46 protein-coding genes, 2 pseudogenes and 1 riboswitch (1 of these 49 running past the window's edge) are annotated in these 57671 nt (G+C 41.3%); of the genes and pseudogenes, 32 read left to right on the top strand and 16 right to left on the bottom strand.

Features of this window, described 5'->3' with window-relative positions:
• Positions 1-313: the 3' portion of a nitrate reductase cytochrome c-type subunit gene (locus JCM15074_RS14105; RefSeq protein ID WP_025821780.1), read on the top strand. The gene continues 119 nt to the left of window position 1, outside the view; only the last 313 of its 432 coding nucleotides appear in the window; its start codon lies beyond the left edge, outside the window; the stop codon is at positions 311-313.
• Between the two features lie 172 nt (positions 314-485).
• Entirely contained in the window at positions 486-749 is a 264-nt protein-coding gene (locus tag JCM15074_RS14100) for a DUF5062 family protein (RefSeq protein WP_025821779.1), read from the top strand.
• Positions 750-939: 190 nt separating this feature from the next.
• Here JCM15074_RS14100 and JCM15074_RS24380 read toward each other — a convergent pair whose 3' ends face one another.
• The gene (locus JCM15074_RS24380) at positions 940-1083 is read right to left on the bottom strand and encodes a hypothetical protein (RefSeq protein WP_159105298.1); all 144 of its coding nucleotides are present in this window, start codon (positions 1081-1083) and stop codon (positions 940-942) included.
• 96 nt (positions 1084-1179) lie between these two features.
• On the opposite strand from JCM15074_RS24380, the gene JCM15074_RS14090 reads away from it, so the two are divergent.
• A complete protein-coding gene (locus JCM15074_RS14090) occupies positions 1180-2058 on the top strand; it encodes a LysR family transcriptional regulator (RefSeq protein ID WP_025821778.1) in 879 nt (292 codons plus the stop codon).
• A 224-nt stretch (positions 2059-2282) separates the two neighbouring features.
• Positions 2283-2912, top strand: a complete 630-nt coding sequence (locus JCM15074_RS14085) for a tetratricopeptide repeat protein (protein ID WP_025821777.1) — start codon at positions 2283-2285, stop codon at positions 2910-2912.
• A 129-nt stretch (positions 2913-3041) separates the two neighbouring features.
• On the opposite strand, the gene fusA is transcribed toward JCM15074_RS14085, so the two are convergent.
• Together fusA and JCM15074_RS14075 are read right to left on the bottom strand one after the other, a co-directional pair.
• Positions 3042-5132 carry an elongation factor G gene (gene fusA, locus JCM15074_RS14080; protein ID WP_025821776.1) on the bottom strand — a complete coding sequence of 697 codons (2091 nt, stop codon included), beginning with the start codon at positions 5130-5132 and terminating at the stop codon, positions 3042-3044.
• 340 nt (positions 5133-5472) lie between these two features.
• The gene (locus JCM15074_RS14075) at positions 5473-10026 is read right to left on the bottom strand and encodes an ATP-binding protein (RefSeq protein ID WP_025821775.1); all 4554 of its coding nucleotides are present in this window, start codon (positions 10024-10026) and stop codon (positions 5473-5475) included.
• A 123-nt stretch (positions 10027-10149) separates the two neighbouring features.
• Between JCM15074_RS14075 and JCM15074_RS14070 the strand changes: the two genes are divergently transcribed.
• The 8 genes from JCM15074_RS14070 (at position 10150) to JCM15074_RS14040 (ending at position 17445) form a co-directional block, all read left to right on the top strand.
• Complete coding sequence (locus JCM15074_RS14070) at positions 10150-11061, top strand: LysR family transcriptional regulator (RefSeq protein ID WP_025821774.1); 912 nt, start codon at positions 10150-10152, stop codon at positions 11059-11061.
• Between the two features lie 98 nt (positions 11062-11159).
• Positions 11160-11591, top strand: coding sequence for a PA0049 family protein (locus JCM15074_RS24970; RefSeq protein ID WP_051536908.1), 432 nt, complete (start codon positions 11160-11162; stop codon positions 11589-11591).
• Positions 11588-12325: a PA0049 C-terminal domain-containing protein gene (locus tag JCM15074_RS23715; protein ID WP_051536907.1), complete on the top strand. Its 738-nt coding sequence runs from the start codon at positions 11588-11590 to the stop codon at positions 12323-12325. The genes JCM15074_RS24970 and JCM15074_RS23715 overlap by 4 nt, the downstream gene beginning before the upstream one ends.
• Positions 12326-12347: 22 nt before the next feature.
• On the top strand, positions 12348-12854 hold the full coding sequence (locus JCM15074_RS14060; protein ID WP_234400239.1) for a SprT family zinc-dependent metalloprotease: 507 nt from the start codon (positions 12348-12350) through the stop codon (positions 12852-12854).
• 814 nt (positions 12855-13668) lie between these two features.
• The gene (locus JCM15074_RS14055; protein ID WP_051536909.1) at positions 13669-14397 is read left to right on the top strand and encodes an endonuclease; all 729 of its coding nucleotides are present in this window, start codon (positions 13669-13671) and stop codon (positions 14395-14397) included.
• A gap of 10 nt (positions 14398-14407) precedes the next feature.
• Positions 14408-15139, top strand: a complete 732-nt coding sequence (gene rsmE, locus JCM15074_RS14050; RefSeq protein WP_025821771.1) for a 16S rRNA (uracil(1498)-N(3))-methyltransferase — start codon at positions 14408-14410, stop codon at positions 15137-15139.
• Positions 15140-15166: 27 nt separating this feature from the next.
• On the top strand, positions 15167-16111 hold the full coding sequence (gene gshB, locus JCM15074_RS14045; protein ID WP_025821770.1) for a glutathione synthase: 945 nt from the start codon (positions 15167-15169) through the stop codon (positions 16109-16111).
• Positions 16112-16137: 26 nt separating this feature from the next.
• Positions 16138-17445, top strand: coding sequence for an alkaline phosphatase (locus JCM15074_RS14040; RefSeq protein ID WP_025821769.1), 1308 nt, complete (start codon positions 16138-16140; stop codon positions 17443-17445).
• Between the two features lies 1 nt (position 17446).
• Here the strand turns inward: JCM15074_RS14040 and JCM15074_RS14035 are convergent, their stop codons facing one another.
• From JCM15074_RS14035 to JCM15074_RS14025, 3 genes are read right to left on the bottom strand one after another with little or no spacing between them, the layout of a single operon-like run.
• Positions 17447-19930 (bottom strand): putative bifunctional diguanylate cyclase/phosphodiesterase, encoded by a 2484-nt coding sequence (locus tag JCM15074_RS14035; protein ID WP_025821768.1) that lies wholly within the window; start codon positions 19928-19930, stop codon positions 17447-17449.
• A gap of 4 nt (positions 19931-19934) precedes the next feature.
• Positions 19935-21092 carry a TonB-dependent receptor gene (locus JCM15074_RS14030; protein ID WP_025821767.1) on the bottom strand — a complete coding sequence of 386 codons (1158 nt, stop codon included), beginning with the start codon at positions 21090-21092 and terminating at the stop codon, positions 19935-19937.
• Positions 21082-21495 carry a hypothetical protein gene (locus tag JCM15074_RS14025; protein WP_025821766.1) on the bottom strand — a complete coding sequence of 138 codons (414 nt, stop codon included), beginning with the start codon at positions 21493-21495 and terminating at the stop codon, positions 21082-21084. Before JCM15074_RS14025 ends, JCM15074_RS14030 begins: the two co-directional genes overlap by 11 nt.
• A 248-nt stretch (positions 21496-21743) precedes the next feature.
• On the opposite strand from JCM15074_RS14025, the gene JCM15074_RS14020 reads away from it, so the two are divergent.
• From JCM15074_RS14020 to JCM15074_RS14000, 5 genes are all read left to right on the top strand, one after another.
• A complete protein-coding gene (locus tag JCM15074_RS14020) occupies positions 21744-22763 on the top strand; it encodes a class I SAM-dependent methyltransferase (RefSeq protein WP_025821765.1) in 1020 nt (339 codons plus the stop codon).
• 3 nt (positions 22764-22766) lie between these two features.
• Positions 22767-23864 carry a site-2 protease family protein gene (locus tag JCM15074_RS14015; RefSeq protein WP_025821764.1) on the top strand — a complete coding sequence of 366 codons (1098 nt, stop codon included), beginning with the start codon at positions 22767-22769 and terminating at the stop codon, positions 23862-23864.
• A gap of 264 nt (positions 23865-24128) precedes the next feature.
• Positions 24129-24758 (top strand): 2OG-Fe(II) oxygenase, encoded by a 630-nt coding sequence (locus JCM15074_RS14010; RefSeq protein WP_025821763.1) that lies wholly within the window; start codon positions 24129-24131, stop codon positions 24756-24758.
• 548 nt (positions 24759-25306) lie between these two features.
• Positions 25307-26611 carry an aromatic amino acid transport family protein gene (locus JCM15074_RS14005; RefSeq protein WP_025821762.1) on the top strand — a complete coding sequence of 435 codons (1305 nt, stop codon included), beginning with the start codon at positions 25307-25309 and terminating at the stop codon, positions 26609-26611.
• Between the two features lie 142 nt (positions 26612-26753).
• Entirely contained in the window at positions 26754-27368 is a 615-nt protein-coding gene (locus JCM15074_RS14000; protein WP_025821761.1) for a DUF2799 domain-containing protein, read from the top strand.
• Positions 27369-27435: 67 nt separating this feature from the next.
• Here JCM15074_RS14000 and JCM15074_RS13995 read toward each other — a convergent pair whose 3' ends face one another.
• The 3 genes from JCM15074_RS13995 to JCM15074_RS13985 form a co-directional block, all read right to left on the bottom strand.
• Positions 27436-30237 carry a M16 family metallopeptidase gene (locus JCM15074_RS13995; RefSeq protein WP_051536905.1) on the bottom strand — a complete coding sequence of 934 codons (2802 nt, stop codon included), beginning with the start codon at positions 30235-30237 and terminating at the stop codon, positions 27436-27438.
• A complete protein-coding gene (locus JCM15074_RS13990) occupies positions 30237-31922 on the bottom strand; it encodes an ABC transporter ATP-binding protein/permease (RefSeq protein WP_025821759.1) in 1686 nt (561 codons plus the stop codon). The genes JCM15074_RS13995 and JCM15074_RS13990 overlap by 1 nt, the downstream gene beginning before the upstream one ends.
• Before the next feature lie 99 nt (positions 31923-32021).
• Complete coding sequence (locus tag JCM15074_RS13985) at positions 32022-34397, bottom strand: TonB-dependent receptor plug domain-containing protein (protein WP_084267020.1); 2376 nt, start codon at positions 34395-34397, stop codon at positions 32022-32024.
• Positions 34398-34849: 452 nt separating this feature from the next.
• Between JCM15074_RS13985 and JCM15074_RS23710 the strand changes: the two genes are divergently transcribed.
• The 6 genes from JCM15074_RS23710 to JCM15074_RS13955 are packed head-to-tail and all read left to right on the top strand — an operon-like array spanning position 34850 to position 39574.
• Positions 34850-35608, top strand: coding sequence for a DUF3450 domain-containing protein (locus tag JCM15074_RS23710; protein WP_025821757.1), 759 nt, complete (start codon positions 34850-34852; stop codon positions 35606-35608).
• The gene (locus tag JCM15074_RS13975; protein ID WP_025821756.1) at positions 35608-36879 is read left to right on the top strand and encodes a MotA/TolQ/ExbB proton channel family protein; all 1272 of its coding nucleotides are present in this window, start codon (positions 35608-35610) and stop codon (positions 36877-36879) included. Before JCM15074_RS23710 ends, JCM15074_RS13975 begins: the two co-directional genes overlap by 1 nt.
• Before the next feature lies 1 nt (position 36880).
• Positions 36881-37390 (top strand): MotA/TolQ/ExbB proton channel family protein, encoded by a 510-nt coding sequence (locus tag JCM15074_RS13970; RefSeq protein ID WP_025821755.1) that lies wholly within the window; start codon positions 36881-36883, stop codon positions 37388-37390.
• Positions 37380-37787 carry an ExbD/TolR family protein gene (locus JCM15074_RS13965; protein WP_025821754.1) on the top strand — a complete coding sequence of 136 codons (408 nt, stop codon included), beginning with the start codon at positions 37380-37382 and terminating at the stop codon, positions 37785-37787. Before JCM15074_RS13970 ends, JCM15074_RS13965 begins: the two co-directional genes overlap by 11 nt.
• Entirely contained in the window at positions 37756-38415 is a 660-nt protein-coding gene (locus JCM15074_RS24965; protein WP_025821753.1) for an energy transducer TonB, read from the top strand. The genes JCM15074_RS13965 and JCM15074_RS24965 overlap by 32 nt, the downstream gene beginning before the upstream one ends.
• Positions 38399-39574, top strand: coding sequence for a tetratricopeptide repeat protein (locus JCM15074_RS13955; protein ID WP_025821752.1), 1176 nt, complete (start codon positions 38399-38401; stop codon positions 39572-39574). Before JCM15074_RS24965 ends, JCM15074_RS13955 begins: the two co-directional genes overlap by 17 nt.
• A 43-nt stretch (positions 39575-39617) precedes the next feature.
• On the opposite strand, the gene JCM15074_RS13950 is transcribed toward JCM15074_RS13955, so the two are convergent.
• Entirely contained in the window at positions 39618-40538 is a 921-nt protein-coding gene (locus JCM15074_RS13950; protein ID WP_025821751.1) for a VirK/YbjX family protein, read from the bottom strand.
• A gap of 160 nt (positions 40539-40698) precedes the next feature.
• Positions 40699-41142, bottom strand: a complete 444-nt coding sequence (locus tag JCM15074_RS13945; protein WP_234400238.1) for an Sbal_3080 family lipoprotein — start codon at positions 41140-41142, stop codon at positions 40699-40701.
• Positions 41143-41672: 530 nt separating this feature from the next.
• On the opposite strand from JCM15074_RS13945, the gene alsS reads away from it, so the two are divergent.
• The 5 genes and pseudogenes from alsS to JCM15074_RS13915 all read left to right on the top strand — a co-directional run bounded on the left by alsS (position 41673) and on the right by JCM15074_RS13915 (position 48534).
• Positions 41673-43337, top strand: coding sequence for an acetolactate synthase AlsS (alsS, locus tag JCM15074_RS13940; RefSeq protein WP_025821749.1), 1665 nt, complete (start codon positions 41673-41675; stop codon positions 43335-43337).
• 11 nt (positions 43338-43348) lie between these two features.
• Positions 43349-44055 (top strand): annotated as a pseudogene (gene budA / locus JCM15074_RS24610) (acetolactate decarboxylase).
• Between the two features lie 193 nt (positions 44056-44248).
• Positions 44249-45952 (top strand): zinc ribbon domain-containing protein, encoded by a 1704-nt coding sequence (locus JCM15074_RS13930; protein ID WP_025821748.1) that lies wholly within the window; start codon positions 44249-44251, stop codon positions 45950-45952.
• A gap of 213 nt (positions 45953-46165) precedes the next feature.
• Entirely contained in the window at positions 46166-47839 is a 1674-nt protein-coding gene (locus tag JCM15074_RS13920; protein WP_025821747.1) for a zinc ribbon domain-containing protein, read from the top strand.
• 215 nt (positions 47840-48054) lie between these two features.
• On the top strand, positions 48055-48534 hold the full coding sequence (locus JCM15074_RS13915; RefSeq protein WP_025821746.1) for a YbhB/YbcL family Raf kinase inhibitor-like protein: 480 nt from the start codon (positions 48055-48057) through the stop codon (positions 48532-48534).
• An 81-nt stretch (positions 48535-48615) separates the two neighbouring features.
• On the opposite strand, the gene JCM15074_RS13910 is transcribed toward JCM15074_RS13915, so the two are convergent.
• Entirely contained in the window at positions 48616-49281 is a 666-nt protein-coding gene (locus tag JCM15074_RS13910) for a YoaK family protein (protein WP_025821745.1), read from the bottom strand.
• A gap of 409 nt (positions 49282-49690) precedes the next feature.
• Here JCM15074_RS13910 and katG point away from each other — a divergent pair, with 409 nt between their 5' ends.
• A complete protein-coding gene (gene katG / locus JCM15074_RS13905; protein WP_025821744.1) occupies positions 49691-51847 on the top strand; it encodes a catalase/peroxidase HPI in 2157 nt (718 codons plus the stop codon).
• Positions 51848-51907: 60 nt separating this feature from the next.
• Here the strand turns inward: katG and JCM15074_RS22255 are convergent.
• Both JCM15074_RS22255 and JCM15074_RS22250 read right to left on the bottom strand, forming a co-directional pair.
• Positions 51908-52174 (bottom strand): annotated as a pseudogene (locus tag JCM15074_RS22255) (cupin domain-containing protein); the annotation flags it as partial.
• 218 nt (positions 52175-52392) lie between these two features.
• Complete coding sequence (locus tag JCM15074_RS22250) at positions 52393-52647, bottom strand: cupin domain-containing protein (RefSeq protein ID WP_373278910.1); 255 nt, start codon at positions 52645-52647, stop codon at positions 52393-52395.
• A gap of 261 nt (positions 52648-52908) precedes the next feature.
• Positions 52909-53081, top strand: a riboswitch (Lysine riboswitch).
• An 85-nt stretch (positions 53082-53166) separates the two neighbouring features.
• Between JCM15074_RS22250 and JCM15074_RS13895 the strand changes: the two genes are divergently transcribed.
• Both JCM15074_RS13895 and JCM15074_RS13890 read left to right on the top strand, forming a co-directional pair.
• Positions 53167-54750 (top strand): Na+/H+ antiporter NhaC family protein, encoded by a 1584-nt coding sequence (locus JCM15074_RS13895; RefSeq protein ID WP_025821743.1) that lies wholly within the window; start codon positions 53167-53169, stop codon positions 54748-54750.
• A 223-nt stretch (positions 54751-54973) separates the two neighbouring features.
• The gene (locus JCM15074_RS13890; RefSeq protein ID WP_025821742.1) at positions 54974-55729 is read left to right on the top strand and encodes an NYN domain-containing protein; all 756 of its coding nucleotides are present in this window, start codon (positions 54974-54976) and stop codon (positions 55727-55729) included.
• Positions 55730-55780: 51 nt separating this feature from the next.
• On the opposite strand, the gene JCM15074_RS23700 is transcribed toward JCM15074_RS13890, so the two are convergent.
• Positions 55781-56476, bottom strand: coding sequence for a prepilin-type N-terminal cleavage/methylation domain-containing protein (locus tag JCM15074_RS23700; protein ID WP_025821741.1), 696 nt, complete (start codon positions 56474-56476; stop codon positions 55781-55783).
• Between the two features lie 324 nt (positions 56477-56800).
• Between JCM15074_RS23700 and JCM15074_RS24370 the strand changes: the two genes are divergently transcribed.
• Positions 56801-56947 (top strand): hypothetical protein, encoded by a 147-nt coding sequence (locus JCM15074_RS24370; protein ID WP_159105294.1) that lies wholly within the window; start codon positions 56801-56803, stop codon positions 56945-56947.
• 54 nt (positions 56948-57001) lie between these two features.
• Here JCM15074_RS24370 and JCM15074_RS24365 read toward each other — a convergent pair.
• The coding region (locus JCM15074_RS24365) for a hypothetical protein (RefSeq protein ID WP_199899815.1) at positions 57002-57671 on the bottom strand (670 nt) is incomplete at its 5' end.

The raw sequence follows: 57671 nt of genomic DNA, 5'->3' as shown, positions 1-57671 counted from the left end.
TACTGAAACGGCGCCAGCCCCAGAAATGGCCTCATATCCAAAGCGTGGTGACAGTATTGCGCGCACATTTGCCGAGCAACCACCGTTAATTCCGCATAAAGCAGACTACGCTATTAATTTAAAAACTAATCGCTGCCTGACTTGCCATGCGCCAACAAAAGCGAAACGCATGAAAGCGACCAGTATTCCTACGTCGCATTTAGGTGATTTAAAGGGCGATATTAATGGCAAATACTACTCATGTACTCAATGTCATACACCGCAAGCAAGTAACACTCAAGCACATGTAGGCAACCTGACCGACAAAGAATAAATCTAATTATTTTGTCGTATTTGAGCTAACTAGTACTTAACTAGTTAGCTCAATGTGTTATGTTTAATACAACGATTAGTCGTAGTTTCAACGTCAATACCTGTTCCATCTACAACTGAATTAGTCATTGTTATTTAGGCTAATTCTCAGCATTGTTATAAGGATAGTGTCGATGAAAAAAATTAAACATGAAGCACAGTTATTCAAACTAGCACTAGAGATTGGCGAAGGATATGCCATGAAACGAGGTTATAAAACCTTTCCGCAGGGATTATCCAATCGCGATAAAATCGAATGTATTTACCGCCTCTTAATCAACGATAAACTGATCACACCGCTACCAGAAGATAAAGAAGATGGCCCCAATATGAAGCACAGACTGATTATTTGGATTACCCGTCAATTACCTGAAAATCACGAATTGCTACAAGACTAACCCGCCACTAATTTCACGTTGGAGCTGAATATTTTCGGCTTCAACACGTCACTTTCTCGCCGTAAATTTCAAGCAAAAAAAAACCTAAACCGGGGAGGCTCAGGGCATAATAGAGGCAAAAAATTCCTCAATCCAATTACTCGCAATGTCTTTCAGTTCTAATAAAATCAAAACCAAAAGGTATTAGCCGTTACGCTAACTTGGTATCCTCAGATACAGATTCGGGGATAGCACTCAGCTGAGGCTCAGCTGCTTGAGGTTCCTCTGTTTCTTGACTAGAGGCAGCAGCTGTTTGCCATAGACATCCAACCCATAGACCTTGACTAGCATTCATCAGAAAAATCTCTTCACTAATTCGATGCAGCTACTATAAATATGCTACAGTTATTAGTAAAATGAATTAATCAAATATAGTCTATTCCATTTTAGAATGAATATTCCCATCAGAACATTACAGTGCTTTCTTACCCTAATTGAAGTAGGAAATTTCACTCGCGCGGCAGAACGCATGTATTTAACCCAACCGACGCTCACTAAAATGATCCAACGGTTAGAGGAAAATCTTGAACAACAGCTGCTGATCCGTAACAACCAAAAGGTTGAACTGACCCAAGCGGGTATCGTGTTCAAACATAGAGCGCAACAAATTGTAGGTCAATGGCATCGACTGCAAGAGGACATGAGCAATCTTAATGGCCTTAAAACAGGCACGTTAAGATTGGGGGTATGCCCAATGATGAGCAGTTTGATTATCGATCTGTTAACTGAGTTTATCCGTACCTATCCGGGTATTGAACTGCAAATGCATGAATATGGTGGCTTTGGTTGTGAGCAGGCACTGCTTAACGACACCCTAGATATCGCCTTTACAGCACTACCACTCACTCACTCAGATCAATTAGCCGCACTACCATTATTGCGTTACCCGCTCATGGTTTGTTTACCTAACGATCATCCACTCAGTAGCCAACATAGCTTGCATTGGACAGATTTAGCGCCCTACCCTTATATCAACTACAACGAAGACTTCTCGCTAGCGAAGCTTATTCGTAATGTCAGCACCAAATCAGGGGTATCACTCAATATTGCGTTTCGTAGTGGCCAATGGGATTTTCTTGCTGCCATGGTTGAGGCACATATGGGCATTGCTATTTTGCCAGAGCCCATCTGTAATAAGATTGGCTCCAATAAATTAGTCTATATTCCAATGACACCTGAAATCACTTGGGACTTAGCGATGATTTGGCGTAAGAACTTACCGCTCACCCCCGCGGCTCAGGCATTACTGTCATTAGCAAAAGTGAAGTAGTCGAGTCAAAATTGACGTAAGAGCAAGCTCGCATATTTGAACAAAAGTTAGCAAAAAATGCGAGCTGCTTCCCAGTTACACCACATGGTGTCCCCCCATTTAGCCAAATTATTTGTATGCTTGCGACACTTCGCAGTAACCGTTTTTACTGCATTTAGCCAAGCTGCTGATAAATCACTTTTCAAGCATCTTGGATGCCCTACAACTTAATTTGGTAGATCATAATGTTAAAAAAATTTGCGCCACTGATGCTGTTGCCGCTACTGAGTTTTGGTTTACACGCTATGGAAGCGAAACCAACAACAAATGCCACCCTTAACGTTGACGAAGCACAACTAAAAGAGATCCGTATCCAAAGCCAGTTAGGGATCCCGGGCGCGCAATTTGACCTGGCAAACTATTATGAGCTACAAGGCTCTGACAACGATTTAAAGCAAGCAATTGAGCTTTATGAACTGGCAGCTAACCAAGGCTTAAAAGAAGCCCAAAATGCGATTGGTTTGATGTACGACGAAGGCAAAGGCGTTACTGAAGATGATGCTAAAGCCATTGAGTGGTATCAAAAGTCTGCCGACCAAGGTCATGCTGAAGCACAATTTAACCTCGCAAATATGTATGCAGCGGGTACAGGTGTTGAACAGGACTTTAAAAAGGCATTAAGTCTATTTGAACAATCTGCAGCAACTAATACACAAGCTTACTATGTTGTCGGCGTATTCTACTTCAATGGTTATGGTGTCGATGTCAATAAAGAAACGGCTCGCACATGGTTCCAAAAAGCAGCTGACAACGGTGATAAGCAAGGTATGAAGGCGTTACGTACGCACTATTTTAAGCAAATGAAAATGCACTAATAACATCTTGCATTCACTGCATATAAAAAGCGGCTTAGGCCGCTTTTTTGTTGTCAATTATTTGCTCAATATCAAATAACAAAAAACCCGCCAATTAGCGGGTTTTTTTAGTAACAAGTTACTTAACTATTACTTCTTAGAAGCAGCTTCACGAGCTTTAACGTCAGCAATAACAGTTTCAGCAACGCTGTTAGGACATGGGTTGTAGTGTGAGAACTCCATAGAGAACTGACCACGACCAGATGTCATAGTACGTAAGTGACCGATGTAACCGAACATTTCTGATAACGGTACGTCTGCCTTAATACGAACACCAGTAACACCAGCGTTTTGATCTTTGATCATACCGCGACGACGGTTAAGGTCACCAATTACGTCACCAACGTTGTCATCTGGGCTGAATACGTCAACATTCATGATAGGCTCAAGAAGTTGTGCACCGGCTTTAGGCATAGATTGACGGAAAGCGCCTTTAGCAGCGATTTCGAACGCGATAGCTGATGAGTCAACTGCGTGGAAGCCACCGTCAGTTAGCTCTAGCTCAACGTCTAACACAGGGAAACCAGCAACGGTACCAGTGTTCATCATTGATGCGAAGCCTTTCTCAACTGCTGGCCAGAATTCCTTAGGAACGTTACCACCAACAACTGAAGACTTGAATGTGAAGCCAGAGTTTTGCTCGCCTGGACGGATCACATAATCGATCTTACCGTACTGACCAGAACCACCAGACTGCTTCTTATGAGTGTAGCTATCTTCGATTTCACGAGTGATAGTTTCACGGTATGCAACTTGAGGCTCACCAACAACTAGGTCAACGCCGTAAGTACGCTTAAGAATGTCTACCTTAATGTCTAGGTGTAATTCACCCATACCTTTAAGAATAGTTTCGCCTGAATCGATGTCAGTCTCAACGCGGAATGATGGATCTTCTGCAACCATCTTACCAATTGCGATACCCATCTTCTCGCTACCGCCCTTATCTTTAGGCGTAACAGAGATAGAGATAACTGGCTCAGGGAATACCATCGCTTCTAGTGTACAAGGGTGCTTAGGATCACATAGAGTGTGACCAGTTTGCACGTTCTTCATACCTACGATAGCGATAATGTCACCAGCTTGTGCTGATTCAAGTTCGTTACGTTCGTCAGCTTGCATCTCAACCATACGGCCAACACGCTCAGTCTTACCAGTGAACGAGTTAAGAATGGTATCACCCTTCTTAATACGGCCAGAGTAGATACGTACGAATGTTAATGCACCGAAACGGTCATCCATGATCTTGAATGCTAATGCTTTTAGTGGAGCATCAGGATCAACGATTGCGAATTCACCGTTTTCGTTACCTTCTTCGTCAGTTAACGGCTGTGGGTCAACTTCAGTAGGAGATGGTAAGTAATCAACAACAGCATCTAATAGTAACTGCATACCTTTGTTCTTGAATGCAGAACCACAGTATGTAGGGAAGAATTCCATTGTACGAGTACCAGCACGGATACAACGCTTGATGTCTTCCATAGCTGGCTCTTCACCACCTAAGTATGCTTCCATTAGATCGTCGTCTTGCTCAACAGCAGACTCGATTAGCATTTCACGGTATTCTTCAACTAAGTCAACCATGTCAGCTGGAACATCTTCAATAACGAAGTTTTCTGGAATACCAGAATCATCCCAAATGTGAGCTTTACGAGTTAGTAGATCTACAACACCGCAGAACTCATCTTCGATACCGATAGGTAGAACCATAACTAGTGGATTAGCAGCTAGAACGTCTTTAGTTTGCTTAACAACACGTAAGAAGTCAGCACCCATACGGTCTAACTTGTTTACGAAGATGATACGTGAAACTTCAGATTCGTTAGCATAACGCCAGTTAGTTTCTGATTGAGGCTCAACACCACCAGAACCACAGAATACACCGATACCGCCATCAAGCACTTTAAGAGAACGATATACTTCAACTGTGAAGTCAACGTGGCCCGGTGTGTCGATAACGTTAAAGCGGTAACCTTTCCAGAAACAGCTTACTGCTGCAGACTGAATAGTAATACCACGCTCAGCTTCCTGTTCCATGAAGTCAGTAGTAGATTCACCATCATGTACTTCACCGATCTTATGGATTTTACCGGTGAGCTTAAGGATACGCTCTGTGGTCGTGGTTTTACCCGCGTCAACGTGAGCGAAGATACCAATGTTTCTGTATTTGGATAATTCGGTCATGATTCAACTTTTTTGATTAGTTAAGAAAGTAGACGGAGTATGCCATAAAATTTGGCAGACCACACATCAGATTTAGGCGCATATTGTAATGGGGAACCTGCTCCGCTGCAAACAACCTGTGCAACTTTTCACAATAAGAATGCAGAACAATCGATAATTTAATGAAAGTGTGAGGTTTTTGTCAGTTTTGCTGTGCATTTTTTATACTCAAAAAGTTTTTGCTATCACTTTTTGGGCTAAAAAAGGTATTTTTTATCAGCAATAGCCGCTAACAAATTGTTAAAAACAAAATACCCGTCACAGAGGACGGGTATTTATCAATGCACTTTATGACTAATTTTTATGCTTCAACAGGTGAAACCACAAACATTAAATCACCTTGAGATATTTGCTGACCATTACCATTTAGAATTCGTTCAATACGATACTTCTGATTGGTTGGATATAATTCAGCACCTTGACGGTTAAAGCTTGATAATGAAATCTGAGAGAACATCTTCATCGCTTCAGTTAATGCAAGCGTTTGTTCAACATCAACAATATCACCTTCTTTAACGAAGTCAGCTTCACCTGGTGCTGGTGAGGTATAGAAAATACCAGCACCTTGTGCCAACACTTTAAGTTCGTTACTTTCGCCAACACGTAGCGACTCAGTATCAACCTTAACAGTATCAGCAGCGGCTTCCATCTCAGCAATAAGCTCAGGAATATCCAATTCAGCCATTAAACGTGGTAGATAGTTAGTATCGTACACACCTTCATTAAAGGTACCATCTTTTAAGATACGCTTTAATAACGGGATATTAGTTGCGATACCACGAATAACTACAGTGTTTAAGTACTCAAGTAACTTAGCAACCACATCTTCACGGCTTTCACCGCGACAAATAATTTGCGCGATTAAACTGTCATAATAAGGTGATACTTCTTTACCTTCTGCCGCAATTGAGATGATTTCAATATCATCACGCTCTGGCATTACACATTCAGTAATCATGCCCGGATTAGGTAGTAGCTGTAATACGCCATGGCTATCTAATGCCGCTTTTTCAGCTGTCACACGCACTTCAATTGCATAGCCAGTGTCTTGCGGCTCTAGATCTTCAATTGAACGACCAGCAGCAATATCATACTGAGCAGAAACAATATCAATACCAGAAGTCGCTTCAGTTACAGGGTGCTCAACTTGAAGACGTGTATTCATCTCCATAAAGTACACTTCATTCGCATCTAGGTTATAGATGAACTCAACTGTACCCGCGCCCATATAATCGGTGGCATGACCTAAAGCGCGAGTGTATTCGAACACTTTTTGCTTCAATTCATCAGACAGCATGGTTGAACCAGACTCTTCAACCACTTTCTGGTTATTACGTTGTACTGAACAGTCACGCATACCCAATACTTTAGCATTACCAAATTGGTCGCGTAGTAACTGTACTTCGATATGACGCAATGAAGTCACATACTTTTCAAGGTATAAGTCACCGTTACCAAATGCAGCAGCGGCTTCAGTAGAGGTTCTTTGGAAATGACCAATCATATCCTGTGGACGTTCTACAACTTGAATACCTTTACCACCACCACCTTGTACTGCTTTAAGCAATACTGGGTAACCAATTTCATTGGCTACGTTTACCGCTTGTTCAGCATTAGTCAAAATACCATGTGAACCCGGAACTACAGGGACATTTTGCGCTTGCGATGTTTTAATCGCATTCGACTTATTACCCATAGTAGTCATGCTGTTCACGCTTGGACCAACAAAGTTAACGCCATTATTTACACATAATGCCGCAAACTGTGGGCTTTCAGATAAGAAACCAATACCTGGGTGCAGCGCATCAACATTCTCATACTCAGCCACTTTCAATACTGAATAAGCATTTAGATAACTTTCATCTGAGGTGTTACCCCCTAAACAAACCAGTTTATCTTTGCCTTTTAGCATATCTGCAGGCACTGAAGTCATATCAGGATCTGATGCCACTAACACAACATTAATGTCGTTATCATGCGCTTTACGGATCAATTTAACCGCAGTACAACCACGAGCATGAATTAACACTTTATCAATTGGCTTCATCAATGCACGCGGATCATTTTGCACAATCTCATCATCAGCAACTTCAGCTTCAATCACTAATGACGATACGGCATTAGCAATCACATGCTCAATATCTTGATGTGGCATAGGCATTAATGGATCGATACCCGCTAATTGATCATCAAGTGTTTCGCTGAATGGATTACGCACTAACGCGTTCATCGCACCCGGTACTTTTGATAAGTAGTTAGACAGCGTCGCAGTTGATGGCAAGTACGCAGGTACCACCATTTGGCCTGCAAACGGCATATTAGTACCCGATAGGTAATAAGTTTGCACTAATGGGTGAGTCACAAAACTTGCCTGTGCGCCACCAGTACAGTCACCATAACCGAACATCAATACAGGCAGTTCGTTATCACGCACAAAACGAGTGATACGGTCGTTAACGACAGCCATAGAAAATAGCGCAGCTGCACCTTCTTTAGTCTGCATACCACCAGAACTAATAAAACAGATAACAGGTAAACGACGCTTAGCACATTCAATTAATAGCGCAGATAACTTTTCAGCACTGGCCATATCAAATGCACCTGCTTGGAATGCCGTATTTGATACTGCCACACCAACACGCATCTGTTTGCCATCATGATCAAAGTCAGCAAGGCCGGTAATCAAACCACAAGGGCGAATACCTTTATCAAGCGCATCTTCAATTGATAAGCGGAAACCAGGGAAATTAAGTGAGTTAGCAGACATCTTATCCGCATTTAACTCATCAAACTGGGTGAAGTACTCAGCAATCACATTCTGCCAAGTCATCTTGCCAGTCGCTTTTTCGTCACGCAGTACTTTTTGAATCAATAAATCTTGATAACCCATGGTCAAGCGATTCCAGAAGTCTTTACGACGACCGATACGCACAGGGTTAATCGCACCAGTATACTTAGCAGTATCTTGCTCACTGTCAAAATACTCAGGTAATAGGCGCTCAAAGAAGTAAGTTAAGATCACAAATAAACTGTCGTTTAATTGTGGGAAACCAACACTCTTCCACTGCTCAGTACGAGTCAGTAGTTCAGCGCGGTTTGATTGATCCATAAAGTATTTTAGCCACTTATAGAACTTGCTCTTATCGTTAGCCACATCTTGAGTTGATAGTGCACGGTCAATTGAATTGTGCAGCATATTATCAACAGAGTGACGCGATAGGCTCTTAGAAAGCATCGCTTCCTTAGCAATAGACGCTAAGTTACCCACTACGCCATCATACAATGAATCAAAAATTAAAATGTTGTAGCATTGCCAAATAAAGTCTTCACGTAATTCATCATGAACAATCACATCAAGTACTGTTAATTGGTTTAGCTCAGGCCAATCCACTTGAGTCACTTCTGATGGAAGGCTCTCAAGATAGTGAATTAACGCTTTAAAGTTGTTAGCCGCATTGCTCTTCCAGCGATGATACAAAGACCAACCAATGTTGAACATTAACGCCTTGCGCGCTTTTTTATAGTTCTCTTTTGGCTCACCTAAAATCAAACGAGTTAGCATGTTACGTTCAGTCGAGATGTCATCACGCTTTGAGGTAAAGTTACCCCATAGCTTATTTAACTCTTCGTCATAAACTAGTTTGTCAGGGTTAGATAACCATGACTGGAATACTTTCTGCTGCTCTTTCGCAATACGCGCTTTTAAGTCACCTTCAGGCACGCTCACCTTAGACAAACGACCATACTGCTCTTGGCTGATTGAATGAATACGGCTACGTAGCGTTAAGTAACGTAAATAACGGTAGCTTGAACCAAATAGGTTAAGGTGCATGGTTGGGTTGTCAGCAACCGCAAGCTCACCATTTAACTCTAACTGCTCAATGCTTTTAGATGGGTTAAGGAAACGATCTAAACTGCGGTCATAGTGTTGACGCAAGTCATCTGATTCACGCACAAAATTAACTGCAGCGCGTTCAACCGCTTCAATACTGCTAATAATCGCACGACGTAAATTATGCTGACGCTCATCACGATCTGATGGTGAAAAATCGATAATACCGTCAATACAGCCTGTGTGATATAGCTCTTCTGGCGCCACACCCACACTCTTCGCACATTCTTGCCAAGACAAGTTGTACTTACGCGCAATGCTTTGCAAACCCTGTGGCTGAATGGTATTGAAGATACCGTCACGGAGTGAAAGCAAAATGTTTGCCGCAGCTAATGGAATTGCACCACCTGAATAACCTGCGCCAATAACGATACCGACAGTCGGTACGTCAACGTTAGCACTTTCAGCAATCGCTTTAGAGATTGAGTGTGCTTGGTTATGGCTGTTAGCTAATTCACCCGCATCTGCGCCCGGTGTGTCAATAAGATACACAATTGGCATCGACATCTGCGCAAACTTACGAATCGCATTACAACATGCAATGTGATGTTCTGGCATCCATGCGCCATTCGCGGTAGAACGTTCTTGAGCAATAAAGCCAATACGACGTACGCCAGTGTCGAAATGTAATTCAACTTCGGCACTATAAAATGACCCTGTATGGGTTTCGCAAATAATCTTGCCTTTTAAATCGGCAATAATGCGTTTTGCACCCGGGCGATTCTTATCTAATGTCGGCTGGATCACCTTGGCAACATAACCATCCACGTCCAACTCAGATAAGGCTTTTAAATTCGCCTGAATTGCATCATCATCTAACAGACCATTAATTTCATCTGATAGGCTCTGTTTACTATGCTTTGGAAACAGAGAAAAATCCTTTGCCAAATGTTCCGCTTTTAAGAATAGCGGGTCTGGACTTAAAACTTGAGTCATTGATTCGGGCTGTTTGGTGCTGGTCATCTAAAATTCCCTCTGCTTAAGCCTCTGTAAATTTTTAGCCAATAAATATAACTTTGTTATCCGATCAAATACCATTAAACTGCCATAGACGCTTTGTTCCATATTTGAGACAGTGGGAAATAAATGCCCGATTTAAACGGTATGATACTGTTCGCCGCAGTAGTTAACGCTAAAGGATTTTCAAATGCTGCCAGAGAAACTGGTTTGCCGAAATCAACCATTAGTCGGAAAGTTGCTCAATTAGAAGAACAACTTGGCGTCAGGCTACTGCACCGCGACACAAGGAATCTGAGTCTAACCCAGATTGGCGCATTATTCTATCAACATTGTTGTGCAATAAAAGACGAAGTTGAAGCGGCTAAGGCAACAATTGAAAGCACCCATAGTGATGTTTCAGGTACACTTCGAGTGGCTATACCAGTTTCCTTTAATCAGGAATTAATCGCCAATTTGTGCAGTGGTTTTTTACGCCTCTATCCTAATATTGAACTCGATGTGCAGTTTACGGATAACGATGTTGGCCTAGTTGGTGAAGGATATGACATCGCAATTAAGTATGGTCCACTGCAATCATCTGAATTAGTTGCGCGTTTATTATTCGAAAGACAGCCTATATTAGTCGCCAGTCCCAACTATTTAAAGAATAATGGTACACCTGCGACCCCGCAAGAATTAGCGACACATAAAGGTATTTTACTGGGAACTTCTCGTTCAGCGCCTATTTGGCCCGTTGGTCGTGGTAGTAACAAAACCATGGTCAGTTTTAAGCGAAAAGTCCGAGTCAATAGTGCCGTTATGGTGAAGCAACTTGCCGTTGATGATTACGGCATTGCCATGTTATCTCATTCTGTCTGTAAAGCTGAACTGGCCGATGGCCGTTTAGTGCCGTTGTTACCGGAATGGCCAATGGAAGCCTTTAAAGTTTACGGCGTCTATTCAAGCAGGCGTCAACTTGCAACCAATATTAGTGTCTTTTTAGATTACTTTACGAAACGTTTTAGCACCCAAGAATCACTGCAATCGCTGATGATGTAAGATGACTCATTCACACTAATACCAAAACGGTAATCTATTGCTGCTGTCTAAAAAATCCCCCATACTGAGTCCTATATCGATTTTCAGGGAGAGAAAGCGTGTCTATTTACCGCAACCTAATTGTAGCAGGTGCCTTATTACCTTTAATGAGCGCCGCTTCATCGCTTGATATAGAAGAAAGACGAGTGGCTAAAGCGACTCAAAAGCTACCTGATATCAGTCAACGCTACCAACCCATTGTGACTGACTTTATCAAGCATACCCCAAGTTATGACAGCATTAGTGATCGGCAAGCTATCGCCACGGGTAATCAACTATGGCAACGTGCTATCAATGATGTGCAGCAACAACAATTAGATGACCGCCCACTATATTGGTCTCGCTTACAATTACGCGCCTATTTAAAAGAGTTAGATATCGTCAATCATCCTGAACATAACAAGGGCCCTCGTGCGATTGATATTCTTGAAAATACAGCCGCGGCTTTGGTGATATTAACTATCAAGCAGACAATTACAATGTACTGGTGACTGGATTTGATCCGTTCTTTTTAGACCGCAACATCGGCCAAAGTAATCCCTCAGGCGTGGTGGCGTTAGCGCTTGATAACCTTGAGTTTGAACAAGGTAATATCAATGTTCATATTGAAACGGTCCTAATCCCGGTGCGTTTCAGTGATTTTGACCAAGGGTTAATTGAAAAGATTGTCGATGCCTACGTGGCAACAGATAAAATCGATATGTTAATCACGGTCAGTATGGGCAGAGAACAATTTGATTTAGAACGCTTCCCCGCGCTTAATCGCAGTGCAAAAGCACCTGATAATCAAAATTTCTATACTGGTGCCAGCAAGCAAAATCCACAGCCCCCAAAACTCAATGGCAAACCGCTAGAAGGGGCTCAATTTGTTGAATTTAGCTTACCCGCAAAGGCAATGATGCAAGTTAAGGGTCCTTGGCAGATTAATGATAATCATCAAGTTGCCACCGTATCAGATACAGATATTAGCCCTACGACATTAAGTGAGCTTGATGGTAAAGTTTCGGTTGCAGGCTCAGGTGGTGGTTATTTATCTAACGAAATATCTTACCGTAGTATTCGTGCCATGCAGCTAGCTAATAAGTCGATTCCTATCGGCCATATACATACGCCTAAAATAAACGAGTATAATGCTGAGCAAATGGCACAATTAGTCGAGCAAACTAAGCAGATGATCTTAGCCGCTATTCGCGCTGATAATCAGCATGCCAGCAATCCACAATAAAGAGTTCAATAATAAGAGTTTCATGTCACCAGTTAATCACCAGCAAGAGACCGCTGTGCAACAATTTATGCAGCGGTTAGAGCAGCTCTATCAACATGCAGAAAAGCAGCTTAAACGTTCATTCCCTCGGCCAGAAGTGAATTTCAAATTACGCGGTAGGAGTGCGGGAACCGCGCATTTACAAACCAACAAACTTAGATTTAATGCGGTGCTCTTTAGTGAAAACAAGCAAGCATTTATTGATGAAGTACTGCCACATGAGATTTGTCATCTACTTTGCTATCAGCTTTATGGTCGAGTCAGACCTCATGGTAAAGAGTGGCAACAGTTAATGCTTAAGCTATTTAATGTTGTGCCTAAAACAACCCATAATTTTGATGTGGTCTCAGTCCAAGCACAAAGCTTTAACTACCAATGCCATTGTGGCATCGTGCCATTATCAATTCGGCGTCATAATAAAATTGTACGCGGACAAACCCAATATCGTTGTCGCCGCTGTGGTGAGAGATTAATGGCAACCACTAGTTAATTAAGCGACTTCAAGCGGGGTATGAAATTGAAGTCGTACTTATTTATACCAATGGTTGCCAATTAAATTTTATATTCCAACAATGAAATGATTGTTATTGAGTGGCCATTCATTCTGAATACACCATTATTACCATACCTAACAATTCTGCCAGTACCCATTGGTATGATTATCCACCAACAATGAATAATAGATGTAATTTACAACTAATACAAAAATAAGTAAGAGAAACTTATTACTATCATCCGTAACAATAATAAGTTTCCAATAAAACAACTTCGCCTATGACCAATATAAGGCGGTATTGCAGATTATATTATTTATTAAAGTGGCAAAAATATGGTCAGATCATTAATAATCGAATCCATAATATGACTCACTTAGTAAACAACAAAAAAAGGCCGTTACATTATTTTCTGCACACTTTGCTATATCTACTCTGGGATAACCGCAACTTTATCTTTGAAAGAAACCAGCGCTTACTATGAATTATTAATTATTAGTGTAAGCATACAGCGAGCAGACGGCTCTTATTATAACCAAACTACCTAAAGCACCAGTTTGAGGGAGCTGAGACGCATTCAAGTAGCTTGGGTATATGCTGGATATAATACTAAGATTTAGCCTGCAAAATACCGTAATGATGCCAGCAATTATCGAAATTCTGCCGTTTGACCTCATCAATGCCTCTCTTGCACTGATTTACTTTCATTAAACCCTTTTATACCATGAGCACCATAACTGACAGACCTCAGGTCTGCATTGAACAACTTTAGGGATTGCTTTGAAAAAATTACTACTGCCTGTGGCTGCGATGCTATTCGGGTCTTTTTTGATGCCTCAATATAGTGTGGCGAAAGATACTACACCTGCTCACCCCACCAGCTTTAGCCAAGCTAAACGCATTGCAAGTAAGCTTTATACTGAACATGACTTACCCGCAGTGACCTTCTATTGTGGTTGTGATATCGATATTAGTCACAAGAAATGGAAACCAGAATTAAGCAGTTGTGGCTATCAAGTTAGAAAGCAACAAAAACGAGCCAATCGCATTGAGTGGGAACATATTGTGCCAGCTTGGGCCTTTGGTCATCAGCTACAATGTTGGCAAGAAGGCGGCCGTAAAAACTGTAAACGTAACAGTGCCCCTTTTAAAAAGATGGAATCCGATCTACACAACCTAGTACCATCCATTGGAGAAGTAAACGGCGATAGAAATAACTTCCGTTTTAGCCAATGGAATGCCACGCCAACGCAATACGGTCAATGCACTATGGTGATCGACTTTAAAGACAAAAAAGCACAGCCACCCATTAATGCGCGCGGCCAAATCGCACGTACTTACCTTTATATGCACCAACAATATAAGTTGCGCATGTCGAGTCAACAGCAAAAATTGATGCAAGCATGGGATAAAACCTACCCTGTCAGCGCAATTGAGTGTAAACGTGACCAGTTAATTGCTAATATTCAGGGTAATCACAATCCGTTTGTACAAAGTCAATGTATCAAACGCAACCACAACTCAAGCTCTGCAAATTAAGGTCACATAGATGAGTGTTTCAAGAATTTACCAAAATGCGCCACTCGCGGTTGGCCAAAGTTACAACTTAGATGAAGATGGCGCAGCCCATATTGGTCGAGTATTGCGCATGCAAGCAGGCGAGCAAATTGGACTATTTAATGGTGATGGTCATGATTACCTTGCTGAAATCACACAAAGCAGCAAGAAAAATGTCACCGTCAGCATCTTATCAAGTACCGAAAATAACTCAGAATCACCATTAGATATCCACTTAGGTCAGGTTATCTCCCGTGGCGATCGAATGGACTTCACCATTCAAAAATCAGTTGAGTTAGGTGTGACCACTATTACACCACTATTTTCAGAACGCTGCGGCGTTAAATTAAGTGGCGAGCGCTTAGACAAAAAAATCCAACAATGGCAAAAAATCGTCGTCAGTGCTTGCGAACAATCAGGCCGAAGTTTTGTACCACAAATACGCCCCGCAATGGACTTACAAGCTTGGTGTAGCGAACAAACTAGCGCAACAAAACTGAATCTGCACCCACGTGCTAAATTTGGTATTAACGGCCTATCACTGACGAATAATAAAGTGCGTTTACTTATTGGCCCAGAAGGCGGATTATCAAGCCAAGAGATCGATATGACACAGGATTTTGATTTTACTGAAATTCTGCTTGGCCCTCGAGTACTAAGAACTGAAACCGCTGCGTTAACGACCATTAGTGCTTTGCAACTAAAATTTGGCGATATTGGCTAATAACGGATTAACTGAAAGGAAAACAATATGATTAAACTTGGCATCGTGATGGATCCCATCAGTGGTATCAATATTAAAAAAGATTCAAGCTTTGCAATGTTATTAGCCGCGCAAGCGCGAGGCTATGAACTGTATTACATGGAGATGCAAGATTTAGCCATGTTAGACGGCGTTGCAATGGGCAAAATGGCTAAGTTAACCGTAAAAGATGATCCGCAAGACTACTATCAGCTAGAAGCTGCTGTTGATACGCCATTATCTGAACTTAACGTCATTTTAATGCGTAAAGATCCGCCATTTGATACCGAATACATTTATGCGACCTATATGCTTGAGCGTGCTGAAGAATTAGGAACCTTAATTGTCAATAAACCACAAAGTTTGCGTGATGCTAACGAAAAGCTATTTACGGCTTGGTTTAGTGAGTTTACCCCAACCACATTGGTGAGTCGTGATGCAGCACGTATCCGTGACTTTTATGCCAAGCACCAAGACATCATTGTCAAACCACTTGATGGTATGGGCGGCAGTTCAATTTTCCGTATCAAACCCAATGACGCCAACCTTGGGGTGATTATTGAAACCTTGACTAATCATGGCCAACAGTACGCAATGGCGCAAACCTTTATCCCTGAAATCACTCAAGGCGATAAGCGTATTTTAGTGGTTGATGGCGAACCCGTACCTTATGCATTGGCTCGTATTCCAATGAAAGGCGAAACTCGCGGTAATTTAGCCGCAGGTGGCACTGGCGTTGCGCAACCATTATCTGAATCAGATTTTGCCATTGCACGTGCGATTGGCCCAGAGCTGAAAAAACGTGGTTTGATCTTTGTAGGCCTTGATGTAATTGGTGATAAGCTCACTGAAATTAACGTCACTAGCCCAACGTGTATTAAAGAGATTGAAGCCAGTTTTGATGTTGATATTACGGGCATGCTAATGGATGCCATTGAAGCTCGCCTGCAATAATAGAACACATTATAAGGATATAGATTATGCGGTTTGTATATGCTCTACCGGTAGGTTTATCACTGTTATTAGTGGCTCAAGCTCAAGCAGCAACAGGCTTAATACCTGCCCCTACAGTGCCTAAAAATATCATTATTATGGTGGGTGATGGCATGGGACCCAGCTTTACCAGTGCCTATCGCTACTATAAAGATGATCCTGCTACCGAAGAGGTAGAACAAACCGTATTTGACCGTTTATTAGTGGGCATGGCATCAACCTACCCTCACAAACAAAGTGGCTATATCACTGACTCAGCGGCAGCCGCGACGGCATTAGCCACAGGGGTTAAGACCTATAATGGTGCGGTCTCGGTTGATATTAATCAGCAGCCACTGAGCACCATTATGCAGCAAGCGAAAGCGCGTAATATGGCCACAGCCATTGTGGTCAGTGCGCCAGTGACTCATGCGACTCCCGCCGCTTTTTTAGCGCACCATAAAGATAGAAAGCAAGCCAAAGAGATTGCTAAGCAATATCTCAATAGCGATGTTGATCTGATGCTTGGCGGTGGTAGAGCTAACTTTAGTCAGTCATTATTGGAACAATTTAAGGCCAAAGGCTACCAGTTGGTTGAAAGCCAAGCTCAGCTTGAAGGCGTTAATACGGGTAAGGTTATTGGTCTATTTGCCGAACAACAACTGCCATGGCGCATTGATCAGCCACAAGCCATCAATATTAATCAACTCACCGATAAAGCGCTGCAACTCCTTAGCCAACAAAATCCACACGGGTTTGTGTTATTGGTTGAAGGGAGCTTGATTGATTGGGCTGGACACAGCAATGATATTGCCACGGCAATGCATGAAATGGATGAATTTGCCAATAGTATTGAAACCGTTGAGCAATTTAGTCGCCAGCACCCAGATACCTTAATGGTCGTAACAGCGGATCATAATACTGGTGGATTATCGATTGGAGCCAACAGTAAATACCAGTGGGATAGTGCCTTAGTTAAAGGAATTAACGCCTCACCCAATGCGATTGCTACTCAGATAATCGACCAACAAGATTGGCAGCCAATAGCAACAAATTTGTTAGGCTTTGAATTAACGGCAGCAGAGCTAGAGCAGCTCAAACAGGCGCGTATGCAAGGCCAAAAACTGCTCACCAATAAGCTTAAAGATATTATTAACCTACGCAGCTATACGGGCTGGACAACCCATGGTCATACAGGGGTTGATGTGCAAGTGTTTGCCACAGGTCCAGGCGCGCAACTGTTTAATGGTCATCAAGATAATACTGACATTGCCGACAAGCTGATGTCGCTATTGCCCGCTAAGACTCTGAAATAAGCTAACTGCCGACCTTCTGCATTGTGTGTGGTTCTGGTTCAGCCACTGGCCACACACAATCTGTATCCATTTTCGCCAGCGTTTCAAAGATAACTTTTTCATGCTGAGGCTTGGAGTAAAGATAACCTTGCGCTAATTCACATTCCACCTTCGATAAGAAGTCCACTTGCTCATAGGTTTCGACCCCTTCTGCCACCACTATTCTGTTTAGGTTGTGGGCTAAATCAATCACAGTTGAAATAATATGTGAATCAACACTATTGGTTAAAATCCCTGAGGTAAAGCAGCGATCAATTTTAAGCACATCAAACGGTAACTGTTTTAGGTAACTTAATGATGAGTAACCCGTACCAAAGTCATCAATTGCAATCCGTACCCCGAGCGCTTTAAGCTCTTGCATTACACGGCGGGCTTCGTCTAACTGTTCAATCACACTCTCTTCCGTCACTTCCAATAATAATGATTGGTGTGGAATATTGTGCTTATCTAACTCACGTTGAATATACTCGATTAACCCCGGACTCAAATAGTGCTTGGATGACAAGTTAATCGCCATATAGAGATCTGACCAACCTTGAGCAAACAACTTTGCCAATAACGCAATACCTTCCACAATCACATAATTACCGACATCGATAATGGCATCACTGGTCTCAATATCTGGAATAAAATCATTCGGCATAATCAAGCCACGGCTAGGATGATTCCAGCGAATCAATGCTTCAAAACCTTTTACCTTACCCGTACTAATTTCAATGATTGGCTGTAAGAACAAATCGAGCTCTTTATCAGCCATAGCTCGACCAATATCTTGTTCGATCATCATCCGATTATTGGCCTGCATCAGCATATCATCGGTAAAAACTCTAAAGTTACTGCGGCCAGCAGCCTTAGCTTTATACATTGCCAGCTCAGCTTTTTGAATAAGCTGCTCAGCTTCCATTTGCGGATACTTACAGTAAGCAACGCCAACACTTGTCGTGGTAATAATTTTATGATTGCCGAGAATAACAGGCTCTTGCAGTGACTCAAAAATCTTGTGGATCACGCGGCGTACATCTTGGTCATTACGCAAGCCTCGTAACAAAATTAAGAACTCATCGCCACCTTGCCGAAACACTGTGTCCATCGCCCGTACGCTGCTTTCAAAGCGCTTGGACAAGATAATCAGTAATTCATCACCTTCACTATGGCCTAAGGTATCGTTAATGCGCTTAAAATCATCTAAATCAAGGAACAGCAGAGCAATTTCATTATGAGTTCGCCCCACACAGGCAATCGCTTTATTCAGCTCATGTAATAACATTGATTTGTTAGGCAAGCCGGTCAGGCTATCCATCATTGCTTGGCGTCTTAGCTCAGCAGTATAGCCTTCAACTTCTTCCTCTAAATCTTGTAATTTATCGGTCAGTGACAAGGTAGCATCGTTAATCAGATCTATCTCATCAACCACCATATTATCTTGCTTAGGAAAAGCATCACGTAGCTCATCGAATCGGTGTTCAGCTAATAAAGGCAGTAATTTAGCGTGTTGCCCCAAACGATTAACCGGTAACCAAGCAAACACTAATACCAAACCGGAGGCGAGTACCAAGGCAAATAACAAGGTGCCAATTAAGTTAACCTGAAAACGATTAATAATAGATTGCCACTCAGTCACATCAGAAAACACCAATAACATCGGCGAACTGATCGCCTTCTCATCTAACTTAAACGACCACAGAGTTAACGTTTTGCCATCCAACTCATAAGTCCGGTTAGATTTAATTATTTGCTGCCAATCCCACTTCTGTTCAGCATGATCTAGCAGTGATATGCCCACCTCACGATTAGATAAACTGTATAAATCATGTCCCCAAAAACCCTGTTTACCATTAGTGAATTCTGGCCCTAATACGGCGAGTTCATACTCACCATTCATCCGAAAACGAGTCAACATTTCAGTTAAGTCAGAGCCCATTAATAACAAGTGCATTTTGCCTCTAAACAAGGTCGGCACTAGTACTTGCAAATTACATTGCACCTCACAGACAAAACGCCACTGCGGCCGATCGATATATTTAAGGCCATTAATCCAATTAAAGGTATTTTCATCAGCGTCTTTACCCACCGCGGCTAAGGTATGGTAATCGGTATTAAATAACGTCAGCGACGTTAAGCCCCAGAATAGGCGCATGTCAGACCAATATTGCGCAAAAGATTGCTGAAATTCTTGCTCAGTTTGCTCTGCAGGGATTTGATTCAATAACAGGGTAAATTGCTGCGCCGAAGTGGTTGACTGATCAACCACTTGGGTCACGGTAGTATGCAAGTTTTGCTCAAACTTGTTTTTTTGATTCTGTAAAATAAAGTGCTGCTGTGTCAGCAGCTGTTTATAAGCAAATAGCCCAAGCATTATGCCAACTAACATCAGCATAAATAACACACTCAATAACAGTTTCCATTTTAAGCTAACAAACCATAAGCGAGACTTGCTTGGACTCATTCAATCACCATTGAAAACGATAAGAGAGCTGCATTAAAAAGATTGACCAATCTTTAGCTTGTGTCATCGGATTAGGTGCGGCAACAGGTGCAACCCAAGACGCTCCTTCTATTTGATGATATTCAGCTGCTAGCATCCAATCATCGGCAAAAGTCCAGCGACTTCCAAAAGTCCAATCATGAGTGTAACCATAATAGGGACCCCAAGGTTTATTTCCCCCATCAGGATAATCTTTGTTTGCTATATGATCATCATAACGGATAAACAGCTCGACATTTTCTGGTAGATAAAAACGCAAATCGATGTAATAACCTTGCGAGTCATACTGAGATGTATCAGTTGCAGAGGCCAGCTCGATACCTTTAAAGCCATTATCAACAAAACTATATTCTGCCGTAATTTCGAACCAGTTATAACGATATTGAATCGAGCCTACAACACTCTCTACACTGATTTTACCATCTCGATATGTGTTGTTATTAGCGGTATGAAAACCAATAGCCGCTTTATAATAGGTCAAACCTAAATGTAGATAATCGCCTTGATAATCTAAATCGACAGCGTAATACTCTTCAGAATCAAATTTACCCAGTTCACTGCTACCTAATACATTTTCGGTAAATTGATCGGTTACACCTAATTGACCAATGGTGGCATGCCATTCAAACACACCATCAAATAAAATATGCTTACCAAATAAGTCTCCACCGTCTACATGCAGCTGTGAATCCCTAAAGTAATCAGAGTAAATAGATTGTGGTAGCATAATGCTTGGACGACCAAAAGGAACATCACGAGTACTAGAATAAAAGCCTAACTCGTTTTTAGTACGCCCTAAACGCAAGCCTAAAGTACTATTCTCAAACACAGGATAACTGTACTCAGCAAATAGGTAATCAAACTCAACATCATCATCGGCAAGGTTACCAAACTGACGATAATTAACCGCACCAGCAAAGCGAAAATGTTCCCATGGACTCCAAGAACCAGCAAGCCCTAACTCTGATGCTTTGAATGTGTCACCTTTATCGCCCACAATAAATTGACTGTCCTCAACATTGACATAGCCTTGACTGGCATAACCATTTAATTGCCATGTTTTTGCGGCCACTGGTGTGCTTGCCAATAGCAAGGTACAGAGCAAAATCGATTTATTCTTCAAATTGAAATTCTCCCTGTGGGAATGAGGCATGGCTAGAAATATAACCAATAGCACCAGGGGTATTGCGTACTTTACCCATCATTTGCTGCTCTGTTTTGACAATTTCAGGACGGTCCCCCGTACCTGAATAAACAGAGCGATCCCAACGCCGTTGTAGCATAAATGGCAACATATCGAGTTCTTCAATACAGAACTCACGATGTAAATCAGAATCAGGAGCAAGCACAAAGACTTTGATGGCTTGGCCATCAGGCCAATACAGTTTTTGACGGGAAAAAATCAAACGAAGTTCTTCAGCAGATATGGCTGAATTATCGACTGACTCATTTAGTATCACCTGCGCAGCAGATGTTTGCGGACAAAATAGAAATAGAATTAACGTCCATGTAACCACCAGGCGCATCCCAAGTCTCCCTACTTGTTTAACACATCAACAGACCCTAGTTTGATATGACAACAATGGTCTAATGATAAAAAATAGTCAATATAATACGCAACAAAGGTTAACAAATAGTACAAAAGACTAGTGCTTCAATCCCATATTTTAGCCAATATCTTCACCCTCCTAGAGGGCGCATAATCCAGTGATGCCTTAAGGATCATAATGCGTATATAATATGGCTCATTATTTATTGTTATGAGCATCTTTCTGTGCTGTCTAATCCGTCACAAACACTATTACGTAATGCCCACCTTGTTAAAGGTCAAAACGTATTAATGCTTAATATTGAATCTGATCATGCAGCGCAAGCATTGCTTGAACATGCCAATGCAGTAACGGCACTGGCATTAGATTTCAATCACTATCAAACAGTTTATCGGTCAAAAGTTGCTAATCTTGATGTTTTTTTTGGTCATCAACTGCCGCACCAACAAAAGTTTGATAGTGTTGTTATTTACTATCCAAAAGCCAAACCCCTACTCGCCTATTTACTGCAACTTGCAGCCCATCACTTAAATCATGATGGTCAGCTGTTAGTCGTAGGTGAAAATAAAGGGGGCATTAAGTCATTTGCTAAACAGCAAAGTTGTTATTTTGATCAAGCTTTTAAGCTGGATAATGCACGCCACTGCTTACTTTACAGTGCCAATCAAATTGCCGATGCAAAAGCGATTGATCTTGCTGACTGGAATAAACCTTATACCCTTTCCACACCACAGGGCGAAATTACCATTTGTAACCTTGTGGGCGTCTTTAGTGAAAAGAAATTAGATGCTGGCACCGAGTTATTGTTGGAGAACTTACCAACACTACAAGGTCGCGTACTTGATTTTGGCTGTGGCGCAGGAGTCATTGCAGCATCACTACTTAAAGCACAAGCAGATTTACAAATAGAATGCGTTGATATTAATGCAATGGCACTAGCGTCATGCGAGCTAACGTTAGCGGCTAATAATATGCAAGGTAAAGTCTATGCATCTGATGGCTTAAATCAAACCCAAGGTCAATTTGATGCCATTATTTCTAATCCACCTTTTCATGATGGTTTAGCCAGCACCACAGATATTGCCCATCGTTTTGTCGCTGACAGTGCCAAAGCGCTGACACCTAGCGGCCAATGGCAAATCGTTGCCAACCGTCATTTACCTTACAGTGATGTGATTAGCCAATACTTTGGCCAAGTTAATGTCATCGCCGAAAATAATAAATATAAAGTCTACGTGAGATAATAATTGGAACTACTTAATACACAATGCTTAGGCAAATCGCTGCGTTTAGAAGCTTCGTTAGCGGGTTGGCAGCAACTTTTTTGGGATAATACGCCAGTATCAGTAATCCAAGCATCAGCTGACAATCAAGGTGTTAAAACCCATGAGTTTGAACTGACTAGCCACAATGAACAAGGTGAGACTGAAACCATCCACATCAAGTTTGAATCAAATGTGCAATGGCAACCTTTTGCATTTAGTTATCACATTTGGGTCAATGGACAGCCACTCAGTCAAGGCCAGCGTGATATCAAAGATATTGAGCAACAAACCCCGGTCACGCCGCCATCAGTACCGACAAAATTTAGTTTAGTTGGGTTAATGTCACTGGGCTTTAAGCTATTAAAAAGCGCCAAAGTCATCAAAGTGGTATTGGCCGGTGCCAGTGTTGCAGCTTATTCATGGTTATTCTCATTTCAATTTGCACTGGCATTAATTGCTTGCTTAGTTTTTCATGAGTATGGTCATATCCGTGCGATGAAACATTTTGGTATGAAAACCAAAGGGATCTATTTAATCCCATTTATGGGCGGTTTGGCCTTAAGTGATGAGAAAATTAATACCCGCTGGCAAGATGTGGTCATCTCCATTATGGGGCCGACTTTTGGCTTATTGATGTCAGTAATATCACTGATTGCTTATGAGTTAACGGATAATCCATTTTTTGCAGGTTTAGCTGCATTTAATGCATTACTGAACCTGTTTAACTTACTGCCAATCTTACCCTTAGATGGTGGCCATATTTTAAAAAGCATTAGCTTTTCAATGAACACCACAATGGGCCTTATTGCCTGTATTGTAGGAGCATTGTTTGGGGTCTATATCAGTTACACCCTCGGCTTAGCGTTATTAGGATTTTTGCTGTTAATTGGTAGTATCGAAATTGGTGTCGAATGGCGTAGTCGTCATCAATCACACCTCATTCCATTAGATCGATATGGCCAGATTTTCTCAACCATATGGTACCTATTAACTGTTGGGGCATTGGTTGCCATTATTTGGTATTTTGCTAGCAGTGGTGATGAACTACTGGGACTACCACTTAAAATCCTACAAAGTTAATCACAATCACTTTAAATTGCAGGTTTTACTCAGCCGAGTCAAAACCTGCAATTGTCATAATAAATGCTCAATATTCGATCACAAAACCCGCCTTGCAATCATGATTAATCAATAAGTAAAACCTAATAAAAACAGGTGCATCAGCATGTATCAACATAAGCGAAATTTAATCGATTAACGCATTGTATTCGCTAAACCCGCCCCATAGAATCCGCCCAATTTTGACTAAGCCAATCGGCTTTTTGCTATTTTTGGGGTGCAACAATGACATTTCAATTAACAGAAACAATATTAGATACCATTGCTGATAGCTTGGTCGAAAATGGCTATATCGTATTATCAGATCAAATCCCAGCCGAAGTTTGCCAAGCACTACTTGGTAAAGTTCAGCAAAGTGAATGGGATGACTATAAAGATGCTGCCATTGGTCGTGGCCGCGATCAACAAACTAACCAGCAAATACGTAGTGACCAAATCAGTTGGCTCAGTCCAACCGATACTATCGATAATCAATATCTATCATTAATGGAACAGCTCAAAGAGGGCATCAACCGTCGTCTTTATATGGGACTATTTGATTTTGAAAGCCATTATGCGATTTATCAACCTGGGGCATTTTATCAAAAGCATATCGATGCGCTGCCAGGTACTCGTAATCGCATTCTCACCTCAGTGCTATTTCTTAACCCTGACTGGCAAGAGCAGCATGAAGGTAAATTAGTGATCTTTGATGATAAGGATCATGAGCTCGAAGTTAGGCAAGTTGCCCCTAAATTTGGTAAATGGGTGGTATTTCTCAGCGAACGCTTCCCCCATGAAGTGTTGCCAACGACAGTTAACCGCTATTCAATTGCGGGCTGGTTCCGAGTTAGTAGCAGTCAACACGGTTTTTAACACAGAAAATAAACGTTATTTATGCAATTTAGGTGCGTCTCAAGGCGTACCTAAAGCCCCTCTCTTTCGCTATATCTTATAAGTATTTTGAATATGTAACCTATTAACTATAAGGTAGAGTATTACACCCTTTATATTCTGAATAATCAAAGTGTTAACATTAAACTCAAATCTCACTTTCATCGCAACAAAAGCCCATTACCTCACCCTTTATCGATGTTGTAGCAACTAACAATTTAGCAAATATTTTTTGCATAAATTTAGCTTAATCGTCATAGGTTACTTATTTAGTATTACATAAATTCAAATAAATTATTTTGCAAGTAAATTTGCACGTTTGTGTGGTTGATTTTGCAAAACTAACCAAAAACTAAAAAAATAAACCTATTTTTAATGGGTTGAGACTTAGATCTCGATATTTGTATCTATTTATTGAGTATTATCTCACCGCCAATTATTCAAATATATTTGCAAAAATCACAAGCGACTTGAAAATATAGCCAAGCGACTGACTGAGATGCAAAGTAAAAAACACTAAAGGTTAAAATATGAAAGCAGAAAATACCGCTGCAACCTGGACTGATGTAGATCGCTCCAATAGTACTGCCTGGAAAGAAGCAACTCGTTTTGACAGCACCGATTGGGGCTGGATTATCATGAGTATTGGTATGGCCATTGGTGCAGGTATCGTGTTTTTACCTGTACAGGTAGGTCTAATGGGTTTATGGGTATTCTTACTGTCAGCAGTCATTGGTTACCCAGCCATGTACATGTTCCAACGTTTATTTATTAACACTTTAGCTGCATCAAAAGAGTGTCAGGATTACCCAAGCGTTATTTCAGGTTATCTAGGTAAAAACTGGGGTATTTTCCTAGGTGCCCTTTACTTCGTTATGTTGGTTATCTGGGTATTCGTATACTCAACAGCAATTACTAACGACAGTGCATCATTCCTACAAAGCTTTGGTGTTACTAAAGAGTTGCTATCTCATAATCCATTCTATGGTCTAGCATTAATTTGTTTATTAGTGGCATTAGCTTCTCGTGGCGAGAATCTGCTATTCAAAATCTCATCATTTATGGTGCTAACCAAGCTTGGTGTAGTTGCACTACTAGGTATCATGATGATTAGCAAGTGGGATACCGCTAACATCATGGCAGCACCAGCTGCAGGTGATATGGTAAAAGACGCCATTGTAATGCTTCCTTTTACTTTAACTTCAATCCTATTCATTCAAAGCTTAAGCCCAATGGTTATCTCTTACCGTTCAAGAGAAAAATCAATTGAAGTTGCTCGCTTTAAAGCAATGCGTGCAATGAACATTGCCTTTGGTATCCTGTTTGTAGTGGTATTCTTCTACGCAGTTTCATTTACGCTAGCAATGGGTCATGACCAAGCTGTTAAAGCTTCTGAAGAAAATATCTCTGCACTAGCAATGGTAGCGCAGGGTGTTCCAGGTAATACACTTAAGCTATTAACCTTAACCCTTAACATCTTTGCTGTAATGACTGCTTACTTTGGTGTGTATTTAGGCTTCCGTGAAGCGTGCCAAGGTCTAGCAATTAACGTATTAAGCCGCTTCGTTGCTGAAGATAAGATCAATAAGCAGCATGTGGGTTACGGCATCATGATCTTTACTATCTTATTATCTTGGGGCGCTATCGTACTTAACGCACCAGTATTGAGCTTCACATCAATTTGTAGCCCAATCTTTGGTTTGGTAGGCTGTTTAATCCCTGCATACTTAGTATATAAAGTACCTATGCTACACAAATTTAAAGGTGCATCGTTATACATCATTATCGCAACGGGTTTACTACTATGCGTATCGCCGTTCCTCGCATTTAGTTAGGTCATCGATAGCGATTAGCTAACCACTAATCACCCAACTTATAACGCTCCTTCGGGAGCGTTTTTTTTATGTCCATGCATAAGTTGTAACAGCAGCTTGATACAATTTATAATGGCGGCTTTGCCACCTCGCTTGGATTGTTATGACTGCAACACTCGCCCGAATATTGTTAATCACCTCTTTAATGGCAGCGCTAAACGGCTGCGCAGTTATGAATGAAGGAGAGTGTAAAAATGCTAATTGGTATGCAATCGGCTTTCAAGATGGCAGTCAAGGTGCTTCCGCCAATGCGGCTGGTAGCCGTAGTTCTGCCTGTGCTGAATACAATGTCAGACTTAACTTTAATGAATATCAGCAAGGCTATAACCAAGGGATTAAACAATTTTGTAATGCCAGCAGTGGCTTTTATGCCGGCAGCAATGGCTATCAATATCAAGGCGTATGCCCAAGCCAACTCGCGCCTGATTTCCTCACAGGTTATCGCCAAGGTCAGCAGCTTTATCGAGCGAAACAACACCTCAGCCAAGCAAAACAAAAACTTGAAGATGCTCAGTTTGAAATAGACAGTCAGCAACAGCAGTTACAAAACCTCAAACAAAAGCTGATTTATGGTGACTTAACGCCAGCGCAAAGACAGCGAATCCTTAATCAAATAGAACAGCTTAATGACAATAAACACGATTTAACTCAGCTACAACGTCAAGTGGATCGTGCTCAATATAAACTGCAAGATCTCAAGCGTCGCTTACATTATTAGCAATAGAATAAAAAATGCCGCTAATTTATAGCGGCATGTTAATAAAGATTAAGCTAATTTAAGCGCACTATTTTTGCGGTAAAAGCAGCGTTTCAAAAGTTAATGCTGACTGGATAAATTCATTATAAGTTTGATTAACTCGCTGCTGATTAACGCTATTGTTGGCTTCAGTCGCTAATGACAATTGTGATAAATCACCATCACGCATATACCAAGTCGTCATCTGCTCTAACCACCCCAAATTGCCGCGACTATAACGCATCAATTCATCTTTCATTTGCTGTTGTTTATTAGCCACACTGGTTTGTGGGAAACCTTGTGATTCAAGCGTTAGCATCACTTGTCTCGTCAGCGCTATTAGCGATTCAGCTCTTGCTGGGTCACAGGCAAATCGAACTAAACCATTAGCAATCGCTTCATCGTGACGTTGCCATAACCAGCTCGTGACACCATATACCCCACTGGCCTCTTCCCGTAATGCCAAACGCAGTTGCTCCTGCAACGCGGCGCTCACAATCTCCAAGTCAAACTCAGCATACTTACCTGTTAATTTAGGTGCAGTATAGTAGATCTCAACTTCCGCTCTTGGCTCACGCGAAATTGACATGGTTAACCGCTCTGATGGCGTATGTGGGTATAAACGCCAAGACGTTGATGCACGATGTTTAACGGGGGTTGATGCTAAATATTGATCCATCAGACGCAGCAGTTGCGGCTCTGGCAAATCCCCCACAATAAAGTAAGTAAAGTCAGTTTTAGCCAAAATGTATTGCTTATAAAGTGCTGCCAACTGACTGGCCGATAAGGCTTCCATTTCAGTGGCAGTAACACTGTAAACCGTTGGCATATCACCAAAACGTTGTCGCTCCACCTCGCGCACAAAGATCTCTTCTGGATCCGTTGCTACCACCGCCAATCGATTTAATGTGTCATGCTTATATTGAGCAAAAAGTTTGTCATCAATCACCACATCTTGCAGCTTAAACCTAAATAACTGCAATAACGTAGCAAAGTCATCTGGTGTTGACCAACCACTAAAACCTTGTTGTTTATTGTCTAGAATGGTTGACAAAACAATGGGGTAAACCCCTGTCGCATCAATCAACGTTTGCTCTGGAATAAGCCCAACGCCAGTATCATCCGCAAGATTAGCCGCTATGCGTAAACCATGATAATCCTGCTGCACAATACTGTTTAAACCACCTTGAGTCAGGGCTTTAAAGTGTACTTCACCGGGACTTGCATCATTAAAACTGTAAAACAGGCGGCTGCCATTACTCAGTCGATACTCTTTTACTTTACCCTGCTGCCAATCACGAACAAACTGGCTGCTACCTGCAACGGTTGTTAGCGTGGGTAATTGGGCATCAACCTTACGCACTTTATAAGCAGGTTGAATAGTCGTCATACTCTGTTGCCAAGCTTGCGCAATATCGGTTTGTGTCAATAGCTGTGGCTTACTCGTAAATCCAGCGACACTGGTCATAAGCGCTAATCTCGCTGGCGGAGCAATCAACTGTTTAAATGCTTGATTAATTTCAGCGCCGTGCAATTGCGTTAATAGTTGCTTTGATAACTGCTTTTGCGCCGCATCACCAAGCCAACGGCCATTGGTTGCCGCAGTCACCATTAAATCACCTGCAAGATCGATGCTATAAGTCAGTACATCTTGATTATGCTGGTTTAACTTAAGCAATCGCTCTAGCTCATGATCAATTTCAGCCTGACTAAAGCCCTGTTGATTTATCTGTGCTAACTGATTAAACAGTACTATTGCCGCCGCTTTATAATCTTGATCATGCAATTGCAGTGTAAACACATTTTGACGGACATCTCGGCCTACGGCACTTGAGAAAAAGTTAGCAGATTCAATCCCAGCAGGATGTTGCTTCTCCCACTCTTGTAGACGTACATTTAACAACCTAATCGCAATTTGACGAGCTAAGTCTTGACGATAACTTGCCAAGCTGACCTCGGTGAGCATTGGTGTAAAAAAGCTTAGCTCCAGTGACGGCGTATCCATGCCCACTTCACTCACCTCAGCCACTCGCCAATGGTTAATTAAAGGAACCTGATAATCAATCTTCTCTAGTGGCGTAATCGGTTTCGCTAAAAAAGCTAATTTGTGTTGTAACTGAGTCATTACTTGTGTGGCGTCAATGTCGCCAGCCACCACCACTGACATATTATCTGGCCGGTACCAACGTTGATAAAAATCGGCTACACGCGCAGTCGGCACATGTTTAATGGTCTCAGGATCACCAATAGGATCTCGTAAAATATAGCGTGAGCCAGCCATCTCAATAGCAGACTTTTTATCGCCTAAACGTAACATAGGACCTAAACGAGCACGCCACTCCTCCAAGACAATGCCACGCTCAGCATCTAAATCTCCGCGATTCATACTTACACGCCCCGCCCAATCGGCGACTACAGTTAAGGCTAAATCAACTGTTTCGGGCTTATTATTGGGTAAATTAAGGGTATAAACCGTATTTTCAAAATCGGTAAAGGCATTAATATCAACACCAAACTTCATACCTGCATGTTCCAGAGCATCTATCACACTGTTACCGGGGAAGTTCGCACTGCCATTAAATGCCATATGCTCAACAATATGGGCAACGCCACGTTGATCATCATCCTCATTCATTGAGCCGGCATTGACCACTAAACGAATATATACCCGCTCGTTAGGTGATTGATTGGGCGCAATATAATATTTAAAACCATTATCTAACTGGCCGATAATGACATTCGGATCTTGCTCTGGTAATTGAAGTTCTGTGATGCTGTCTCGCAACTGACAAGCTGATAACAATAAGCTACTGACCAGCATGACTGCTGCACTAAAATAATATTTCATCATTAATTCTCTACCACTAAATTACCATCACGAAGCTGTAACTGCTTGGCCATTGATTGCCGCTGTTGATGATGATTAATTTCAATAATATGACTCTCTGGCATTCGTAATTTAAGCAATTGATACAAGCTCGCCGCCGCCGTTTTATCAATGGCACTAAATGACTCATCTAAAAATAGCCACTTAGGTTGATGCAGTAAGGCTCTTGCCAGCATTAATTTTTGTGCTTCACCACCACTGAGGCGGGCTTGCCAATGGTCAATCTTGTCCAGCTCATCAGCTAAACCATTTAGACCTACATCGGCCAATGCTTGCTGACATTGATTGGCACTGTATTTATCACTATTAGCGGGATAACACAGTACTTGCTGTAAACTGGCATAAGCCAAATAAGGGCGCTGTGGAATAAACATGCAAAGGTCTTTTTTAGGCATACTGATATGGCCGTTAAAGTAAGGCCAAATGCCTGCAAGTAATTTAAAGAAGGTACTCTTACCCGCGCCGGATGCTCCAACTAGCATGGTATGCTTTGCCAGCGTTCCCGCATCACTTTGCAACAAAGGCGCTTGTTGTGGATCATGTAAGGTCAATGCTTGCCATTGAGGCTGCTCGCTTTCAGTAAATCGAGTCACATCGGGTAATTGCTCTAAATTAACTGAGAAGGTAATCAAGCGATTGGTCACCGCGCGCCATTGGGCAACCTCTTCATATGAGTCAACAAACCAACTAAAAGCTTCTTGTACTCGATAAAAGCCCGTCGCGGTTTGCATCATATCGCCCAGCTGAAGTGCTCCTGTCATCATCCTTGGGGCCGCAACAAGATAAGGGAAAATTCGAGCAACTTCGTTATAAGCACTATTCAGTGCGTTATAGCGCATCTTCATCATGGTTAACTGTTGCCAATTATCGAAAATACGTCCAAATAACTGACGAGCGCGTTTTTTCTCAACTTGTTCGCCCTGCTGAATCACCACTGATTCACCATGTTCACGCACACGCATTAAATGAAACCGAAAATCAGCTTCTACTTTCTCTTGATTAAAATTAAGCGGAATAAGATTACGGGCAACTTTATGGGTCAGCCAAGTACCTATCACAGAATAGACAATCGCAACCCACACCATATAACCGGGGATATGCCATTGTTCACCGGCAAACTCAAACTCTAAAATGCCTGACAAACCCCATAAAATAACGATAAATGAAAATAGGCTCGTCACGGTACGCAGTAACCCTAACCCCATTGATAAGGTCATATCACAGAAGGTTTTAATATCTTCGGTTATACGTTGATCTGGGTTATCGCTGTCTTTACTGCAAAGCTGATGTCGATAAATATTGTTATCCTTCATCCACTGTTCAATAAAGGCATAAGTAAGCCAGCGGCGCCAACGGATCCTTAAGGTTCGACGTAGATACTCCTCAACTAAATCCACCAGCATAAATACCAGCATCAGCAATACAAACTGCCCCAACATCGGCCAAAATAATTGCCAAGCTTTATCTTGCATAAGGTTAAAAAATTCGCGATTCCAATTACTGTAAAACACTGCAATTTCAACGGTTAGATAATTAAGCGCGACCACGACTAACAACAGTGACCATGCGATCCATTTTTCACTGCTACGCCAATATGGGGTAATGAGAGACCATACCTGTTTGCGGAATGGTAGATTATTTAACTGCATAATAAATATTCAAAAAAAGAAAAAAGAAAAAGCGAGCAAGACGTAATAGCAACCCCATTTAAATAATGGTTGCGATTACCTTGCTCGCTACAAGAGTGATTAGAATTGGTATCCGAGCTCTAGCCAGAACTGGCGGCCGGGCGTATAAAGACCATAATCTCCATTATTACGGCTATGTTTACTGCCAAATTGACGTACTTTATTTAGCACATTTTCAACATCAAATTGGACATACATCGACTGCCCCGCAAACGGTGGCTGCCAACGTAAACGACTATCCCACTGAGTATGAGTGCCATAGTCATAAGCGTAATAAGTTGGGTATTGTGGATCCATCACCGATTCATTCTCTTCAAAATCGCGAACCGGTGCTTTTAGGTAAAACTTATTTGACCAAGTCACATTCCACATCGGCAGTGTCATATCGACACCAGCACGGACTTGCCATTGCTCTTTTGAACTATTAACCGCGCCTTCCATCTCACGTCGAGTCATTAACTGACCATCAAGGATCACTTGCTCGTTACTAAGTGCAGGATCATTGAGATCATTACGCGGCGTATCCATCCAATCCGCACCAATACTGACATTCCAATGGCTAATCCCTGCCACTAACGGCTCAATATTAGCCACTTGTATAGTGTATAAATCGACCTTATATTCTTCGCCATTTTGTAATTGCTTAATGGTGACTTTATTTTCACCTTCCCCAAAACTGGTGCTCAGTGGAATTAAGCGGTCTTGATAATGGCGCTGGTTATAACGTAAATTAACCGTCCAATTATCCAATACTTGCGTCACGCCAAAGGTAAACTCATCACTGTAAGGTGTTTTTAAATTCCGGTTGGGGATCGTCATCACTTTACGATCAAGCTGAGCTACTTTTTCAGCCAATGCCATTGATGCAAATGAACGGCCATAATAACGATTTAAGCCCATATCTAAGCGAGTATCAGCCAGCGCTTGCCATGTCATTGCAAAACGGGGCGAAAGGTTAACATCGTTAATATAATCATCATGTTCAACACGGATACCTGGGCGGAACTGCCAATCCCCCCAACCAATATTATCTTCCACATAGGCACTATATTGGCGATATTGGCTCGAAACTTTACCGGCTACAGCATGTCCATAATCATCAAAACTCCAATCAGGCATCACAATGGTATGCACCTCGGATGTGACGGCTTTAGGGCGATAGAAATCATAATCTGTTTGCGTGAAACCGATACCAGTACGGATTTGATGTTCTGTTGCTCCCAGTACAAAACGGTCAAGAGTATAGTCAGTAAGTAGTTGGATATTGCGTTGTTTTAATTGACTATCACCATAGCCACCTACTTCATAATGCAATTCATTCCATTCATCATGAGTCGTTTCAACATGGTAACTATTAGAGTCACGCTCATCGATAAACTGATCGAAACCAGCACGAACCGATAAACTACCGCTATCTAGCAATTGCTGTAAATGTAAGGTCGTGCCGTAGGCTTTATGGCTATCAGTGAAGTTATTATCTATATTTTCAAGTACGTATAACTGCTCTTGATATTGAGAGGCTCGTAGATCCCAATCAATACGAGTGCGCGTATTCGGTGTCCATGCAAAATTGACCATGGCATTATCAGAACGACGTGTTTGATCTTCATGCCCCTGTTCACCCTTAGCATTTAAAGTACGTGCTTGACGAAGTGATGAATCTCGGCGACTCAACCCGACGACCATCCCAAGTTCATCGGTAAGACCTTGCTGCAGCATCATATTGTAACTATTTTTACGATAATCCGGCTGAAAAGTGGCTTCATAACCAATCGGTTTAGCCTCATCTACCTCAGCAGCCATATTGCTATCAGTCTGCATTGATGCCCATTCACTACGGCTAGTGCGATAATTCAAAGAAACACCATTAACACCTTGGTAAGTTTGTGTTTCAGCAACAACTGCGCCACCGGTAAAGCCCCCGAGGTTAGCCGGAATATTACTGTCATAAACGGTAATATTAGACAGCATATTGGCATCAAAAAAATACGCCTGTTCATTACTCATGCCCGGTAAGGTTCTGGCATCCTTATCGAACAGTTCACCTGTCGGATCAATATCATTATTAATATTAATGCCATTAATTGAGTAAGCTGTTTGAGAAGGTTCAGCACCATTAATCGATACGCTAGCCGGTTTTATTTCCCCTCCTTGGAAACCATCCTCATCAGTTTCAAAGCGCACATTCACATTAGACTTAAGCATGTCACTTAAATTGCCATCGCCAGATGGGGTGCGACGAATAGCTTCCTCATCAAGGCTATCTTTACCAGTTAAGCCATCATGCTGGCGATCTCGCACCTTGATGATGGTTTGCGTATTGGCATTCGATATCTGACTATCATCAGCTGGCGCGGTAGCGGCATAAGCCATCACAGGCCCATAAAGTCCTGCCCAAATACAGAAAGATAATGTGGATTTTTTGAAGTTTGTCATCGATTAATTATCATCGTCAGCATTAAGTTGACTGCACATTAATGATAATCATTCTCAAATACAACCAGTGCAGAATTGTGGTTTTACCTACATTAATGATAACGATTTTTATTATCATCTTTACGGTTATGTTAATTGTTTTCTCAACCAAGGCTATTTTTAGGTAATAGCTCACAGATTTTTATAATTAATAGCTCATACTAAAGCATTTAAAAACAACATAGTATTTACAAATGTAATAAAAACCACCCTGTATTGATTACTTATTTTGTGATGAAGATCACCATTAGTTAACGATAACAACATGCATATCCGCTTAAATCAGCTGCAAATTTATCAAATTTAACCTATATCAACCCTCTTACGATGCAATTGATAATTGTTATCATTTAGATTTAATAGTAATATCCGCGCTCTTTTCTCTGTTTGCGGCTAAAAAGTGATACTTAAATATGTTCCTATATGTACGACATCAATATGCTTTACCTCTCATTTTAATGTTATCCATTTTTGTGGCACACACCGCAAACGCAACCACGTTAGCCACAGTTAAAAGTGCTGATCAACAAGGTTTAAAGGCCAGTCAACAGGCCCAACAACAGCATCAACAACTTGATCAACAACAGCAAGAACTACAACAACAAAATCATCAAATCGTATTGCAGATGCAATTAGCTGACCATTATCAACAGCAACTTAATCATCAGATCCAACAGTTACAAGATGCAATAATACAGCTACAACATCAGCGCCAGACGCTCAGAGAAACGCGGATGCAGCTGTTACCTCTAATGCAAAATATGTTAACCAGCTTACAGCAGTTAATTGACGCGGATTTGCCATTCTTACAAGCTGAGCGCCAAGCGAGATTGGATGCATTAACGCAAACCTTGGCCAGTGCAGAATTAGATAATGGTGAGAAAATGACGCGCCTACTTGATGCCTATCAAGTCGAAATCAGCTATGGCTACAGCAGTGAAAGTTGGCAAGGGAAATTACCCGATGGCAGCCTAGTCACCTTTTTACGCGCAGGCCGATTAGGCTATTACTATTTAAGTCTTGATCAACAATCAGCGGCCATCTGGCAGCAAGATCGTTGGCAGCCCTTAGATACACAATGGTTAGCCCCACTTGCGCAAGCTATTGCTGTGACCACAAGTCAAATACCACCAGCATTAATGCAGTTACCATTAATAAAGGAGGTAGAGTAATGCGCTCAATTCACTTAATAGCCTTGTTAATGTTATTGCTGCCATCTAGTGGTTATAGCCAAGTACAGAGCTTGCAACAGGTATTACAACAGGTGCGACAAGGCAGCCAACAAGAACAATTAGCTGCCAAACAATTTGTGCATAATAGCCAGCTTGATTTACAACAACTGCAGCAACAAGGGCAGCAACTCAATCAACAGTTACAGCAAATACAGCAACATAATTTGCAACTAGAAGATCAGCTACTTGTCCTACAACAGCAACTTAAAGATAAACAATCACAACTCAATACCGAAAAATCGAGTCTAACTCATGTTTTTCAAACCATTGCTGAACATGAACAACTGTTATTAGATAGCGTGCGCCCACATAGTTTATGGCAGCACGATACCAGTGGCATCAATCTCAATAATGAACAACTCGATTTAGCGCGAATTAAACAATTATGGCAAGCACTAACAGAACAAATCGTGCTAACCGCCAGAGTGCAACAACATGATGCCATGGTGCTTGATAGCAAAGGTCAGCCACATGCCATGCAAGTCACTGAATATGGTCCCTTTACCGCGCAAACAGAACAAGGTTGGTTGCATTATTTGCCAGCGCAAAAACAGTGGCAAATAGTGGCTCTGCAACCTCAGCTATCTCATCTTAAACAAGGCTTTTGGCTCGACCCTAGTATGGGACAATTAATACAACAGGCTGGCCAGAATCGTTGGTGGCAGGCATTAGCACCAGCAGGTTTAGTCGGCGTATTAATTGCTCTTATCGCCATTGTTGCAACAATCATCGGTGTTAATCGCCTGTTCTACTTATACCAAGAGAAACAGCGTATCAACCGACAACAAACACAAGTTAATGCCAATTTAGATAACGCGTTAGGCCGTATCATTGCCGCCACAAATACTGTAACGGACGCCAATTTAGCCGCACATTTGCATAGTGCTATTTTGAATGAGTTACCTGCACTGCAAAAAGGAATTGGTACTTTAGCGGTATTAGCTGGTATTCCACCACTGCTCGGCCTGCTTGGTACCGTTGGCGGAATGATTGAAACCTTTACTGTAATGACCCAGTTTGGCAGTAATAATTCAGAGTTATTATCAGGCGGTATCGCCCAAGCGCTGCTCACCACTCAGCTCGGGCTAATGACTGCTATTCCACTATTACTACTGCATTGCGCGGTTAAAAATAAAAGCCGTCAATTAAGTCAGCAGTTAGAGCAAGAAGCTGCAGCCATCGTTATTCAGCAGCGTCAGAATCAAGACTAATATGGTCGATTTTATTGAATTTATCACCCAAGTTGATGCACTGGTATGGCTGATTATCAGTCTTTCATGCGTGATGTGGTATCTGTTATTACAGGGTTATTACCGCATCCATCAACTCAGGCCGATATGGCTCACGCAGACACAGCAAATAAGACTGCAATTGAGTTCGTTAGGTCAATGGCAACAGCAGCAGCTGCAACAGGCATTTATCAGTCAAGCACAGCGACAACTTAACCAATATCAACTTTGGATTAATACCCTGATAAAAATCTTACCCTTGCTCGGATTACTCGGAACGGTCAACGGCATGATCAGCAGTTTCTTACAATTGGGACAAGCCAATATTAGCCAGCAATTAGCGGGGGGAATTAGCTCTGCCCTATTAACCACACTTGCAGGCTTAGTCACCTCACTATCAGGACTTTACCTGAGCTATCGACTTAAACGCGCTAACCAACGCTTATTAAGTCAATTAAAACAATCACTGTCGGAGTCAGCAGATGCAGTTTAAATACAATGATGAAGCAGAGACGGATGCCAATGTCGATATGACACCGCTCATTGATGTGGTGTTTATTCTGCTGATATTTTTCATTCTATCGGCCAGTTTTCAGCAATCACAAACATTAGATATCGACAGACCCAGTGCGCAAGTGCAAGACAATACCGATAAAACAGCGCTAATGGTCAGTATCGACAGCAACAATACTATCTGGTTTCAGCAGCAAATAGTGGCCGCGAGTCAATTGCAAAAACAGATCAAACAAGCGCGCCTTAACGGTGGCCAAAGCAGTGCCATTATTGATGTCGATAAATCTGTTGATAGTGGCAAGTTAATCGAAGTCATCGACAAAATTAGAATTGCAGGAGTGGATAATGTGGCCGTTGCAACCCATCATTCCGACTAAAAATCGCGGTGTCATCATGACTGTTTCACTGCTGATAAATCTGCTATTAGCGGCCATAATCTATCGGCTTACATTAAGTGATATTCACGCACCGGCAGCAAAAATCCAATTAACGCAGGTCTATTTTAGTGACCCCATAAGTAAGCCTTTGGATGAGCCGCAAACCGCAACAACATTAACTAATGCACCGCTAACATCTTCACCGCCACCACCGCCGATGAAGCTGACAATTAACCCCGTTAATATTGATAGCCAAATAGTGATCACAACACCAGAATTTGCCACGCCAGACAGTATCAGTGAAATACAAGCACCAACGCTTAATTTTAGTCAGGTCGGCATCACGCCTGGGAGCCAAATACAAGCAAACTTGGCCATGGCACAAGTGAGTTTTCAAACACCACCTCAATACCCACTGCGAGCTAAACAACGCGGGATTGAAGGCCGAGTCAGTTTGAAACTACTGATTTCAACTGAAGGTAGAGTCAAACAGGTGGAGCTAATTGAAGAACACCCACAAGGGGTCTTTTATCGCTCTGCGGCAAGAGCCGTTTTACGTTGGCGCTTTGTGCCACCACAACAAGACGAATGGCAACAGGTAATTATTGCTTATGAATTGGAAAAATAGTCTCTTGATCACAATGCTATGCCTATTAAGTTGGCCTAGCTATGCCGATATTTATCAGCGCATGCAGCAATTACAAAAGCAATTACAACAGGATGCAGCGCAAACACTGCCTGAGATTGTACGCTTACAACAGCAGCAAACATTTGCGGATAAAGAGATACAAAAAATGGTGACATATCTGCACTTACAAGCCTGTATTAGCCTCAAGAAAAACAGCTGTGCAGCAGAACAAACACAGCTGTTATTAACCTTACCACTCACCCAAGTGCAGCAGGTAGAGTTACATAAACTCGCTAGCCAGCTTTACTACCAATTAGGCCAATATCAGAACTGTATTAACCAAGCCCAATTATGGTTACAACAAACTGAACCGTTACCTGCCAACGCGCTGACAATAACGGCAGAAACCAACGCAGCAATCCATGCGTTAATAAGCTATAGCCACTATAAATTGGCGCAACCACAATCAGCTATTGAAGCCATGCAACAAGCATTGCGCCATAATGTCACAGAGTCTAGACAACAGTTTCTATTGGCACTTTATCAACAACAGCAACAAGTTAAAGATGAACGCCAGCTTCTGCAACTGATGGTCGGCAGCTATCCGAAACAAAGCCAATATTGGGAACGTTTAGGCCAAAACTGGTATCAAACAGGCCATGAACAACAAGCGCTTAATGTGCTCAGTAGTGCTTATAAAGCCAAGCTATTACCTACTCGCAGTATACCGCTATTGGCTAAACTATTGCTGTTACAACAAGCACCACAGCGTGCCGCAACTATTTTGCAGCAGCATCAAAGTGAACTACAGCAACACCCAGCCTTTTTACCGTTACTGACTCAAGCCTATTTAATGTCACAACAGCGCCAACAGGCACTCGCTTTAATACAACAATATCCAGCTCAAACTAAGCAATCGCTCGCATTAGCCAGTCAATTAGCCTTCAGCCTTGAACAGTGGCGTAATGCCCAGCAATTATTGCAACAACAAATTAAAGCTGAGCCTACTAATCAATATTGGCGCTATTTGTTGGGGCTAAGTTACTTTGAAGATAAGCAACCGCAATTAGCACTAGAGACTCTCGCCACCATCACCGAAACAAGGTTACTGCCCGCGGTAAAACAGTGGCAACAGCATATTCAATTCTTGCAGGGGTAGTGTACATAAGATGTAGGCATATAACGGCCGATATCTATGATTATCACTTTTGCAGGGGTAATTGTTGATCAATTACCGTTTGCATCATCTCAAGCCATTCATAACGGCGGCGATACATGGTGCGTTTAGACTGACTCACCTCTTCAAGCGGTTTACGCGCATCAGCCACATCCAGTTCAACAAAATGCGGGTTAAAGTCACGTGCATTGAGCGTTTGCCAATGGCTATCATAATTGGCTTTAATACGGCTACGAGTATGACGTTTCGCTTGATAAATATGAGATGAATTTTTAATCGCTAAAATCTGTTCGACTTGCCAAGTCTGCGCCAGCATTCTCACTAACTTAATCATCAAGTCTTTCGGACGTAAACCATGTAGACCACGGGTCAGGATTTTGATTTTAACGTTATTATCATCAGAGCTATCAGGGCCTTGCAAACCACCAATAATAATCGAGCGCTGTTGACCATCATCATTCACAATAAAGGTGATGGTATAGAAATTAGTATTATCAGCATCTAACAATTTAAGTGTTAATGCGCCCTCTTTTTGATAGCGGATATCAAAGCCTAAAGCTATTTTGAAAGGCTGCTCTTTTAGCTCAAAGCTCAATAACTCGATATCTTGCTGGTTATGATAAATCTGACTCGCTATCGCTTGAGTCACCCTTTGATCAACAAATCGATAATGATTAACTAATAACGTTGCCCGTTCAGCGACTTTCCCCTTTGCTTTCACATAAGGGCGCATCGGCTTTTCAAAGAAATAAGGATTCAGTTTGATTAAACCACTCAATAACTCATTCGATAAAGACTGCTGAATTTGATTAATGCTATTACGATGCAACCAACTACGGAGCATAAATTTAGCGCGGCATAAGCTCACTGAACGATGATAATTTTGTTTTAACTCATCTGGATAGGTTAATTTTGCAAGTTGCGGGATAGTCAGAGCCTTTAGCATATACATCTTGTTACATTTGACGAATTTTGCGGCAAGGCTACCAATGGAACCAAATGAATGCAATTTATTTATATGAACTTATTTGTTAGATGAAACAACATGATAAAAATACCCAAACTATTTGAAATTACTATTTTCAGGTTGTTTGGGTATAGATAAATTATTGTACAAACAATTGTTCAATTAATGGCATTAACTTAGTCTCTTCACTTTGGAACTTAGTCATATTCAAACCATTACTGACACGATAATTTGCATTTCCTATGCTGTTTCCATTTAAATCAAACACCTCAAGTTGCACACTCGCAAGAAATGGCATCACATCCCAACTTCTTCTCGCAGTATAAGTCATGCTGACATCACAAAAGCTTGAGCTAAGCTCATATTGATCATCATACATAATGGTTTGATAGCCTTCGCTCTCAATCACTTTACGTAACGCAGGCAGAAATCCAGCATAAACACGATCATTACTTTGAATACAAATACGCTGACTTGTACCTTTATTAGTACTTATATGAGCAGGCTTCACATGCATCGTAGTACACGCAGATAGTATTAATATAAGGCCTGTAATCAAACTTGTTTTGAACACTTGAGACATAATTATTTAACTGTAAAATCAATATGATAAAAATTTCAGCGATCTTAATAAGATCGTTGGCTAATCTCAATCATCAATTTTTATGACTACCACCACTACAACAAATTTTAATGAAATTTAATTCATAGAAGATTCATCCATTTTTACAACGCAATTATATTTGCAATATCTAAACCAATAAAATTCAAATAAAAATCAAATAGTTACAAAAAACATTTACTATAGAAAGCATTACAAATACTCATTTATATTTCTAGAACCCATTATCTAAACAACTAATACATTGAAAAATAAAAGATTAATTAACTCCAGCTCATTTGTGATCAACCTCTCTTTTTTTGCAAAAATAACCCCCTCTTTTTGCAGTAAAAAATAGCTAAATTAATTTTGAATATTGATCTGAATTAATAAACATTTACCTTTAAAAAATTGAATCATTCCCGCTTTATACTCGCTGCATCCATTTTCTGTTCCCCCCTCCGTTCTTTAACGGTTCATACAGAAAATATGCATTATGTAATGAGGCTAGCATGTCCAATAAAACCATTTCAGGCGCCGAACTCGTCGTTGAAACACTTAACGCACACGAAGTTCCGCATATTTTTGGTATTCCAGGTGCAAAAATCGACTCGGTATTTGATGCCGTTTGCGATGGTGGTCCTGAAATTATTATCTGTCATCACGAACAAAATGCTGCTTTTATGGCAGCGGCTACAGGTCGTTTGACCGGTAAAGCTGGTGTTTGTTTGGCAACATCAGGCCCGGGCGCATCTAACTTAATCACGGGTGTAGCGACAGCTAACAGTGAAGGCGATCCAGTGGTTGCTCTTGCCGGCGCAGTGCCTTTATCTATGTATTCTCATAATACCCATCAATCAATGGATACCCGTTCACTGTTTAACCCAGTGACTAAGTTCTCTGCTGAAGTCATGGATACAGGCTCTATTTCCGATGTAGTGCATAAAGCTTTCCGTATTGCTGAGCAACCAACTCAAGGCGCAAGTTTTGTTAGCTTGCCGCAAGATGTGTTACTTAATCAAATAGCTTCTCAGGCGGTTCAAAAGCCAAATGAATTACTGTTTGGTGGTGCTAATAAACAAGCTGTAGCACAAGCTGCTGATAAGATTAATGCGGCTAAAAATCCAGTATTCCTATTGGGTATGGATTCAAGCCAGCCGATTGTTACCGCTGCCATTCGTGCCCTGCTCACTCGCACGCCCATCCCTGTCGTTAATACTTTTGCTGCAGCAGGGGTCATTTCACATGACTTATATCAATGCTTCTTAGGTCGTATCGGTTTATTTAAAAACCAACCGGGCGATATCGCACTAGCGCAAGCTGATTTAGTGGTTTCAATTGGCTATAACCCAATTGAATATGATCCTATTCTGTGGAACAAAGAGGCTAAATGCGAAATTATTCATGTGGGTTACCAACAAGCAGACTTAGAGTTTAGTTATAACCCGTCATGTGAAGTCATTGGTGACTTGGCTGAATCCATTAATGCCATTGCAGTGCAATTAAATCAACGTGAGTCATTAGTCAAAAATGACCGTATTCAATTGTTACGCAACGATCTGCAATCGATTATGGATTTAGGCGCAAATAAGGTGTCAGCTCACGGCGTACATCCACTGCGCTTTATTCACGAGCTCCGTAATTTTGTTAGTGATGACATGACCGTCTGTTGTGATGTTGGCTCTATCTATATCTGGATGGCGCGTTATTTCCACAGCTTTGAACCACGCCGCTTGTTATTCAGTAATGGCCAACAAACTCTTGGCGTTGCATTACCTTGGGCAATTGCAGCGTCACTACTGACACCGAATGAAAAAGTGATTTCTATGTCTGGTGATGGTGGCTTCTTATTTTCATCAATGGAATTAGCGACTGCGGTACGCCATCAATCAAATATCGTTCACTTTGTTTGGAATGACCAAAGCTATGACATGGTTAAAATCCAACAAATGAAAAAATATGGTCGCGGAAGCGCGGTGCAGTTTATTGGCCCAGATATCGCCCAATACGCTCAAAGCTTTGGCGCTCACGGCCTTACCATTAATTGCAGCGACGATATCGTGCCTGTAATGAAACAAGCGATGCAACTTCAAGGCCCAGTATTAGTTGGCGTCAATATTGATTACAGCGACAACTGCCGTCTGCTCGATCAAATGCATCCATGTAAACAAGATTAAGGTCTACCACTATGAATAAAACTTTTTACCAAACTTCAATGATGAGTGCCTTAATTGCTGGGCTATATCAAGGTGACTTTACCATTGGTCAATTACTTGAACATGGTGATTTTGGTATTGGCACCTTTAATGATCTTGATGGTGAAATGGTCGTGATTGGCGATGAGGTATATCAGCTTACCAGTAAAGGGGAAGTACACTTAGTTGACCATAGCATCACCACCCCTTTTGCCTCTGTCGTTAAATTTGAACCGACCATCGTAAAAGAAGAGCTCACCGACCTAAACCGTAAAGCATTTGAAGCCATGCTGGATCAACAATATGCGGCCAATAATGCCATTAATGCGATTCGATTAACTGGTGAGTTTTCATATGTTAAGACCCGTACAGTGCCAGCGCAGCAGCGTCCTTACCCACCAATGGTTGAAGTGGTCAAGCATCAGCCATTCGTGAAATGGAGCATATTTCAGGGGTAATGATCGGTTTTAAGCTGCCTGATTATATGACCGGAATTAACGTGCCGGGCTATCACTTTCACTTTTTAAGTGATGATCGTAAGCACGGGGGTCATGTGAGTGACTTTATTTTAAGCCAAGGTAAATTTGAGCTAGAAGTATTTAAAGATTTTCACCTTAGAATGCCGGCGTCACATGAGTTCGACCAAGCTGATTTGCACCCTGATGACTTAAAAGCAGCCATTCATGTCACTGAAAGCTAATCCTACTATTTGAACGCTTCAACTCAAGGCCTTGATACAATTCAAGGCCTTTTGCTATCTACTTGTAAAACAACCCTATTCTTAATAAAACTTTATTGCTGAACATCACAAAATTAGTGTCCTCTTTATTATTAAAATAGAGATTTCATATAGGCTTCGCCGCAGAAAAATAAAATGCTTTTAAGGAAAATAAATGCATCACTGTGGCAATGAAGTTTACGTACAAGATAAGTTCTGTACTCAATGTGGCGATGAGTTAAATGACTGCGTCCAGATCAAGCAAATTATCGACCTTGAGCCAGATTTATTTGCTGAATTACCAGAATCATGTGTAGATCCAAAACTGTTTACAGGGCGTCTTAAAAACAGTTACTACTATAAACGCCATAACAAAAATGGTAATAACTCTGTGACTTACGCTTATTGGTGGATTACCTTAGAAAATGCTTTAGGTGAAATCAAACAGATCAGTATTAACGCTGAAAACTCAGCCTTCAATAACATGAAAGTCGGTGATGTGATCACTATTTTTGAAGCCATGCCCGTTAATTTATCTTTTAAAATTGACTCAGCAGCTAAAGAGCGTGTCACTAATAACCTGATGGGTAGTGGCGTTATTTTACATAAAGATGATAAACAAACATCGACACTAACTAATCACTTTGATAGCAGCAAACCCAGCCTAATCGGGATGATTATTATTGGATTCATTTTAGCGTTTTTAGCCGCAGGGTTGATTCAAATGAATAGCAACCTTACTGAAGACACTATTATTGTTCTTGGCATAATGTGTAGCTGTATGTGTATGATCCCTTGGTATAATTACAGCCGAAGTAATCATCAGGCAGCAATCATCCGCAAACAACGAATCGAAGCTGTTATCGCTAAAATTCTTAATATCAGTAAATATCAACTGGGTTACCATAAATTCGAACGCCCAGCATTAAATGACGATATTTTCTGTCACCACTGCGAACAGCGCATCCACGCCGATGTGGATTTCTGTCAGCACTGTGGCACCAGCACTCATATTGTCGCCCTACCTGAAGTAGTCGCAAGCAATGATGAGCGAGTTGAACAGACCCAAATCGCTTGTGACGGCAATACAGCAATCGCCATTGAACCGATCGTGATGCCGCAACAACAGCCTAAAAAAACAATTCGTGAAATGCGTTTGGCAAAAATGAAAGAATTTTATGTCAGCGAAGAGCAAGAATTTACCTTTAAGCGCACCTTAATTAAAAATGATCAATTTAAAGGGTCTGTTTGGTGCTATATGGTGCAAGTAACAGATCGCGATTTCAACACCCAAGTCAGTGATGTCACCCATACTGAAACCTATCGTACCGATTATACCAACCGCAATGGCAGTGTTGTTGATAGCAAATATGAAACGGTTAGTTATCGCGTTCGAGATTCAAAGCTGTCAGGCAAAATCACCGTTGAAGACGAGTTAGGCGAAATCTTCGAACAATGGTTACCTGAAACACTGCTAAAACAAACCGATGTGGGTGATTACTTACTCATTGGTTATTCACGCATTGGCAATAAAAAATATAGCAGACTGACCTATGGCGAATATTATTACAATATCACTAAAGGTCGCTGGGAAATGCCACAATCAATACTCAATTATGGCGAAACCAGTTTCATCGTTAAGTGTATTGTCGGCTTAGTCGCTGCAGCTTGTGCGGCCTTAGCTTACTATACCCAACAATATGCTGTTGCAGCAGGTATCTTTGCCACCTTCATTGCCTTACTCGGCATTAAATCGCATCTAGCAGATAGCGCCAATAGCAAGGCTGGACACCTATTTATCAAACCCATTATGGATACCCTTTATCGCGTTAGAGATAACAAACAGGAACTACTGACTTATCTCGCTAAGCTTAAATAATCCCTTCATTTGCGCCAGCATGCTGGCGCTTATTAATTATATTTATGTCAAACCAATGAGCAAACAACGCAACATTATCAACCCAATCAATCAAAACATGAAACAAACGCATTGATCTGTATCACAATTTTATTTCTGATTTTTCTTTCTAGTTCAATAGCTTGTGGCAATCATATAGCTACTGCGCTTAAAAAAATAATTCGGGAATGATAAATGCATCACTGTGGTAATACGCTTTACATAAAAGATAAATTTTGTTGTCAGTGTGGAGAAGAATTAAACGGTAACCGCCATATAACACAACTCAGCGAGCTCCACCCGCATTTACTAGATGAATTAGCCCAATCAAAACCTAATCCGACGCTTTTTACCGGACAGGTCAAAAGTACCTACCACTATAAACGTGGTAGTCGTAATGGTAATAATAAAATTAGCTATTCCTATTGGTGGGTCACACTAGAAAACCCACAAGGTCAAACCAAACAAATAAACTTTGAAGCTGAAAATAAGACATTTGATAATATTAAAGTTGGTGATGTCTTAACAACGTTAGAGCCAACTAACGTTACCCTTACCTATCCCTTTGAAAATAAAAGTGATCGCGATATTGTCACTAATAATCATCTCGCACCAGGCGTGGTATTACATCAAGATGATGGGCAAACCTATACCTTGTCTCGCACCTATAATGTTGATAAGCCCAGCTTTATTAATCATCTCTCTGGTGGCGCTATATTTGGCGCTATTGTCGCGATTATTTTAGCCTTCAATACCTCAATGTCGACCGATGGACTTTTTGCATTGGCCGTATTAATCGCTTTTATGACCGCTTTGCCTTTCTATTTATTTGAAAAAAACAGTTTCCAAAAAGCCGTCATATTAAAAAGCAAAATTAAAACAGTGTTAGAAACTGTGCTCAATGTTAGTCAATATCAATTGGGTTACCACAAATTAAAACGCCCAAGCTTAGCTGATGATGTCATGTGTCACCAATGCGATCATCGCGTTCATGCTGATATCAACTTCTGCCCACTTTGTGGTACTAATCAACGTATCTTTGCAATTACCGATGCAAACCAAACCGATATCATCAACTGTGATGGCAATACCGCACTCAGCATTGAAGCCATTGCACCGATACCAAGAAAAACCATTGCCGAAATGCGCTTAGATAAAATGAATGAATTTTATCTAAGCGACAAAGGCAGTTTTGAATATCAGCATTTACTCAGTGTAAATGAAAAATTTGATGGATCTTGCTGGTGCTATATGGTGCAAGTCACCGATCGTAAGTTCACCACAACAGTCAACGACGTGATACATAGCACCACCTACCGCACGGAGTACACCAATCGTTATGGTCGTGTGGTTGATAGTACCGAGCGAACTGAATCTCATCGGGTTAGAGATTCAAACTTATCAGGCAAAATCACCGTTGAAGACGAAGAAGGAGATATCTTTGAACAATGGTTGCCGAAGTCATTATTAAGTCATACTGATGTAGGTGATTACCTATTAATTGGTTACTCTCGCTTACGTCAAGGCGAAGCCAAAATCAGCTATGGTGAATACTATTACAACATCAGTAAAGGCAGATGGAACATGCCAGAATCTGTCCTTAGTTACGGTGAAATCAGCGCTATGGCTAAATTATGGGTATTTTTGGCCGCTGTAGGCGCAGGCTACTTTGCCTATCAAACTAATCAATTTACTGTTGCACTCAGTGCCTTTAGTCTCTTTTTCGGAGTGGTAGCCATTAGCTCTTGGCATATGGCAAAACGCAATAGAAAAGCGGGTCGTAAGTTAATCCAACCGATTATGGATATGCTGGAGAAGGTAAAAGAAAACAAACAGGAAATATTAGCCTACTTTGCTAAATTAAAATAATAAGGCTCAATGCGTCAGTACGTGCTGGCGCATATCTCATTTCACTTATCATATAAATATAGATCTTTAATATCTAAGACCATACAGCACAAAAGCACCTTAATGTATCAAAAACCCACAAAAACAAAGAAAATAGATACTTTGAGTGATAAAATGGCAACGCCAAAAGCCTACTATAATGAGCAATAGCGATACTTTTAAATCTGAGGTTTACCATGTCAACATTGCAACTTACCAGTCAAGATATTCACGAAGGTCAATTACACCATAAGCAATTTTCATTTAATGGCTTTGGCCATGACGGCGACAATATCTCACCGCAACTCGCTTGGTATAACGCGCCAGAAGGCACCAAGAGTTTTGCCATCACCTGTTTTGACCCCGATGCGCCAACAGATTGCGGTTTTTGGCATTGGCAAGTCATCAATATTCCGGCAGGAACGACCGAATTAGCACAGGGTATTTCAGGCCATCTCTCTGCGGGGCTAGAGATGCGTAATGATTATGGTTTTAAAGGCTTTGGTGGCGCATGCCCGCCAGAGGGTCATGGCATGCACCGTTACCAATTCACCGTGTGGGCATTATCGACTGAAACGCTCGCCATTCCTGACGATGCTTCATGTGCATTAGTTAGCTTTATGTTGCACGGCAGTGCTTTGGCAAAATCTACCATTACCGCGATTTATCAGCGCTAATTAGCTCAGCTCACCTAAATTAAACCAAACAAAAGCCAGCAAATTTGCTGCTTTTGTACAACTGTCCAACCCAGAGATGAGTTACTCATCATCTGTTAATGCTCGCAACCAATACAATGTGGCCGCAACGATCAAACATAAAACAATGGGAACAACTAACGCATAATGCAGTGACACCGACATCAAGTTGCTACCCACAATGGCACCAATAAAAATCGATAACCACAGGCTAATCTGTTTTAAAAAGACCCATTTATCGCCTTGTCCCAATAACAACATCGCCAGTTCACGGCCTGTATTGGCAAGAAAAGCCGTCGCAAACGTTAATGGCATCGCTTTACCAATAGTGATTCTCAAAGCAATATTTTGCAGTCCCATTGCAAATGCCAATACAAAATTGGTCACCATAGGCGTCTCAATTTGATCAATAACCAGTGCAACCGTCAACAACATGCTGACCAAGGTCATGACTATCCAGCGATAATGCTTTTTTTGCAGTAGGCCAATCATTTCACCGACGGTAATACCACCAACAAACAGTAAAATAACAGCAATGTAATTAATTGATTGTCCATATTGATGATCAGATAGCAGCATCGCCACATGGGTTGTGTTGCCACTCATAAATGACACAAATAAGCCATTTTTAAGATGAATAAAGCCAATAGCATCAACAATGCCCGCAATAAACAGTAGGCAAAATGGCATAGCGGCTAACACTCGGTTTTTATTAAGTTGTAGAGTCAATAGTCAATCACATATACAGTTATTCTAAGATGATAAGTATTGCATTGATTTAGTTAATTTTCTAACTCGTCTCCATTTCGCCGTGTTGATAAAAATCATTGATTAAACAGTAACAGGCTAAATCAAACAGCGTTTAGCTATCCTAGACTCAAATTATGGCCACCATTAACTAAAATTAACAGTCAATCAATAATTGTATCACGCTGATATGTAAGGATTAATAGAGATTATTCTTTTGACTGATATCCAACTGTCTAAATTCCACCCATTATGTAATTGATCTTTATCTCACTTAGCCTAATGTTGACTAAAATGTATATGTGTAACTAATGCATACCTAATATCCAAGTCACTTCGAATATTCGATATACATTAGCAATAAATAAGATGCGAACGCAGAGGGTAAGATATGTCTACCAGTAAATGTCCATTCAACCATGCAGCAGCTCAAGGCACCTCTAACCAAGATTGGTGGCCGAATCAACTTAGATTAGATATTCTCCATCAGCACACAGCTAAATCTAACCCGCTTGGGGCTGATTTTAACTATGCAGAAGCTTTTAAAAGCCTCGACTTAGCCGCAGTAAAAGCTGATTTACACGCATTAATGACAGACTCAAAAGAGTGGTGGCCAGCAGATTTTGGTCACTATGGACCTTTCTTTGTGCGTATGGCATGGCACAGTGCAGGTACTTACAGAACTAACGATGGTCGTGGTGGCGCAGGTCACGGTAACCAACGTTTCGCACCGCTTAATAGCTGGCCAGACAACGTCAACCTTGATAAAGCTCGCCGCCTTATTTGGCCAATCAAACAAAAGTATGGCAACAAAATCTCTTGGGCTGACCTAATTATTTTAACGGGTAACGTTGCTCTAGAATCAATGGGTTTTGAAACCCTTGGTTTTGCAGGCGGCCGTGAAGATATTTGGGAACCAGAAAAAGACGTTTACTGGGGCTCTGAAGATTCATGGTTAAGCGATAGCCGTCGTTATTCAGGCGAGCGTAATCTAGAGAACCCTCTCGCTGCGGTACAAATGGGCTTAATTTACGTTAACCCTGAAGGTCCAGACGGTAACCCAGACCCATTAGCGGCAGCACATGATATTCGTGAAACCTTTGCCCGTATGGCAATGAACGATGAAGAAACTGTGGCCCTAATTGCTGGCGGTCATACCTTTGGTAAAACTCACGGTGCTGGCGATGCAGCCCACGTTGGTGCCGATCCAGAAGCCGCAGATATTACTCAACAAGGTTTAGGCTGGAATAGCAGCTTTGGTACAGGTAAAGCAGGTGACACGATTTCAAGTGGTTTAGAAGTCACTTGGACTACAACCCCAACGCAATGGAGTAATGGTTTCTTCCATAGCTTATTTAGCCATGAATGGGAATTAACTAAGAGCCCAGCAGGCGCACATCAGTGGGTAGCTAAAGACGATAATGACCAATATCCAGATGCATTTATTGCCGGTAAAACCCATAAAGCAACCATGCTAACTACCGACTTATCAATGATTGCCGATCCTGAATACAATAAGATCTCACGTCGTTTCTATGAAAACCCACAAGAATTTGCTGATGCCTTTGCTCGCGCTTGGTTTAAGTTAACTCACCGTGATATGGGTCCACATACTCGTTACTTAGGTGCTGAAGTACCAACACAGCAGTTTATTTGGCAAGATCCTATTCCTGAATTAGATCACGCCGTGGTTAATGAGCAAGAAATTGCCCAACTTAAAGATCAGATCCGTGCAACAGGTCTATCCATTGGTGAGATGGCAACAACCGCTTGGGCAAGTGCTTCAACTTTCCGTGGCTCTGATATGCGTGGCGGTGCCAACGGTGGCCGTATTCGCTTAGCACCACAAAAAGATTGGTTAGCCAACCAACCTGAGCAATTAGCAAAAGTACTTGCTCAACTTGAAAGCGTGCAAGCTAACTTTAGCAAACCAATCTCACTGGCTGACTTAATTGTATTAGCAGGCTCTGTTGCGATTGAAGATGCTGCTAAAAAATCAGGTTTTGACATTAGTGTGCCATTTACGCCAGGTCGTATGGACGCCAGCCAAGCGCAAACAGATGTTGAATCTTTTGCTGTGCTTGAGCCAATGGCTGATGGTTTCCGTAACTATCAAAAGACCGCATTTGCAGTGACTACCGAAGAGATGCTGCTAGATCGCGCTCAACTACTTACCCTAACAGCGCCAGAAATGACCGTGTTAGTTGGTGGTATGCGTATGCTAGGCACTAACTTTGGTCAAACCAACTATGGTGTCTTTACCGATACCCCAGAAGCACTAACAAATGACTTCTTTGTTAATTTGTTAGATATGGATACACAGTGGAAAGCCACTTCTGCTGATAATGACCTATTTGAAGGTCGTGACCGCAACACAGGTAAAGTGAAGTGGATGGCAACTCGCGCAGATTTAGTCTTTGGTTCAAACTCACAACTACGTGCATTAGCTGAAGAATATGCGTGTTTTGATGCCAAACAAAAATTTGTAGCAGACTTTGTTAAAGCCTGGACTAAGGTAATGAACCTAGACCGTTTCGATATTAAGTAAACGAGTTAAGCTGGTACACAAAACCGTGGCTAATTAAGCCACGGTTTTTTTATGTTCTACTTATGCAGGGCGACTTAATTTTTTAATAATGTCCTGATGTTGCGGATACATAACTAATAAATCTTGCTGACTAAATAGCTCAAAGTCTTCAAAGGTAAAACCAGGCGAGACCATACAGCCCACTAATGAGAAGCCTGATTTATTCATCGCCGAACCAAAAATACAGCCTTTAGGCACTAAAAACTGTGGACGCTCACCCGCAGCAACATCTAAACCTAATTGCGCGGTCGTCAACTCGCCCTGTTCATCAATCATATAAATAGATATACCCAAGCTACCTGAAGTTGCAGAATTCAGTGGGAATTTAACGTACTTTAGGCAAGGCATTGATTGAAGCTAATGGCTACTCCCTTATCAAAATCAATAACGCAGTATAAAGCACGTTAAAACCCATCAAAGAAAGCCTTAAGCAAGCCCACTTCGTTGTTGCACCTATTTAAAAGGGAATACCATTCCTGCATAGATGCGCCTAGAAATGAACTTGCTTAAGTGCTTCTGAAAATAGCAACTTCAGGTAGTTTGGGTATACATGCTTCTCCAGCATGGTAATACCACATCTCATCGGCGGTTAAGCGGTGAAAATTAGAGACCTCCCCCGTATGCAGTAAAAAGTAAATACTGGTCCATAACGCACGCGTATCATCAAATTGCTGCTCAGCACGATAAGATGAACAAAAATAGCCACCCTCGACATGTTTCTCTAGCTGTAAATGCTCAATAAATGACTCAGCCGACTGCATAATACTTCCTTAAAATTGATGTTCAAACTGCAGCGTATTCTACTTAAGCTGACCTACAACAGCATTAGCCGCATCACAGTTTGATCTGTGTTATCACAAAAAAATTTTACATTAGGTTATCCATGCGCGATTAAAATTCAGCCACCAATTATGACTAAGTGACACTTAATTGTTCATTTTTTAGCAATGCTAACTTTTTTATAACCTAATAAAGTAATTTACTATTGCGTCAGCAGAAATCATCGGTATCATCCTTGCGATCCTTTGAGTAGAGGCGCGCTGCCTAAAAGTATCCAGATTGAGGGTGATACCGATGACATCTGGTGAAAGGAGTCAGCGCCGAAGCCATTATTGCATCATCAATAATGGCTGGGCTTGTATTGAATAAATACAGGACTGCCATAGTTTTTTGTCTATGGAGCGCTACCCTAAGGGATAAGAAGTATTATTTCGCTTGAAATCTGTTTCTCTATCCTTTCACGGTAGATCTCCACCTAATTTTGTAGGTGTGTCGAGATCATGAATTTAATTCAATATTCAGACTCAGTATTATCGGTGGTACCACCGTTATTAACCGTTATTCTTGCAATCACGACCCGTCGTGTTTTGTTATCTATTGGTACTGGTATCGTGACTGGTGCCTTATTGCTTAGCAATTATCAACCGCTAAACACCTTAAAGTACTTACTAGAAACTGTGGCAGGACTGGTTTGGCATGATGGTGCAATTAATAGCGGAAATGCGCATATGTTGCTGTTTATGCTGTTATTAGGCGTGTTAATTAGCTTGATGACCATATCAGGGGCAACAAAAGCCTTTGCACAGTGGGGCGTTCGCCACTGTAAAGATCGTCGCAGTGCCAAAATCCTCACCGGTGCGATGCTATTCACCTTCTTTATTGATGACTTTTTCCATAGTTTATCAGTGGGTCCTATTTGCCGCCCTGTGACCGACCGTTTTCAAATTTCACGCGCAAAACTGGCTTACTTTTTAGATTCAACCGCCGCGCCATTATGCGTTGTCACTCCAATTTCATCTTGGGGCGCCTATATTATTGCGATTCTTGGCGGCATTTTAGCAACCAACCATATTACTGATATCAGCCCAATTTCATTATTTGTACAATTAGTGCCAATGAACTTGTATGCAATCTTTACCCTATTATTAGTCTTTATTGTGATTGGTACCCGCTTCGATATCGGTGCAATGCGCAAACATGAGCAGATGGCTGAGCAAGGTAATTTATGGGATGAAGCTAAAGGTCATCCACATGGCTTAGAGATCACTACCGAAGATGAAGGCAACGGCAGCATGATCGATATGATTTTGCCTATCCTAACGTTAACCTTATCAAGCGTCGGTTTTATGTTAGAAAGCGGTGCCGAAGTGCTAGCAGCTAACCATCAGGCATTTAGCTTTATTGCAGCCATTGAGCACACTAACGTCGGGTTATCTTTAGTTTATGCGGCGCTATGTAGTTTAGCGGTATCAGTACTATTAGCATTGCGCTTAAAGATGTCAGTCAAAACATGGTTAACGGTTGCCCCTAAAGGTGTGCAAGCAATGATCCCAGCTATTGTGATTCTGTTTTTTGCATGGACTATCGGTACAGTGGTAACCGACTTAGAAACAGGTAAATATTTAGCCTCATTGATCCAAACCAGTATCCCGGTACAGCTACTACCTGCATTAGTATTTTTACTGGCTTGCGGTATGTCATTTGCAACAGGTACAAGTTGGGGCACCTTCGGTATTATGTTGCCATTGGCTGGTGATATTGCCATTGCGACCGACATTCAGCTATTAATGCCAATGCTTGCTGCGGTATTAGCAGGCTCAGTATTTGGCGATCACTGTTCACCGATTTCAAGCACCAGTATCTTGTCGTCAGCAGGCGCTGGTTGTCATCATATGGATCATATTATGACTCAGCTACCTTATGCATTAATCGTCGCATTTGGCGCATTCCTAGGTTATCTAGCAATGGGAATAACGCATTCAACAGTTGCAGGTATTGCCGTTTGTGGCGCGTGGTTCATTATCAGTTGCCTATTCTTTTTACGCCGGAATAAGAGACAACAGTTGGTAGCAGCTAACGTTTAATTAAAGTTTCATCCCTGCCTAATCCCCGTATTGTTTAATAAACAACACGGGGATTTTTGTTGGTAGCTATTACACCGCTTCCCCAGTCAAACGATTCAATCATTCTCACTCATAAGCTAATGCACAATACACTGCTTTGCATTATGATAATCACATAAAGTATATATTATCAATAACTTAATTAACCATTAATGGTTATATAACTGATTGTAAGGAGACATCAGTGAAAGATAGAGAAAAGATTGCCGTATTCATTGATGCTGATAACGCACCCGCGAAAAAAATTGCTAAAGTCTTATCAGAATTAGCTCGCTATGGTGTGGTCAATATTCGTAAAGCCTATGGTAATTGGAAAAATCAAAATCTACAGTCATGGGAAGATGTATTGCATGAATACGCCATTCAACCCATTCAACAATTTGACCTGACTAAAGGTAAAAATGCCACAGATATGGCCTTGGTCATAGACGTTATGGATGTGCTTTACACCAAAGATATCGATGTAATTTGTCTAGTTTCGTCTGATTGTGATTTTACGCCACTAGTGACTCGTACACTTGCTGACGGCAAGTTTGTTATTGGTTTTGGTGAACGAAAAACGCCATTACCGTTCGTTAATAGCTGCTCACGCTTTCTCTATTTAGACGAAGAATGCGAAGACAACAGCGCAGAAGTCGAGATACTTGAGCAACCTAGCCAGAATCTCAGCCACAGTATTAAAAGTGATTCCAAGCTTATCAATCTATTACGTCAGGCTATAGAAGCGGTGGAAGAAGACGATGGTTGGGCTCAATTAGGCCCAATTGGTACCCACATATCTAACCATGCCTCATTTGATCAACGTAACTATGGCTTTAAGAAGTTAAGCGATCTATTTATGGCGATCGATCTATTTGAAATGAAAAAGACCAATGGCTCGGTGTTATGGGTTAGGGATAAAAGAAAAGCCAAGCAACATAAAGCAAAAGATGCTGCTTAAGTTTAATAATAGAGCATGAGTACTATCTGTTAGTATTCATGCTCTATCCATCTAACAACCATTGGTATCGATAATTAAGCTCGCTTCACCACCTGTATTATCCGACTCATTAGTTGACTCTCCGCTAGACGAATCATCATGGTTTCTCGGGCAAAATGGAATATATTGATCAAGAGGCAAAGGAAGTCGTGCTAACAAACCACATAATACACGCTTTCCCCAACCTAACTCAGGTGTTGGCTTATCCGGCTCCGTAGGACTTGGGGGCATCGCAATATCAACGTAAGTCACATAACACTGACCTTTTTGAATGTATTTGACCTTATCCTTAAGACTTTTTTCGCTTAAATAATTATCATCTAAGCTAAACATGGTTACAGAGGTTTTAACTCCTAATAAACTTCCTAAACTCCCTAAACTCGCTAAATCACTCATATTAAATGTTAGCGGATACCATTGTTCAGCCCCATGCAGAGAATCCACCATCCCTTGCGCAGTAGGATATCCATAGGCGATTGGCACATTATCCACTGATGCAGACTCTAGGCTATCCTTACCTTCAATCGTCGCTTTAGCATGAGTAAGTGACATATTTTGCTTTAAGACACCATACAATTGCTGCATATCGCTACGCTTTGCTTCACTAGATAACTGTATAAATCTAGGCACAACAATGACCGATAACACCGCAATAATGATAATAACGACAACTAGCTCAATTAAGGTAAACCCACGAGTATTAACCACTATGCCTCCTCGATATTGATGAAAGCGAGTAAGCATAATGATTATTAATTGATATAGAAAAGATTCATATCACATATTACTTAATACTAAAAAGGTTTCCCTTTAGGCGTCACATTCACCCGTTACACCTATCAACATATGCATACATATACGCTTAATTAACCAATAATAATTAACATCTAATTTGACTAATTATTGATGAACAATCGCTCATCATTTAGTAAGTGATATTTCATCAATGGAAGCTGATAATAAGTAGAAATTAAAGATAAACGTATTCCAAAGATGAAATACGCTTAACGATCATTACAGACGAGGTTTAGCATGAAAACTGAACATGAAAAGACATGTTGTACTGAAAATGAAACGAAGCAAAAACATCAGCATCAACATAAATTTGAATACATTCACCAGCACCAACATAAACACAAAGCGGGTGAGCCATGTAATCAACATCCTGAGCATAAATAAACAAGCTTGAATTAAATGAGAGTATCGTAAAAACTCACGATGCTCTCATTAATTTTAGCCACACAATAGCTTAATGCACTTCAGTATTTCACTTTGATTGGCACTTCTAACTACATAGCGACTATTATCAATTCGACCAATAAGTGGTACCAATAATTTGTTACGTGACCAAAGTTCGCTATCGCGATAATAAGCAGTCTCGCTAATCTTTAGTGCAAATTTCTTTGCAAACTTAACAGATTGATTACGCATAAAAGCCCAGACTCGACTACTGCTAGTAAGGACAATCACTCGCTGCTGAACTTGAACTTCAATCAGCGGAGTCAATAACTGCTGAGCAAACTCATCCCTATCATCACTTTGATACATATCTTGCAGTAAATAAATTAATTTAGGCTGTTGCTGCAACTCAGCAATCACTAATTCAGCTTCATCATGAGATAACAAATACTGTTGTGCTAGTTGGAGAAATTGGCGCTGAATAATCGCTAACATCTGATCAGCATCATCCGCAATAAAGCTATTTAAAATCCCTGATGCAGCATATGAGGCTACGCTGCCAGCAGCAATACTGCCTAGAATACTGCCCACAGTAGCACCAATTCCAGTACCAATAATTGGAATCGCAGAGCCAATTGATGCGCCTAGAATTGCTCCACCGCTCCACCCCATATAGCCGCCACCGACCATAGATGCTTTTTGCGAAACATTCTTAAATAGTTGG

The sequence above is a fragment of the Shewanella marina JCM 15074 genome, from assembly GCF_000614975.1.
Taxonomy (GTDB): domain Bacteria; phylum Pseudomonadota; class Gammaproteobacteria; order Enterobacterales; family Shewanellaceae; genus Shewanella; species Shewanella marina.
The sequence above is the reverse complement of the archived record's forward strand: the minus strand, read 5'-3'. Positions and strand labels throughout refer to the sequence as shown.

Coding starts and splice junctions, on each gene's coding strand:
- JCM15074_RS14040 (WP_025821769.1), top strand. CDS start 16,138: ATGCGGTTTGTATATGCTCTACCGGTAGGTTTATCACTGTTATTAGTG.
- gshB (WP_025821770.1), top strand. CDS start 15,167: ATGATTAAACTTGGCATCGTGATGGATCCCATCAGTGGTATCAATATT.
- JCM15074_RS23710 (WP_025821757.1), top strand. CDS start 34,850: ATGTTCCTATATGTACGACATCAATATGCTTTACCTCTCATTTTAATG.
- JCM15074_RS14035 (WP_025821768.1), bottom strand. CDS start 19,930: ATGAGTCCAAGCAAGTCTCGCTTATGGTTTGTTAGCTTAAAATGGAAA.
- fusA (WP_025821776.1), bottom strand. CDS start 5,132: ATGACCGAATTATCCAAATACAGAAACATTGGTATCTTCGCTCACGTT.
- JCM15074_RS13915 (WP_025821746.1), top strand. CDS start 48,055: ATGTCAACATTGCAACTTACCAGTCAAGATATTCACGAAGGTCAATTA.
- JCM15074_RS22250 (WP_373278910.1), bottom strand. CDS start 52,647: ATGCAGTCGGCTGAGTCATTTATTGAGCATTTACAGCTAGAGAAACAT.
- JCM15074_RS14055 (WP_051536909.1), top strand. CDS start 13,669: ATGCTATTCGGGTCTTTTTTGATGCCTCAATATAGTGTGGCGAAAGAT.
- JCM15074_RS13920 (WP_025821747.1), top strand. CDS start 46,166: ATGCATCACTGTGGTAATACGCTTTACATAAAAGATAAATTTTGTTGT.
- JCM15074_RS14075 (WP_025821775.1), bottom strand. CDS start 10,026: ATGACCAGCACCAAACAGCCCGAATCAATGACTCAAGTTTTAAGTCCA.
- JCM15074_RS13895 (WP_025821743.1), top strand. CDS start 53,167: ATGAATTTAATTCAATATTCAGACTCAGTATTATCGGTGGTACCACCG.
- JCM15074_RS13990 (WP_025821759.1), bottom strand. CDS start 31,922: ATGCAGTTAAATAATCTACCATTCCGCAAACAGGTATGGTCTCTCATT.
- JCM15074_RS14090 (WP_025821778.1), top strand. CDS start 1,180: ATGAATATTCCCATCAGAACATTACAGTGCTTTCTTACCCTAATTGAA.
- katG (WP_025821744.1), top strand. CDS start 49,691: ATGTCTACCAGTAAATGTCCATTCAACCATGCAGCAGCTCAAGGCACC.
- JCM15074_RS13965 (WP_025821754.1), top strand. CDS start 37,380: ATGCAGTTTAAATACAATGATGAAGCAGAGACGGATGCCAATGTCGAT.
- JCM15074_RS24965 (WP_025821753.1), top strand. CDS start 37,756: ATGTGGCCGTTGCAACCCATCATTCCGACTAAAAATCGCGGTGTCATC.
- JCM15074_RS14060 (WP_234400239.1), top strand. CDS start 12,348: ATGTCACCAGTTAATCACCAGCAAGAGACCGCTGTGCAACAATTTATG.
- alsS (WP_025821749.1), top strand. CDS start 41,673: ATGTCCAATAAAACCATTTCAGGCGCCGAACTCGTCGTTGAAACACTT.
- JCM15074_RS13975 (WP_025821756.1), top strand. CDS start 35,608: ATGCGCTCAATTCACTTAATAGCCTTGTTAATGTTATTGCTGCCATCT.
- JCM15074_RS14100 (WP_025821779.1), top strand. CDS start 486: ATGAAAAAAATTAAACATGAAGCACAGTTATTCAAACTAGCACTAGAG.
- JCM15074_RS13970 (WP_025821755.1), top strand. CDS start 36,881: ATGGTCGATTTTATTGAATTTATCACCCAAGTTGATGCACTGGTATGG.
- JCM15074_RS13945 (WP_234400238.1), bottom strand. CDS start 41,142: ATGTCTCAAGTGTTCAAAACAAGTTTGATTACAGGCCTTATATTAATA.
- JCM15074_RS14010 (WP_025821763.1), top strand. CDS start 24,129: ATGACATTTCAATTAACAGAAACAATATTAGATACCATTGCTGATAGC.
- JCM15074_RS13930 (WP_025821748.1), top strand. CDS start 44,249: ATGCATCACTGTGGCAATGAAGTTTACGTACAAGATAAGTTCTGTACT.
- JCM15074_RS14025 (WP_025821766.1), bottom strand. CDS start 21,495: ATGCGCCTGGTGGTTACATGGACGTTAATTCTATTTCTATTTTGTCCG.
- JCM15074_RS14005 (WP_025821762.1), top strand. CDS start 25,307: ATGAAAGCAGAAAATACCGCTGCAACCTGGACTGATGTAGATCGCTCC.
- JCM15074_RS13985 (WP_084267020.1), bottom strand. CDS start 34,397: ATGACAAACTTCAAAAAATCCACATTATCTTTCTGTATTTGGGCAGGA.
- JCM15074_RS24380 (WP_159105298.1), bottom strand. CDS start 1,083: ATGAATGCTAGTCAAGGTCTATGGGTTGGATGTCTATGGCAAACAGCT.
- JCM15074_RS14085 (WP_025821777.1), top strand. CDS start 2,283: ATGTTAAAAAAATTTGCGCCACTGATGCTGTTGCCGCTACTGAGTTTT.
- JCM15074_RS24370 (WP_159105294.1), top strand. CDS start 56,801: ATGAAAACTGAACATGAAAAGACATGTTGTACTGAAAATGAAACGAAG.
- JCM15074_RS13950 (WP_025821751.1), bottom strand. CDS start 40,538: ATGCTAAAGGCTCTGACTATCCCGCAACTTGCAAAATTAACCTATCCA.
- JCM15074_RS14070 (WP_025821774.1), top strand. CDS start 10,150: ATGCCCGATTTAAACGGTATGATACTGTTCGCCGCAGTAGTTAACGCT.
- JCM15074_RS14000 (WP_025821761.1), top strand. CDS start 26,754: ATGACTGCAACACTCGCCCGAATATTGTTAATCACCTCTTTAATGGCA.
- rsmE (WP_025821771.1), top strand. CDS start 14,408: ATGAGTGTTTCAAGAATTTACCAAAATGCGCCACTCGCGGTTGGCCAA.
- JCM15074_RS13955 (WP_025821752.1), top strand. CDS start 38,399: ATGAATTGGAAAAATAGTCTCTTGATCACAATGCTATGCCTATTAAGT.
- JCM15074_RS13995 (WP_051536905.1), bottom strand. CDS start 30,237: ATGATGAAATATTATTTTAGTGCAGCAGTCATGCTGGTCAGTAGCTTA.